Genomic DNA, 57,671 nt, shown 5'->3' with positions numbered 1-57,671 from the left:
AAGACGGCTGCTGTCACATATTCAAATTAAGGCTCCTTACATCCGTTCCGGCGCCGATACGCCCATCAGGCGAAGCACGTTAGCAATAACCGTACGAACAGCTCGAAGCAAAGTCAGGCGAGCCTGCGTTTGATCCGCATCCTCCGTAATCACGCGCTCAGCTCGATAGTAGCTGTGGAACAAGGAGGCCAGCTCGTATACATACCGGATAAGTCGGTGCGGAGCATAGTTCTCTGCAGCAAGCGACACTTCCTGCGGGAGCTCTCCTATTTTGCGCAAAATGTCGTATTCGTGCTCGGTTGTCAGAACGCTCAGGTTAACTTCCGAAAGCGGCAGGAGATTAACGCCCTGCTCCTCCGCTTGGCGGAATACGCTGCAGATACGTGCGTGAGCATACTGCACATAGAAAACCGGATTCTCATTGGACGTTGACACCGCCAGATCCATATCGAAATCCAGATGCGAATCCATGCTGCGCATAGTGAAGAAATAGCGGATTGCGTCTACGCCGACTTCATCCATCAAATCTTCCATCGTGACCGCTTTACCGGTACGCTTGGACATTTTCACTTTCTCGCCATCCTGGAACAGGCTGACCATCTGGGCGATCAATACGATGAGTTTGTCCGGATCATTGCCCAGCGCCTCCATAGCTGCCTTCATCCGCGGAATGTAACCATGGTGATCGGCTCCCCAAATATTGAGGATCTTGTCGTAGCCGCGCTCGTATTTATTGCGGTGGTACGCAATATCCGGCGTTAGGTAAGTATAGGTTCCGTCATTCTTCACGAGGACGCGGTCTTTGTCATCCCCATAGTCGGTGGTACGAAGCCAGGTTGCCCCATCCTTCTCATAAGCTTCGCCCTTCGATTTCAGCTCTTCCAGGGATTTCTCCACGAGTCCGTTCTCGTACAGGGATGTCTCACTAAACCATTCGTCAAAATGAACGCGGAATCGATTCAAATCGCGTTTGATTTTATCCAGTTCCTTCTCAAGCCCGAACTGACGAAGGAATGCCGCTCTCTCGCTTGGATCCATGGACAGCAAAGAGTCGCCCTTCTCAGCTACAAGCTCTTTAGCAAACCCTTTGATATCTTCGCCGTGGTATCCATCTTCCGGCATTTCGGCATTCTGACCGAGCTCCTGCAGATAACGGGCTTCGAGGGATTTTATCAGGTTCACGACTTGGTTGCCTGCATCATTAATGTAGTATTCGCGCGTCACTTCGTATCCAGCAAAATCAAGCACATTGCAAAGGGCATCGCCTACCGCCGCTCCGCGGGCATGTCCCAGGTGCAAACTTCCGGTGGGATTGGCGCTGACAAACTCCATCTGAACCTTTTGCCCCTCTCCGGTAGCAATTCGCCCGTAGTTGTCGCCCTGTTCTTCTACCAACGCAACGATCGGATAGAGATACCCCTTGTCCAAGGTAAAGTTGATGAATCCTGGCCCGGCTATTTCTGCTTTTTGAATGGAAGCCTTCGCCATGTCCAGATGTTCCAAGATAGCCTCAGCAATTTGTCGCGGATTCTTCTTGGCGATTCGTGTCAACTGCATCGCTACGTTCGTAGCCAAGTCGCCATGCGACTTATCCTTGGGAACTTCAAGCGTAATGCCTGGCAATTCCTCACGGGAAACCAGTCCTGCAGCTACGGCAGCGTCCGCCACCGCCTCAGCAACCAGCCCGTTAATGTGATCTAATGGATTCATTGTCATGATTCATGTGCCTCCTGAATAGTCAAACTGATAGAAAAGTGTCCCGAAAACTCGTCAAACACATATAAATCATACGCCCAAGCCGCTCGTCCGGACACGCCTTCAAGCGCAAGCTCCAGACGCTGGGTGTGCGTAGACAGATTAAATGAAGTGAACGGGGAGCGGTAATACCCAGGCAATCGCTGACCCAGCTTAAATGCCTGCTCGGACTCCACCTCGCCGTGACGGATCAGCTTCAGCTCGTCCTCCGTCAGCTTGAGCATGGCCCGGGTTTCCCCTTGATGCGGTCCAAGCGCTGGTTCGGTATAGCGAACATACAGGACATTCCCTTTGATAAACGCCTCTGCCGGAAGCTCCTGTATCGTATTCTCCCCTTCGTGAAGGCTTTGAAGACGGATGCTCACTTGTTTTCGGTCGTTCATGTTCGTTCCTCTTTTCCTTACCTATTGTATTACTATATCCAGTATAGCCCTGCAATTCAAATGAGGATTTTAGCAAATGTGAAGTAAACGTCTATCCACGTGCTTACACGAAAGATCGGGTGCATCCTCAATCTCCGAATTTATCGGCCCATTGCTTGTGCCACTCACGATAATGTACACCTGTGTTTTCCTCCAGAGTCTTCTCGCCGATGGAGTAGGGGGCACGGGCTAAATTTCCCTGATCAAGGAAACAAGGTTCCCCCGATAACCTTGCCCTCTGCCATCCTACGACTAGAATGCCAAATACCGCATGCTGTAGGCATAACCGGAAAAGAATATGCCTGATCCGTAACGAATCAGGCATGAACCATCTATAAGTTACAACGGAAGCAAGACTACCTTCTCCCGCAATTCCAGCTTGGACACCATGTCGTTCCAGGCCTGTGGTTTCTCAGGCAGTACCGAATAGTAACGTCTCAGGAAGTTGACGATCAGCTCTGCAGGCAGCTCATCAACGGCATCATCGCCAGGCATGAAGCACAAATCGAGCCCGCTCACCGCTTCGCCATCATTATTCCAGGAAGGATGCACGTAGGCGATATCTGTGCGTTTGTAGCCAAGATGCGAGAGGACTTCGCGGCGAACAAAAGGATCCATCGGCTTCACGCCGCCAAATGCATGGTCCTGCACCCGGTACGGATCGTAAATCTCGGCAAACATGCCGAACAGCTCTTTGCCGTTCGCGGCCGCCAGCTGATTCAGATCCTTCAAACGATGCTGTGCCAAGAATCGGCCGATGCCGAGCCCTTCGCGCCCGATGATGGTAAAATCGGTCATCGCTACATTCCAGTCCTCATAATAGCGGTATTCCGTTGTCCCCACCACTTCGTCCTCATGTAGGGCAACAAACACCCGAATACCCGGATCCTCCAACGGTTCTTTCCATAGACTGAATTCCAGCACCTCTTCGGGAGGGAACACTTCCTTCATTAGATTGTGCATTTTTCGGAACAAGGGATCGTCGATGCTTGTAATACGGATATATTCCATTAGATAAAAGCCTCCTTATATATGTAATCAAAAAATCCATTTTATATATGAAGCCAATTCATTATCGTTCTAGCGAAACTACTTATCCAGTGAAAGGGTTTTTCCATTCCATCAGAGCCCCGTAGTTGCAGGACTCTTCATCCTCCAAATAATCTGCCGCTACCCCAACGGGCGTCCGGCCGCAACGAAGCAGGAAGGTAATCACCGGATCCTTGAGATCACCCCGGACAACAGCGTCCAGATACTCCGCAGCCGACATTTGATGGGCATGCCGATGATAGCCGGGCATCCGTCCGCCCCCAAGGAGCCGGTCCAATCCCTGTTCGACGGTCACGTGATACAGCGACTGAATCAGCCATTTGCCGAGTCCAAGCTTGCGAAAGCGCGGCCTGACGCAAATGTCGGCAATGTATAGCGTATTCCCGCCCGGCTTATGCGTCCGGATATACCCGTTATCCGTGGCCTCCGCCCAGGAGTGGGCAAGCTCCATCGGACCGTAATCCACGATGAGCGAAGTGATGGACCCTGCGAGCATGCCTTCCACTTCAACGCACAGAGCCCCCTCAGGGAACAGGGTGACATGCTGCTTCAGCTGCTCCTTGTTCCACCACTGCTCCGGCGGATACGGGGGCGGAAACGTCTCGGATTGAATGACGATCAGCTCGTCAAAATCCGCTTCCGTGTAGCTTCGAATGATAACCGGCACCGGCCGGGCATCGTCAAATACATAAAACTGTTGATGAAACCGGGCCATTTCCTCTGCACCGCCTTTGTCCTATTTTCCTCAAATCATGATAAACGGCTTACTCCCAATCCGGATACAAATCAGTACGCCGGTCACGCCATGTCGTGACGGAGCCCTTCTCGCGCACTTGATACAATAAATCCAGATCGAGATCGGCGGTAATGATCATGTCGTTGTTCAGCTCTCCCTCTGCCAGCAGGCCCTGTGGAGGAAAAGGGATATCGTTCGGGGTAATGATGGCCGCCTGTCCGAAGTTGGCACGCATCAGATCCACGGTTGGCAGCGAACCAACGGTACCGGTCAGCACCACATAGATTTGATTCTCAATGGCCCGGGCATGGCTGGTGTAACGAACGCGGTGGAATCCGTGACGATCATCCGTACAGGACGGACAGAAAATGACGTCGGCCCCTTTAGCCTTGGCCATGCGCACAATCTCAGGAAATTCGATGTCATAACAGGTCAGCATCGCAACGGTGCCTTTTTCTGTCTCGAACACTTCGAGCCCTTCGCCCGCACCCATATTCCATCCGCTAATCTCCGAAGGTGTGATATGAATCTTGGCCTGCTCCGCAATGCGGCCGTCCGGATAGAACAGATGCGCTACATTGTACAGCTTCCCTTGCCGGCGAATGACGTGCGTCCCGCCAATGATATGCAGATTATATTGCTTCGCAAAGCCTTGAAACAGCTCGCGGTAACGGTCTGTGAAATCCGGAAGATCATTGATCGTCAATGCCTTGCCTTGATCATCCCCGATGGACATCAGCTGGGTCGTAAAAAATTCCGGAAACAGCACAAAGTCGGCTTCAAATTCCTCCGCCGTCCGGATATAATGCTCCGACTGATGGGCAAAATCGTCAAAGGATTGAATGGTGTGCAGATGATATTGCACGGCAGAAACGCGAAATTTCATGCTTCTCCTCCTTAGGCATAGTTAGATGCTTTCATTATATCGGATTCCGAGCTTCGAGAACATGGGAACATGAAGTCATCCTCCCTTGGAAACCATAATCTTGTGAAGCAAGCTTCCAACACGCTCAAACGGATATCATCAACTCGCCGTGCGACAAAGAAAGCTCAATTTATGAAAAAATACACGTCATTCATACCCACGCTTTACAATTCTCCTGTATACTGTCGTATGTAAGCCTCTTGTCTACACTATGAATCTTTAGCCCTTACAAGCATATATTGCAGCCCGGTTGAACTTTGGGCTGACAGCTTACAAAATTATAATGTGAGGTGTTCTGTTCACAATGATTACTCGTTCGATGGATTGGCTTCAGCAACATGACCACCTTATCTTCCGCTGGTTAAACCGCAAGATCAGCAACAAAACGGTGGATTCGATGCTCGCGCTGGTCACCCATATGGGGGGTGCTATCTTTACCATTGTGCTGACACTTTCGATAGCGTTTTTTGCACCCGAGCCGTGGAATACGATGGGGTGGCAGAGCTTTATTGCGCTTTCCCTCAGCTTCCTGATTACGGCCCTCATCAAAAGGAAGATGCGGCGCATCAGGCCTTATCTGGCACTGGAAAAGGTGCGGTTCGAAAAAAAACCGATGAAGGATCACTCGTTTCCTTCGGGGCACTCGACGGCGATCTTTTCCATTATCACGCCGTTTCTGTTCATAACGCCGTGGCTGTCATTGCTCTTGATCCTGCTGGCTCTTACGGTCAGCCTGTCACGCATTTATCTTGGCTTTCACTATCCTTCGGATTGTTTGGCCGGCTGTTTCGTCGGAACGACCTCGGCGCTGCTTATCGTACTCAGTTAAAATACAGGCATCTCCCTCATGGCTTTACGGCTATGGATGGAATGCCTTTTTTTGTGCTTCCCTCACTTGTGTTTGCTGACCCTCTATCCAGGCTGCTACATAGGAATTTTCACATCTTTCCCACACGTATACATTATAATTTCGCAGAAATTTGAAAAAAGATTGAACCATTCCGGCTGGTAAATCGTACTAATAGTACATTCTTAATAAGGAGGTATTTATTCATTGAAGAAAAGACTATCACGGATGCTGGTTACCCTACTCGCCGTTACGATGATTCTTCCGGCTGGGGTAATGGCAGTAGATAACAGCCAAGCTGCCGCTGAAGGAAGCCTTGAGAAAACCGCCGCAGAGAAAGCCAAGCTGCTCACCGGAACGTATGGAACGACAAGCGTTCAATATGCCCTTATCGACAACGGAGTGATTACCGTGTCCGGGCAAGAGGGCATCAATGATATGGAAGGAAAGAAACCGCTGACTAAAGATACGATGTATGCCATCGGTTCCACGAGTAAAGTGTTCACCGCCGCTGCGGTAATGAAATTGGTGGATGAGGGGAAAATCAACCTGGATACGCCTGTGGTTCAGTACATACCCGAATTCACGATGAAAGACGAACGTTACAAAAAAATCACGCCGCGCATGCTGCTTAACCATTCCTCCGGACTGCAAGGCTCAAGCCTGAATAATGCATTTTTGTTCGAGGATAATGACCCTCATGCACATGACACGCTGCTGAAGCAGCTGTCCACCCAAAACCTGAAAGCGGATCCGGGTGCGTTCTCCGTTTATTGTAATGATGGATTCACGTTAGCTGAGATACTGGTAGAGAAAGTGAGCGGCAAGGATTTTACTGCCTTCATTCATCAATATTTTACCGAGCCGTTAGATTTGGACCACACGAAGACATCCCAAGATACATTGGATTTAAGCCAAATGGCGGGTCTGTATTATCCTACTCACCAAGGACAGCTTCCTAACGAGACGGTCAATGTGATCGGAACCGGCGGCATCTATTCTACGGCTGAAAACTTGGTACAGTTCGCGCAGATCTTCACCGGAGAAGCCGAAGGCATTCTTTCCGACAAATCCGTTAAAGCCATGGAGCAGGAAGAATATAAAAAGGGTCTGTGGCCCGAAGATGCTGATAACTCGTTCGATTACGGACTTGGCTGGGACAGCGTAAGACTGTTCCCGTTTAACCAATATGACATGAAAGCCGTAACCAAAGGTGGAGACACCATCCTGTATCACGCTTCGCTCGTTGTTCTTCCGGAGCAGAACATGGCTGCCGCTGTATTATCGTCCGGCGGTTCCAGCTCAACCAACCAACTGTTGGCCAACGACATTCTGCTGCAAGCGCTCAAGGAGAAAGGCACCATCAAGGAAATCAAGCCGGAAAAATCCTTCGGCAAACCGGTCAAGGCCGACATGCCTAGCGACATCGCGAAATATGCCGGTTACTATGGCGTGACGAATCAGCAGATGAAAGTCGACATCAAGGACGGCGAACTGTCTATTACCGTACCGATGGTGCCGGATTATCCTGCGGAGAAATATGTATACACTGCGGATGGAACCTTTGTCAGCGCGGATGGCAGCACGAAGGTCAGCTTCGTCAAAGAAAAGAATGATCGCATCTATGTATGGGTAAGACAATATGTTTCGATTCCTGGACTTGGGCAAATGGCTTTATCGCATTATACCGCCGAGAAAATGGAAGCGAACCCGTTATCCAAGGAAACCGCTGCCGCTTGGGCCAAGCGGGAAGGCGAAACGTTCTATCCATTGAACGAGAAATTCACATCGCTGATGTACTTCATTACGAAACCGACGGTTGCGATTAACAGCGAGAGCGGTCTGGAAGGTTATATGATCGACAAAAAGATCATAGACCAGGATACCGCAGTAAGCCAGCATCAGGTTCCGGCTATTGGCAGCCGGGATACGTCCGAATTCCGCTTCTATAAGGAAAAAGGCGTAGAGTATCTCGAAGGCGCAGGCTCCCTGTTTGTGAGCGGTAAGAACGTAAAGCCGCTTTATAAAGGAAAAAAATCAACCGTCACCCTGCAAGCTGATGGTTATGCCAAATGGTACACCGTCCCTAAACAAGCTGAAGGCAAAACCATGACCGTAACCCTGCCGGCACAAGGCGCATTCGCCGTGTATGACGAAAAAGGGGCCGTTGTGAACTACAGCCTCGTCAGCGGTAGTAACGAAGTGAAGCTCCCAGCCAATGGAGCTGTCGTATTTGCCGGTGCCCCAGGTTCGGCATTCGGTATCACCCTGCAGCCGTAATGAGGGTGGGCAGCGGGGTTACATGATTCCCTGTCAAGCCAAGATAACCTAAAAATAGAAGCACCTCAACCAACGGCTCATGCCTATAGTTGAGGTGCTTTTTGCGATGAACCGGTCTTTGGCCAATTCAGTTTCGAGGTCCGCTTACGTCCCCGTCGACCTGCGGGCTGCCATGGATCGACAGCTGTGTTCCCGGGCCCAGACGAACCGCATAAAAAAGGGGCCCTAGCGTTGATGGCTGGATGGAGGCTCCCTGGCCGGCCATGCTACATTCCCCTGCCCAAGGCGGCAGGGAAACGAGGATGTTCGTCTCCCGTTCAGCCTCAAGCTTGGCGTGGAACATACCGGCATCCCGGTCCCATTCCACGGTGATCCGACCGGTATGGAACCTCCAGTCTGAGAGCCGGCCACTACGCCAGCGCTCCGGCAGCGCCGGCAGGAGCTTCACCATATCCGGCGACACCTGCAGCAGCATCTCCTGTACGGCATTCACCCAACCCATGTTCGCATCGAGCTGTATCGGCGCTGCCGGCATATCCATGCATATCCCCATCCCCCTCCAATCGTTATGGAGGGTAAACAGATTCGGTAGCAGGCATGCTTGCGCCAGTGTATCAAGACACTCCAGTGCACTATCGCCTTCCCCCAGCCGCGCGTAGATGGACGCCATATGAGCCAGCGACCAACCGCTTTGGGCGCCGAGTCGGCGCAGACGCACCGCCTTCTCGAAGGCAACATACAGCTCCGGTGCCGATTCACGGGTCACTTCATCACCCGGGAACAAGGGGTAGATATGTGAGAGATGACGGTGATCGTATCGGTCCTTAAACGCGGGATCCAGCCATTCCGCAAGAGCACCGTCCTCGTTCGTCCGGTAAGGCGGCATGCGGTCCAGCATTCGCTTCAACCGCTCCTCCTCATCCTTCGAACCTGGGCCGCCGACTAGCCGATTCGCTTGGATCAGATGGGTAAGCAGTTCCTTCATAATTGCAATATCCATCGTTGCATTAACGGTTGTCGGCATCGGGTGAGCCAGCTGCCTTCCGTCCTCCGGCATAAAATTAAGCGGCGTATTCTCCGGCGATACCGAAGGATACAGACGATAGGAGCCGTCTTCACCAACGACTGCGAAATCCTCGTAGAATTGAAGAGCTTTGCGCATGAACGGCAGCGCTTCCTCCCGCAAAAAACGGATATCGCCCGTATACAAAAAATGCTCGTAATAATGCCGGGCGAGCCACCCGGCTGCTCCCGTCCAGTTAAGAATGACGGGTACGATTTGATTCGGCGTTCCGATCCCCGGTGTGGTCCCAGCCGGGATGTAAATTCCGCGACATCCGTACAGCTTGCGGGCATTGCCGCGGAAATCGTCCATCAGGCTGCCATAGTAGCGGAACAGGGAAGGGACGAGCTCTCCTAAACCGCCGACATGCGCGTGCCAATACATCATTTGAATATTCTCATTCGCCATATGGTGGCACCATATAAGCCGGTAGTCTCCGCCCCACAAGCCGTACAGTCCGAACGGCCCCGATTCGGCTGCCGTCCCGCTAATAAACAAGTACCTTCCATAAGCCCACATTTTACGGACAAGCGATACGGGCGCCTCGCCCTCGTAAGCCTCCAGCAGCAGCTCCTCGCTCGAACGCACGTCCCTGTTGGCAGTGTTCAGCTCCAGGGATGCGGAATGGAACAAAGGACCATGGAGTTCGGTGTGGCGCTTGAGCAACAGGTCATATTCACACGTTTCAGGGAAGGTTTTGAGTTCACGCTCAAGCTGCTCCCATTCCTGTTCACGCTTGCCACGGATAAATACTTTCACCAGTACAAGCGCCCGCCGGGCCCTAGTAAACTCCAACATCGTTCCTTCCTTAGTTGCCTGCAAACTTCCGTCTTCACAAATAAGCCGCAGCACGGCACCGAAATCTGTACCGTCATCATTGCGGCCGGCGTACCGGATATACGCGCCTTTCGCCGAAGTGACCACGGATTCGGCCAATTCCTTGAATTCCGGTGTATCTCCCCATCGATCGCTTGGGTAGAGCGTCAGTCCGATCTCTCCCGAAATACAGTGACTCACCCCGGCTTGATCCTCGATATGCTTACCGGTTCCTTTCCTGTCTCCAGGGTGTACTTCTTCATTGGCACATTCTTCGGAGCCAATCTCATAGATGACAGCCCCATCTGCACGGGATACGAACAGCCGCCTTACGTACCGGTTCGAACCGTCCAACCGAAACTTCGCCGGTCTCCATATTGAGGGATCTTCGGTAACGACGGAATGACCGTGTAGTGGGCATGAACAGCTTAATCGCCGCAAGCGGAAAGCGGGAGGCCAGCTTCGTCCCGTATCCCCGCTCACGTAAAGCGTTCGCCAAGTTCCAGCTGGCCCCCCGTATAGTGTCCTTCATCCATCAGCCTTCGTGTTTCGGCGAGCGTCATGCTCACATCCGGCAGCGGATCCTTTCGGCCCCAATGCCACAACCCCTCGTGATTCAGCAGTAGCGTCTCTTCCTGCACGCCCCCGAATACCGAGGCCCCGACAATCCCATTGCCTGAGGGCAGCGCCTCACGCCACATATTACGCCACCAAGAGGCGGGATACCTCATGGTTAACAGGTTCTCTTGACTCATCCCCGATGCCCGCCTTTGCCCCCCGCCTGCAGCCTCTCCATTTCGATGCTGACCAGCAGAAGCGGAGCGACGCCCATGAGCGAATCACTGACAACCTTTTCACTCAAATAATAATCGTATGATCCGTCGCGGTATTTGCGCCCGCCCAATCCGGCGCCGTGGCAGATGCCGTGAAGGTGCAGCCCTTCGCCGTCGACGGTGATCAAATGTTTCTGGATGCCGTCATAGGCGCGTTCGACCACCCCGATGTCGATCTCAGCCAAATAATGAAGCCGAATGCCTTTGGCCAAGGCATAGGTCAACATGCAGGAGCCCGAAGCTTCCACATAATTGCCCTGCCGGCCATTGCAGTCCATCACCTGATACCACAGCCCGCTGTCTTGATCCTGAACGCGTACGAGCGCATTGGCCATCCGTTCGAAAATGCCCATCAGCTGCCCGCGCTGTGGATGGCTCACGGGGAAAAACTCCAGCGCGTCCACGAGCGCCATCGCATACCAGCCCATGGCACGGCCCCATACATGGCGCGAGCGGCCCGTTTCCTTGTCGCACCAGCGCTGCTCCCGGCTCTCATCATAGGCGTGATGCAGCAGCCCCGTCTGCGGATTCCGGGTACGCCGCTCGATGAGCAGCAGCTGCCGGGCAGCTTCGTCGAACCATGCCGGCTCATCAAACGTTTCTGCATATTCTGCCATAAACGGTGACGACATATAGAGGCCGTCCAGCCACATCTGATACGGATAGATTTTCTTATGCCAAAATCCGCCTTCGTCGGTCCGCGGCTGTCCAACCAGCTGAGATGCCAGCAGCTCGGCAGCCCGGCGATATTTCTCCTCTCCTGTCGTGCGCCACAAGGGCAGCAGATTTTTGCCTTTATTGATATGATCGAGATTATAATCCTCCAGTGTGTAGCCGGCTATTGCCCCGTCTTCCTGTATGAAGACGTCCATATGACGCTTGACCACTTCATTGTAACGCTCCTCACCCGTCCAATCGGCCAGGCGGCCCAGTGCAGTCAAAGCCATGCCGGCCACGTAGCCCCATTTGTTGGCTATATTCGGATGGTATCCGTCCACGCAAGCGGACAGGATCGTTTCTGCAACCTGGACCGGTATTCGTTCCAAGACTGTAACTTCAGTCACGGTTAACCACTCCCCTCTCCTTCGCTTTAGACCGACAGCAGCGGCAGTGAATCGAAATCTTCCGGCATGTCGACCAGATACAGATTGCCATAACCATTTTTATCACTTGTAAACAAGAGTCGTTTACCGCCCGGATCAAAACGCGGATGCGCGTGCACCTTCTGGGAATGAAAGCTACATCGAAGCTCGCACAGCATCCTTGGCCCTTGATAGACTCCTTTGGCGTCTTTACGCCATACGGAGAGGGTTTTGATTGCCCCCTTGCCGTCGACAACGGTCTGACCGAAGCCGTCGGCATACGCATGCCACGTATCAAAGCCGAAATCCGTCTCTTCCATCGCCGTATTGTCATACCGGATGCTTCCGAAGAAATTAGTTCCATCCATACGGAAGCCATGGTAACCGATGGTCACACCGTCAGGATAAAAAAATTCATGGCCGACCTTTTCTCCGGGTTCAAGGCGCTGGCGAATTCTCCAGGCCTCTCCGCTCCGAAGGTCCAGCCCCCATATCCGGTGATCGACCAAATGCCAGGGTCCTTCGTGGCAGAAGGTGATCAGCCATGGTTCGACGGGCGACGCGTTAATATGGGTTATAAAACGATGGGCTTCATATAGGGTTTCCGGCTGCTCCTGCCCTTCCGAGTCGATCCGCACGATCCGACTGTGGGGAGCGGCCTCCATCAACTCCCTATGGCCGACATAGCCGTTGCCCAGATCGAGCGGCATGCGATGGGACAAATCCTCCTGTATGCAGGTGACGACTGAGCGTCCATCCGCAGGACAGCTCAGATTGCCGATGTTGTACCCCTCCGGGGCTTCGTAGATCTGTTCTTCCTCCAATGTTTCCAGATCGAGGCGGCGTACGCTCCGATCCGTTTTGACAAAGGCGGCCCGGCCATCCGGTAACAGACAAGCATCCACAGCATCATTGTCCGGGTAATCCGTCAGCTGGAGCATCTCACCGCTGTTGACATCCATGCTGTACAAGTTCGAGCTGTTGTTCCTGTCCGATACGAACAACAGCCGCTTCCCGCCGTCATACCATCCGCTTTCCGTAAAGTACAGATGATGACTGTGAGCTTTGTAGTCGGTCAGCTGCACCACTTCGACTCCCGTCAACCGGTCGCGGTATAACTTACGTTCCGGCCTCCACACCGTTCCCTTGGCCATATTCAGCCCTCCTGTCCGCAAGTTGTATACGCCAAAGCTATAGCCACGGCTTCAGCCCCTCCCACTGCACCGTCCAGCCGCTTGCCGGAAATCCCGGGCCGTTCGGGTCCTCCTCGCCTTCCCAGCCGCAGGCCATCATGGCGACCGCCGTAAGCAGTCCGCCGTTACCCGGCAAGTAAGCGGATAAGCCTGGGCGCTGATAGTTATGCCCGTTTGGCAAATACGTGTTTTTCATTTCGTCCATTAACAGAAAATCGACAGCCAGATCGCGTTCGCCGAGCCGAGCAGCGGTCATGGCGCATACGGGAAAATCCCATCCCCAGGCCGTCTCCCATTTCCAAGCATCCTTAACCTTCCACAGTGTACGCCGCATGGTTTCGCGGTCGATCAGCTTGCCGGGAAGCACACCTAATGCGCACAGCATGGACGGGTGGTCATGATTCTTCTCCGTAAACGTGTCCGGCGCAAACTCATGCGCCAGGTAAACGCCGTCGAGTCGGGGCGGTGCCGCCAGATTGCTTGCTACCTCGGCCCAACGCGGATTCGGCTGAATTCCCAACCGATCAGCCCACTTTATAGCGATATCAAGGCCGTATTTCCAATACTCCAGCTCGTAAGGCGGGTTCGCGCTTGCATTCATCGGATGACATTCTTGAGCCGGAATGAGCGGCGGTCCAAGATCGAAAGCGCCTGTTGTCTCATTCCAGTGAACATAGGAAACCATAAAGTCAGCCGATTCAAAGACGATGTCACGGAACCGGCGCAGCGTTTCTTGTGCTGAGTCGGCCTTATAGCACAGCTCCGCCATGGCGATCGGATGCGGCTGCTGCCAGATCAAGCCCGGAGCGACCGGCGACGGGCACGGGATGCCGTCAAAACCGACCATTTTCGGCCAGCGCGCTCCCTCGTATCCCTGGGATAGCGCCAGTTCGCGGGCGAACGGCAGTATGGCGTTGTACCAGTCCAAACTTCTCCGCAGGATGGGAGCCCGGCCCCATAGCGCGAAATGGGCGGCATGCCACCAATGCATCTCCAAATGCGATTTGCCAAACCAGCTGTTATACATAAGACCGGTCTCCTGGGGCGGCATAGAGCCCCCACTGTGAATGGCGCATAACCATTGCGACAAGACAACGCGTCGCTCCAGCTCAAAGGCTCGCGGATCGGAGCTGCCAGCGAAGCTGACTGCACCGCCGCTCTGCCAAAAGGATGCCCAGTGCCGGACGCTGGCCGGAACGATGGCCTCAAAGTCAGCTGCACCGGGCGACCCAGCTGCAAAGCCGACGGAAAACGCCAGCTCCTCCGAAGATTGATCAGGAGATTCGCCGGGAAACAGCGTAAATTCATGGGTTTCCGTCTGCTCCAACCGGCCAGAGCTCCAATGCCAGCGGACCGAATAACGTTCTTCGTCCAGCGTCCGCTCAATCAAGGCCGTTCCTTCCTCCTGCCGGACGAGAACGGTATCATGTCGTTGATCGTTTTCCCAATCGGGAAACACCGATTTCGACCAAGACGAATGCGTCATATCCGGTGCGGGGAAGCGGATAAATACCTGAAGCCGCCCTTCCCGGATGAGGGGCGAGACAACCCGCACGCCTATAATATCAGCATCCGGGTGGCACGCCGTCGTAACTTCGACCGGCACGCCGCGAATTTCGAACTTGCTCGATAGAATGCCCGTCCACAGATCGAGGTTTTGACGGAATTGGCCTGCAGCGCTGTAATCGAGCTCTTCTCCCGCTTCGTCCAGAAATCGGAACGACAGCCGGCCTAGGTGAAGACGGTGGGGATTTTGCCGCAGCCATTGGTAAGCTTCCGGCTTATCCCCCGGCTTCATCGGATAGCCGACCTGCCGGCCGTGGGTCTCGAACATCTGCAACGCTGCATCCTTCGCGGAGAACCTTTCGCGCCCCCCCGTAAAATGCCAGCCCCAGTTCGACTGGGTGCCAAGCGGCACCTCGTATTGTTCTGGAAATGTCTGCAGCCCGGTAATATCTGCGGTAAACGCAAATTCCCCGTTGCCTACCGACAGTGGCGAAAGCGGATCTAGCCTGTCGAATTCAGGATTATGCCGCCTAACAATCTGCTCTCTCTCCATCTCCATAGCTCCTCCCTTCCCGGCCCTTCATTCAAACAAGGCGTCTATCCGGGTTCTCATCATATCCCGGTATTTGCCCGGGGTGATATCCTTGAATTTGCGGAAGCTGCGAATGAAGCTGTTTTCATGCTGGTAACCGACCATTTGGGCGATATCGGATATTTTGCGGTCGGTTTTGACCAGCAGCTCGCTAGCCCGCTCCATCCGCAGCCGGGTTAAGTAGTTATAGATCGTTTCGTTTGTTTCCTGCTTAAAAAGCTGGCTGGCCAAGCTGCTGCTGATGCCGGTCGATTCCGCAATTTCCGGAATGCCGATCGGATCGCCGAGGTGCTGCTCCATGAATTCAATCATCCGCTGGCACATCAAAAAATCCTTACTGCCGATTAAACGGCGGTAGCGGTCGGCCAAGGCCGAAATCAGGCCGGAAAGCTCCGCCTCGATATCTTCGATGTACAGCGTGCCCAGCCGACCGGCCGGATCCCCCTCGGAACCATCGTCGCCGGGGCATATCCCTTTAAGACGTTCCAGCAGCGCCTGAAGCAAGGCAAGCGCCTCCGAAGGATACCAGTAATGGCTGCGGATATCGCCAATAATACGCCCAAGCAGCTCTATAGCCCGCTCCCCATCACCGGTCTCCACAGCCGTCATCAACTCCCGCACGCCATCTTCCTGCGGCTGTATATCCGTCACCTCGTGACTGGATACATCCTGAAACGGCACGAGCTGACCATACCCTTTATATAAACGGTAGGTTAACGCATTCTCCGCTTCCAGCATGGCCTGCTTTAACCGGCAAACCTCACTCTGTGGCATGCTCACGCCGGCGGATACACTGAATTTCAGCAAACGGGACACCGTTTCGATCGCCTCGACCAGCGGAGGCCGCGTTTCGCCGCTCCGCGGCTGCAGCAGGATAGCCATCCGATCCGCCCCAAAATCGGCGCAGGCCACCCTCCATTCGGGCTCATGCAGCTCTGCCATAATATTGGCGAGCGCAAACTTCAGCAGCGAGTGGTCACTGGCCGGAAATCTGCGCGACCACGAATCGTAGCGGTCGATCGACAGCACCGCTACCGTGACGGGTGCATCCGTCCATTCCGCGAAATATCGTCTCCACTTCTCGCGAATTTCGCGTCTGCCGCTCATATGACCCGAGTGAATGTCATACAGAAACTTGGAAGCCGCATCGGATATCGTCTCGCGGATCAACTGAGACAGATGCGCATGATTGCTGAGCAGTTCGCCGGCCAGCTTTTCCAGATCGATGCGATCCGGGCTGGTCGCTTTCCCGTCGTAGGCACTGAACAGCTGCTTAAGTCTGCGCACCGGACGAAAGGCCGCGGAGTTTACGTATAGAATGGTCAGCAAGCCGAGTGCAAGTGCCGCCACCGATACATACAGCACCGTGTCTCGCACCTTTTTGGACTGGGCAAGCAAGCTGTCCTGGGAGACGATGGATACGTATTTCCATCCGGTCAGCGGCGATTCGATCTGGTTGACCAGCAGCTTCCGCCCCTCATGGAAAAAATCGCCGAAGCGGTCCTCCTTCAGCTCGTGCAGCGCCTGCCTCACGGCTTCCGGTTTGAATTCCGAGTTCGAAACCGAATAAAGAATGTTGTTATGCTGGTCCACGATGTACCTCATGCTGTCGAGCTGCGACAGCGCCGGCGGGTTTAGTTTTGCGAATAGTTCCGCATCCCGCAAATTGACCGCTACGACACCTCTTAATCGGCCCTGGATCATGATTTTGCGGAACAGCGTCAGCTCCGACCCTTTATTGCCTGCTCCCTCCGGGACATGCCTTTTTCGGATGATCATCATGTCGTCCCCGAATTCGTCAGCGATACTGGTCCATTCGGAATCCACGAAGGTGAGCCTGCTAGAGCTATACCCCTGCGGAAGCGAAATAAAGCTTCCCCGCTCGACATCGTATACGTATATGCTGTTAATGTATTTCGAATTGCTGATCCAGGTGGATAGCAGTCGGTACAATGTCGATATATTGGCCACCGAGTTCTGATTCTCGCTAGTCAGAAAATCATAGATATAGTCATTCACCGCGACCTGGACCGCAATTTTGTCGCTCTCCCGGATTAAATCGTCAATATATTTCATACTGATCTGCAGCATTTGGTGCTGCGGCTCGCTGAGCTCTTCCTGAAGCACCGATTTGGAGGTGTAATATGAGGTCAGGCTGACGGCCAAAATGATCATAAAAACGGAAACGGTCAAAATGAGCACCAGCCGCGCTTGCGTATGGGCCAGCGTGTATTTTAGCCACTTGCCGATCGATTGGAACATATCAACCCCCGCTTTACTACCAGAATGGTTCCATTATAGCTCACGATCCGCTCCTGCCGTCACGTAAACTTAAGCGTTTACAATATGGTTTGACCGCATGAATTCAAGAAGCTCGACCCCGGCCAACAGCACGATGCCGATTCCGTGCGTATCATTCAAGTTCCACGATAAGTCGTGCTTGTAATAAGCATGGGAGGTTGACCAGCTGCTGCCCTTGCACACACCGTACACATTTCCACTGCGGTCGATGGCTCTGCTGGTTAAACCGTCCCACCCCGCAATGGCAGATTTCAAGTACGGATCCGGATTCTCCAGCCAGCCATGGCGTCCCCCCCGCGCCAAACCAAAAATAAACATTGCGGTACAGGAGGCTTCCTCATAGGATTCAGGGTCCGTCAGCACTTGGTGCCATAACCCATGCATTCCCTGCACGCAGAGGTATCCCTCCGCCAGACTGCGATAAAAAAGAAGCAGTTCCACATAGTCGGGATGGCCGACCGGAAGCACGGCAAGCAGCTCTGACAGTGAGAAAAACACCCATCCGTTGCCCCGTCCCCATACCGTCCGGGAAGGCTGCCCACGACGTACATCGTATACGTGCGACATTAACTGCAGGTCCGGCATGTACAGGTATGACTTATACAGCAGAAGCTGGCGTGCCGCTTCGTCCAGATAGCGGGAATCGCCGGACAGCTCAGCGTATCGGCACAGGAACGGTACGCTCATGTACATGTCGTCGCACCACATCGTCAGGTGCATGCTTGGGGAAACGCCGACCTCGCGATAAAGCGCCCCGTCCGCAAGACGTGATTGTGTATCCATGATGTACCGGGCGATATCGTCCGCTGCCTTGCGCACCCCTTTCAAGGATCGAATTCGGTCTGCAAGAATGGCTAGCGCGCCAAATGATCCGCAATCGTCCAGACTGTCAATGTCGGACAGCTGGTTGTTCAGCCCTGCCGCACCGAATTCCGCGCGGTCCCACAAGGAATACTCGTAATGGCCCGCGGTAAACTCGACGTGGCGGAGTACATATTCCTGGATGTCCAGGCGATTAAGCAGCCTTCCCGTTCCAGCAAGCCGTACATTGTGACGCCGAGCGGATAATTCCAGCGGCCAAAAAGCTCATTCTCCAAAAACGGCCTCACGTACGCTCCCGGTTCGCTCCCTGTCCAGAACAGTCTCTCTCCGCCGTCAACAGCGACCGTGTCCAGACCAAAATAGTCGGACAGCTCAAGATCGGCTTCTGCGCTGAACGGACCCAGATAAAGCCACTCTCCGGTCAAGCCGTGCACCCTTCGCGGAGCGATCAGCATCCCTTCAGGCGATGCTTCGCCGATCTCAAACCCCCAGCCCTCTGCACCGCATTCGCAGCGTGCGGTAAGCTCCCCGCGGCCCGGAGGCACATCGATGACGATACTGAACGTGCCTGCCTCGCGGCTGGCGTAAACCTCCCTGCCGTTCCATTCAAACCGGACCGGGCCATAGGAGGTTCCCGACAAAGTCACCTTCTTGGCCGCCAGGGTCCGGTTGACAACGGCAGTCCAGGCGTAAGCGGCATACCCCGGCTTCCGCCCGTACATTCTCCACATCGGGCCGCGATCTGCTTCCCTATCGTGTTTTGCAAGCACGGGCAGCCACTGTGCCCCCGTCCATGATTCGCGTTCCATTGAATCGGGGATGCGGGCAAGCGCCCGGTCCAGCGGCACCGTCACAATCCATCCTTCCTCACCTTCCCGCTCCATGGAAGGAGCCAGAAAGTGAAACGGCTTGTTCTTGCGGTTGCTTGTGCCAAATACCGCTCTGCAGCCGCTTGGGCCCCGGCGGAATTCCAGAACGAAGTGATTCCACCCCTTGGTAAGCTGAATCCCCAGCTTCAGGGGCAATCCGTCCGCTGTCGCTTCTTCCCCTGGCGCCGATCCGAACCGCTTCCGGCCGTTATGGTACAGCCGGACATGCCCCGTCCATTCCATCAGAAAGGGAAAGCTCTGCGGCTCAGCCGCCCACAGCTTCGTCCAGGCGTAGACCACCTGGCTCTCCGTCATTTCGGGGAACATATCCGCGATGGGGAGCTGATAGCGGTGGTCGGCCCGCTTGCGGATCGGACTCTTGCGCGTCACCCGGTAAACCGGTGCATGAGGCGGATGGTCACCGACATAACGCTGGGCAATGACCATAAGCGCATGCTCAATGTTACTGCCCTCTGTTTGGGAAGCCAGGCTTTCCGCCGGGTCAAAATATCCTTTATCGTTCAATAGGCTCACTCTCCTTCCACCCGCCCAGAACATCCGCTATCGCCACCGGACGGTGTTCCTTCACGGAACGCCACACGGCTTCCCCCGCTGCCACAGAATAGGCGCCATCCACAGCACCGGACAAAATCGGGAACGGCCTTTCCCGGTTCTCACCGAGAAACAGGTCATTCAGCAGCAGCGGGTCGCCTCCCCCGTGGCCGCCTTCCCGATGAACGACATGGATGGTTTCCTTGGAGCCGAACAACGGGAAGTAGTCGATCGTCTGGACCGGCGTCGGAAAAGGGGTTCTGGACGGAGCATGGTACTCCATCGTCTCCAGCCGGCCTTTCGTACCGTTGATCGCCAGGCGATACCCTTCATACGGCAGCGAAAAGTTGACGGAATAACTGAGCAGTGCTCCTCCGTCGTATTTGACGGTGGCCGCATACGTATCCTCGATGTCGATCTCATCATCAAAAATACACCGGTCCGGGCGGTAGCCTGTATAAGGGAACTGCGGCCCTCCGCTCTCCAGCAGACCGAGATGGTCATCCGGCACATGACTTGCGTTCCAGCGTGAGTAATAGGCGCAGCGGCTGGCTGAGAGGCAGGTTCCGCAATGACGACCGGCTTCTTTGCCGGGATTAAGCTCCCCTTCAGCGCCGTAATAATGGAGCGCCCCGTAGGCGAAGGCCTCTACCGGCTTCTGTCCGATCCACCAGTTCACGAGGTCGAAATGATGCGTGCTTTTGTGGATGGAGAGACCTCCTGACATTTCGCGCCGGCGGTTCCACCGTTTGAAGTAGCTGGAGCCGTGATATGTGTCCAAATACCAGTTGAGATCGACGGATGTAATCCGACCGAGCCTACCTTCCCATACCATCTCTTTGATTTTGGTGTGAATCGGGGTGTAGCGGTAATTAAACGTGACCGTCACCGAGCCTTTGCTCACCCGCTCCACATCCAGCACACGCCGGGCGTCCTTACCCGTCGTGACCATCGGTTTTTCCGTGATGACATCCAAATCCCTTTCCAGGGCGGCAACAATATAACGCGCATGCGTATCGTCGCGCCCCGCCACGATGACCACATCCGGCTTAGTCTCGTCGATCATCTTCCCGAATTCCTCTTCACCGTAAGTTGCAACGGCGGTATGTTCGGGGAAGCGGGAGCGATACAGTTCGAAGCGGGCCGGATCACAGTCCAGCATGCCGACCAGGTCGCAGCGCCGGGCATGGGTCGTCAGAATCGGCTTGGCGAACATGCCGAGCGCACGACCGCTTACACCGCATATGGCATATTTCTTTTTCACTGTATGATCACATCCTTGAGTACCATTCCTCTACCCTCTTCGTCACTTCGTCTCCCCCTGCCTTATACCAGCGGTCGACGAATTCATCGAACTTCTCCAGCGGCCATTCGCCGATAACGATCTTGGTTACATACTCCTGAAAGAGCTTATGCGATTGGATATCCGGGAAGCCTTCATACACCGTACTCGGAAGTCCGTCTCCGGCGATCCGCTTCGCGTCTGCGGTACTTACCTCGAATATATCCTTCACCATCTGCTGCATGTCTTCCGGAATCGTCTCCTGAATCCGAATGTCCATGTCCTCCTTCGTTGTCAGGTTGCGCATGCCAAGCGCCAGCGGACGGCTGTCCTCTGCCGGAAGCAGCACTTTTTTGCCGTCGACAACTTCATGCTGCTGTCCTTCGATGCCAAAGCGGATAAACTCGTCATTCGACCGATCATAGAAGAAATCGAGCAGCTTCAAGGCTGCAGGGGCTTTATCCTGGGCCTTTGCCGGAATGATCCACTCCGGCTCGCCCATGCTCTTCTGCGTGACAAAGCCCTCAAACCCGTCGGCCTTTGGAAGCGGCATGCCAACGATATAAGCATCTGGTGCTTTTTGCTGCATGGCTGTAAACCGGTCGCGCAGGTTCGCGGGAAGATGGTACCAGCTGCCAACCAAATTGTTATTGATTTTCGCCGTCCATACATCACCCTTGTTCAGAAACGTCTCATTGTCCAGCAGCTTCTCGTCATATAACTCACGGGCAAATGCAATGGCTGCCTTCATATTGTCCGTTACGCCGGCATACTGGATTTTATCGTCGTAGACGTCCCATTCCGGATTCCCCTCCCACATCGCGACACCGAACATGGCAAACAAATGATCCATCCATTTGCCGAATTCGCGGCCTGTTGTGGGCAATTCGTCCTTCAGGCCGTTGCCGTTCGGGTCTTTGTCAAGAAAGGCTCGCAGCACCTCCTTGTATTCCTCCGTAGTCTTCGGCATGGACATGCCTACCTTGTCAAGCCAATCCTGACGGATAAGCGGTGCTCTTTCCGGAACCAGGAACACTTTAGGCACATAATAGATTTTGCCGTCCGGTGAAGCGGATCGAACGACATCCCATGCCTCCTGCGGGATATTCTTCCAGACATTCGGGGCATACTGGGGCAGCAAATCGTCCAGTGCCAGCGCACCTCCTTGGCGGATCAGGGTCTGCTCGATCCCGCCGATCGGGCGAAGAATATCCGGCAAGTCGTCGGATGCAATCATCAGATTGAGATATTCAGTCGGCTCCGAGCCCGGCGGGGTCGTTACCAGCTGATATTCCACGCCGGTCCGTTCCGCCACATATTGGACATGCGGATTATCTGCACCCGGTATCGTGCCGACACCCATGTGGCTTTTGAACACCTTTACCTGTGTAAGTTCTTGATTTCCCTCCCCACTCTGGCCCGATTGCGATTCGCCGTCGCCCTTGCCGCCGCAGCCAAACAGCATGACTGCCGCAAGTGTCGCCGTGAGCGCCGGTTTCCATGCCCCTTTTTGGAAAAACCATTTCGACATGAGTAAATCCTCCCCTTTTTCGGATTGGTAGTTATATCAAACCGGCCGTAAGACCGATTTCATATCGCATGCCTCGCTTTGCTTTATTCCTTTAACGAACCCAGCATGGCCCTTTGACAAAGTATTTTTGCAGATACGGGTATACCAGAATGATCGGAATGGTAGCAAACAGGATTGTTGCCGCTTTCAATGTTGTCGTGTTGAAATCGTAATCCCCAAGAAACAGATTGACCGCAGCCAGCTCCTCGGGAGACTGGAGGTATGCTCTCAGCTTCATTTGAAGCGGCCATTTCTCCGGGTCCCTTATAAACAGCACGGCACGGGAGAAGGTGTTCCAATATCCGACTGCGTAAAACAGACTGACCGTCGCCATGACCGGTTTGGACAAAGGCAAATACATGCGGAACAATATGCCGAACTCGCTGCATCCGTCGATTCGAGCCGAATCATCCAGCTCACTGGGAATGCCCATGAAAAAGGTCCGGATAATGATCATGTTAAACGTCCCAACCAGGCCGGGAATAATGAGCGCCCACAGGGAATTCATCATGCCAAGCTCGCGAACGGTCAAAAAAAACGGAATCATCGGCGCATTGAAAATCATCGTTAACACAATGCCGAACATGACCTGTTTGCGGATCAGAAATTCCCGTCGTGAGAGCGGGTATGCCGTCATGACCGAAAACAGCATGCTGAGCAGTGTCCCGGCGATCGTAATATATACGGTAATCCCAAAAGATGTCCACAAGCCTTTATTTTTTAATACATGCTCCCAAGATGCGGTTGTAAACTCCACGGGCAGCAGGAATACTTCCTTCGAATCGGCAGCTACCGGGGAGCTGAGCGATACGGCAAGCAGTTGAAGAAGCGGGAACAGCATCGTCACCGCAGCAGCGAACAGAAACACATAATTCAGCATCTGAAACATTTTTTCTCCGAATGTCGCTTTCATCACCACAACCCCTGATCCGTTTTTCTGGCCAATCGGTTAAAAATCCACAGCAGTATAAACCCAATGACAGACTGGAACAGCCCGATGGCCGTCGTCATGCTGTATTGCCCCTGAAGCACACCCGCACGATAGACGTATGTCTCGATGATATCCCCAACCGAGTACGTCATCGGTGTCAGTAAATTGTAAATCTGATCGAAGCCGAGCTCCAGGAAGTTACCGATCTGCAGCAGGAACAGCACCAGAATCGTCGGAAACATGGTGGGCAGCGTAATATAGATCGTTTGTTTCCACCGGCTCGCTCCATCCATGACAGCTGCTTCATATAAATTCGGATTGATGCCGGCGATGGCAGCCAAATAAATAATCGTGCCCCAGCCAACTTCCTTCCAGATCGAGGACAGGACGACAATCCCTCGGAAATACCGCTCCTCCTGCATGAACAGAATGGGTTCGTAGCCGAACCAGTCCCGCACCGCATTCACAACGCCTTGGTTGGACAACAGCTCGAAAACGATCCCGCCGACAACGACCCATGATAAAAAGTGCGGGAGATAGAACATGCTTTGCACAACCCGCTTCGCCAGCATGATGCGGATTTCATTGAACAGCAGAGCCAGCACGATCGGGGCCGGAAAACCAAAAACAAGCTGATAGAAAGCGATCACCGCCGTATTGCGCAGCACGTTGTAGAAATCCTGATATGAAAAAATAAACCCAAAGTTGTCCAGGCCCACCCACGGACTGCCAAGGATGCCTTTGAAAATCTGATAGTCCTGAAATGCGATGACACTGCCCGCCAGCGGTACATATTTAAACACAATATAATAGAGAATTCCGGGAATGATCATGAGATACAGCATCCAATGCTTGCGGATGTTGGCTATGTACCGGTTGCGGGATGTCCCTGGGTGCCGGGCGGTTGTCAAATCCTCGCGCTTTATTTCGGGTGACTGGGCTGCCATCGTATTCGTACCTCCTTTTCGTCGATATGGTCGATGTAACGCCAATATTAACGGCTTCCGGTATATCGGCACAATCGTTCAATCCGACACGCAATGAGCAGATCGCCGATTCTTCCCACAACTACGCGTACCGTGTACCCATGAATGGACTTGAAGTCGAACTTTAAATTAGGAGAGGAGCAAGCAAAGGGAGGGAGGGTAAAAAGGATTTGTTGATGGGATGGAGGATGGGTTTGGTTGCATCCGGAAAGAAAAAAACCAGCTACCTGCAGCAATAGAGAAGGTGGCTGGTTCTTCATTCAGATGTTGTTATGAAAAACATATAAATTAGTGTTAAGACGACCATGACCGCAAGTAAGCCATAGATGAATTTGTATGCTGCTCTCTCCTGTTTCCAATATCATTGCAACTAGTCTAACATTCAGGGCTTAAACTCGGTAAAATCTACAAAACGGCTTGTCCATGAACTGCCTCATCACAAATCGTTTGTTTCGTTATACAGCCGAGCCACCGTCTATTGTCCCTCCGTAGATTCAGCGAGATTCTCGAGGGTGGACCTCAAGCCTTCATCGTGATCTTCCTTCCGTACGCCTTCGGGCACATTCTCACACACGATCGTGACTTGGGTGCCTTCCGTAAGCGGCTCCAATGCCCATGTCATCTTCATAAACCCCGCATAATTGGGATCCTCAGACTCAAATTCGACCAGCTGCACAACCTTCTCATCATGAACAAACTCCAGAAACTTTCCTTCAATGACGTCCGTATTGTCCGAAGACTTACCGGGTGCCGAGTGATCGGTATCGTTATAGGTGAGGATCATTCGATAAGTCCCACCCTCGCGGGCATCAAACGTGTCGATATGGCCTGTCATCCCTTTTGGCGGAAGCCACGAAGCCAGCGCCTCCGGATTCAAGAATGCCTGATAAATCGTAGACGGCGACGCCATAATAACACTTGATGCCGTATCGGTTCTCTTCTTGCTCGAAGCATTCGTCATGATGTAACCCTCCTTAATGAATTTGAATCTACCTTGAGTTTACATCATAGAATCGCCGAGGATTTCTTCTCAATTACTCAGCAAGGCGTTCCCGTAGGGGAGCCATTCGAGGGGGACACGCCCACGCGAAAAAGCAAGCCGACCCCGATAGCCGAAGGCTTAGGTAGGGGAGGCTTGCTTTTTCTTCAACAGCCGAGGGGCGAATAGCCTCGGCTAATATATGGGCGGACAAGAGGCCACGAGGGCGTCCCCGCAGGGGAGACCGAGTGGTGGCCGGGCACAAGCACCAGCCCCGCCCATATCCTCATACCCACTCCGAACACCAAAGTTCCGGGTGTCCAGAGGGCAGCGCCCTTGGGGCCCTCCCTGGCAGGGAGGGTTTGGGTGGGTGGACTATTTCACGAATCCCAGCAGCATCTCGCGAATCAGCTTCGCAGCCACGATCTGGGTCTGCTCGGTCGGATCGTAGATCGGCGCCACTTCCACGAGATCGCAGCCAACAACGTTCACGTCGGAGTTTGCAATCAGATGTACGGCTTCCAGCAGCTCTTTTCGACGTGATGCCGCCGGCTTCTGCCGTACCGGTGCCCGGTGCGGCAGACGGATCCAGCACATCGATGTCGATGGTCACGTAGACCGGACGGTTGCCCATGGAAGGCAAAGCTTCCTTCAGCGGAGCGGCTACCTCGAACGGGTAGAAATTGATGTTCTCGCGTCCGTATTGGAACTCCTCGCGGGAGCCGGAACGGATGCCGAACTGATAAATGTTCTTGCCGCCCATGATGCCCGCCGCCTTGCGGACCGGCGTGGAGTGGGACAACGGCTCTCCCTCGTAATGCTCGCGCAGGTCGGCATGGGCATCGATATGGATCAGAATGAGATCCGGATACTTCTCATACACCTTCTGAATAATCGGCCACGATACGAGGTGTTCTCCGCCGAGTCCGATCGGGAACTTCCCGTCGTCGAGCAGCTTGCCTACATAATCGCCGATCACTTCAAGACTGCGGCCGGCATTGCCGAAGGGCAGCATCAGGTCGCCTGCATCGAAATACGTCATATCTTCAATGCTCTTATCCAAGTACGGGCTGTACTCCTCCAAGCCAACGGAGGCTTGGCGGATACGGGCCGGGCCGAAACGGGAGCCGGGACGGTAGCTAACCGTGAAGTCCATCGGCATACCGTAGATGACAGCCTTGGATCCTTCATAATCCTCGGAGCTCAGAATAAACACATTGCCGGAATAACCTTGATCCAGTTTCATCAGTTTATGCGCGCCTCCTTATTTCACCAGGTCTTCTACGAATTTCGGCAGCACGAAGGCGGCTTTATGCAGACGAGGCGAATAGTACTTCGTATCCATCTCATCAATCGTGGACTCGTCCACTTCAAGCGGATCGTACGTTTTGCTGCCCATCGTAAAGGTCCACAGACCGCTTGGGTAGGTTGGAATGTTCGCTCCATACACACGCACGATCGGGAAGATTTCCTTCACGTCTTTGTTGACCTGCTGAATCAGGTCCGCTTTGAACCACGGATTGTCCGTTTGCGCCACGAAAATACCGTCTTCCTTCAGCGCCTCATAAATCCCTTGATAGAATCCGCGCTCAAACAACGGAGCAGCCGGGCCTACAGGCTCGGTGGAGTCCACCATAATGACGTCGTATTCGTTCTTATGCTCGATAATGTGCATATATCCATCGTTAACCAGCACTTCAACCTTCGGATCGTCCAGCTTGCCGGCGATCTCAGGCAAGTACTGCTTCGAATATTCAATAACTTTTCCATCAATTTCAACGAGTACGGCCTTCTCTACGCCCGGATGCTTGATCACTTCGCGAATGACGCCACCGTCTCCTCCGCCGACGACAAGAACCTTCTTCGGATTTGGATGCGTGTTCAGCGCGGGGTGAGCGACCATCTCATGATAGACGAATTCATCCTTAATCGTAGTCATAACCATACCGTCCAGCACGAGCATGCGCCCGAATTCCTCGGTATCGATCATATCCAGTTGTTGAAACTCCGTCTTCTCATGTACAAAAGTCTCCCGGATTTTAGCCGTGATGCCAAAAGTCGGGGTTTGCTTCTCTGTGTACCATAATTCCATCGTCACTACCTTCTTTCCGCTAGAATAATGTTCAGCCGTCCAGATCCAAGCCGTAAAACTTTATTCGGGGCAGATGCCTTTAGCTTACAGTTTCACACTTTTCCTATTGTACCAAACAAATTAGATTATATTAAATCAAGCCCAAATTGCAACCAAAAGTTCCAGATCGCACGGACAGAAGCAAAATCCTCATGGATTCCCATGAATATCCTGCCCGCTCCAGCCCCATACTATATAGAAAAAGAAGGCAGCCGAGGAGAATTTGAGCACATCTCCATTTTTGGCGGCACAAAGGCCTTGATTCTACAAAAGGACTGGAAGGAGAACATCTGATGCCGGGGCAAAAAAAATCACCCAAGCGCAAACGTCGTTTCGTCCGGCTTGCTACATTTCTGTTCGTACTCCTTGGCATTTCCATCATCGCCGGCGGCATTCTGCTCGCCTATTTATTTATAACGCCGCTGCCGGTCGCGGAAACATCCCGCTACTCCCGTCTGCTCGACAGCCAGGGAGATTTGATCGCCACATTCTCAAGCACGGGACATACATCCGAGCAAGTGAACCTGGCGGACATATCCCCCCTCCTGATTCAGGCCACCTTGGCGGTGGAGGACCGAAAATTCTATGATCATCCCGGGTTCGATATGAAGGGCATGGCCAGGGCCGTGTTGGTCAACCTGCAGCATATGGATCGCAAACAGGGAGCGAGCACGTTAACCCAGCAGCTTGCACGAAACTTATACCTATCTCATGAAAAAACATGGACACGAAAACTCAAGGAGGCCAAATTCACCGCCCAGCTTGAGATGAAATATACGAAAGATCAAATTCTCGAAATGTACCTGAACGAAATTTATTACGGCCACGGCGCTTACGGCATCGAGTCGGCGTCGCTGCTGTATTTCGGCAAATCGGCAAAAAACCTGACCTTGGCCGAAAGCGCGATGCTGGCCGGCATTCCGAAGGGGCCGACGTATTACTCGCCGTACAATCATATGGACAACGCGGTCAAAAGACAGCAGATCGTCCTGAATGCCATGGCAGAGACCGGATTCATCACGGAGGCCGAGGCGGATAAAGCCGCTTCAGCCAAGCTTGCCCTGCTCCCGCAGGATCGGCAGGAGAATAAAATAATTGCCTCCTACTTCCGGGACTATGTCCGGGGGCTCGTCACCAAGCAGTTGAACATCACGGACCAGCAGCTCGAACAGGGAGGCTTGAACATCTATACCACCCTGGATCCGCGGGCCCAGAAAGCAGCCGAAGAGGCCGTATCCGAGGGCATGGACAGCAAGAGCGAGCTGGAGACGGCACTCGTATCCATCGACCCGCGAAACGGCCACATCAAAGCTATGGTCGGCGGTAAGAATTACCGCGAGAATCAATACAACCACGCGTTGGCCAAAACCAGGCAGCCCGGCTCCTCCTTTAAGCCGATTATGTACTTAACGGCCATCGCGTCCAAAGAAATGACGAGCACCAGCGTGTTCAACAGCCAGCCTACCCTGTTTCATTACGATAACAATCGCAAAACGTACCAGCCCAGCAACTTCGGCGATAAATATTTAGGCGAAATCCCCATGCGGGAAGCCATTGCCGCCTCGGATAACATCTATGCCGTGAATACCATCATGAAGATCGGCCCGGATAAAGTCGCCGACATGGCGAAAAAAATGGGCATCACGAGTCCGCTGGAGCCTGTCCCTTCGCTGGCCTTGGGCACCTCGCCCGTCAGCCCGCTGGAAATGGCCTCCGCTTATGCCGTCATGGCTAACAGCGGCAAGCGAGTCTCCCCTGTCGCCGTGCTGAGCATCACCGACGCAGCCGGCCGCAGTTTGTATACGGCTCCGGAAGAGGAAGGCGAACAAGTGGTTGAGCCTTCTGCAGCTTACGTGATGACGCGCATGATGGAGGGAGTATTCGAGACCGGCGGAACGGGTAACCGCGTCTCCACCCTGATGAAACGGCCGGTGGCCGGGAAGACGGGCACGACCGACACCGACGCCTGGCTCGTCGGATATACCCCGGAGCTGTCGACGGCAGTATGGGTCGGATATGACAAAGGACGGGAAATCAGCAAAGTCGACGGACGGCGCGCAGCGCCGATCTTCGCGCAATATACGGAGAAGGCACTGGAGAACGTGCCGCCCAAGATTTTTCCGATCCCCGATGAAGTCGTCAGCGCGTATGTAGATCCGAAGACGGGTAAGCTTGCAGGCGCCGGCTGTCCGGACAAAATGCTGGAGGTTTTCGTCAAAGGGACGGAGCCTACGGAGTATTGCGACGAGCATGAAGGCGGGGAGCCCGCCAAGAAGGCTAACCCTTCAGATGCTGCCGAGAAACAGGAGGAACGTTCCTGGTGGAAGGATTTCAAACGATGGTGGGTCGAATAAACGGATAGCCGTCACGTCAAAAAAACAGCACGCTCTTTTTCCGGACGTTGCCGATAAAGAGCGTGCTGTTTTTCTTGTTTTTCGCGATTCATTATGTAGATGGCTACTTATAAAATGCTTATATATTCGATCATGGAGCTGCCCAGAAGCACGATGACAAGCATGACTGCAACGTAGACCAACAGGATCGCATACAGCGGATCCAGACCGCCCGCCACTCTTCTCTTGTAGCCGGTCATGACGCATAACGGCACGGTCATCACGGTGCTGATGAACGCTAGAAGGATGATAACCTTGGATATATCGCCATTCAAAAACAGGAACAGCAGACTGATCGCATACAACACAAGGTATAGCGGCAGCAATGTGCCGAATCTGGCCATGACTTCTTTCAGCTTCGCAGCCGGGTTAAATGACAGCTTGACTGCAGCAAAGGTAAAGACGTTCAGCAAAAACAAGAAAATCGCAATCCACACAATAGGCTTCAGGACAAGATCTACAAATGCCCCCTCCGGGAGTCCCTGCAGTTCGTGATGAAGCGCTGCGTACAGCGCAAGCGGTAAGAACACAATATAGAGCAGCATGGACACGATTGCGTTTAAGAACTGGCTGTTGTCCGTTACGGCAGCTGCGCTGAATGGATGCCTTAGTCCTTTCAGGAAATGGTCCCCATAGAGCTGCCCATACAATTTTATGCTGGTCCAATAAGGATTCGGCCCCTCTTCCTCTTCGCCCTGCTGGCGGCCCGCTGTAGGAAATGAAATATCCGGCGGAGTATACACCGGCAGAGCAGCTTCCCCTTGGCGCACATGAGGAATCTCCCTATTTATGCTGCCGCCTTGCCTGGCGACGCCGTAAACTTCCGACGCAGCGGCTTGCTCCTTCATGGCAGCAAAGACGGGAGAATCCTCGATAATCAACCTGGCCCCACACTTCTTGCAATACTTCCCATCTCCCGTTTCATATCGACATATTGGACAAGACATACTCCGGCCTCCCCTGTTTATACACATCCGCAAATCGAAGGATAGGTATTAGATAATGTACACATTCGAGTCGAAACGATGGCCCGTACAGGATGTGATGTTGGCACTTGGGCGCAGACTCTTCCTGTGCAGATTTTACATCTTTTTGCTAATAGTATAAGTTGGCGTGAAATGAAATGGAAGGATTTTCTGAGAGGGCCGCTGCGCCTAACCGCCGGAATTGGTTCATATGATATGACTTGCCGAATCATAAGCTGCGCTGTGAAAAGCTTGTGAACAATCAAATATTCGTTTGAATATCATATGTAAATCGGGTATATTATGACTAACAATCAAATCAACGTTTGAATATATAGAATAAAGAGCACTTATTGCTCCTATTTCAAGGAGGTTGTTCTTATGAATGCCCGAACGATGAACGAGGACGTGGCTCTGGAGCTGTGTGAAACGGAATGCCCTTCAACCGAGAGGGTTGCTTTGTTAAAAGAAACGGTTTCGGATGATGATATGCTCGGCATGGCCGAGATCTTCAAGGCGCTGGCCGACCCGACGCGGGTCAAGGTAGCCTATATGCTGGACCGCGGCGGCGAGTTATGCGTTTGCGATGTGGCTGAAGTTCTCGGAAGCTCCACGGCTACAGCCTCCCATCATCTGCGCACGCTAAAGAACAAGAATATCGCCAAATCGCGCAAGGCTGGCAAGAATGTATACTATTCGCTAAAAGACGACCATATCCGGACATTGCTTCATATGACGCTGGAGCACCAGAAGGAGAGGGTGTAGATGAGCACGGACAACCATCAGCAACCCAAAACATCTCCTAACGCAGGTGGCAGCAAACTTGTTGAATACAAGGTTCAGGGCCTCTCGTGCCCGAACTGCACCCGTGAAATGCAAGAGGAGATCCAGAAGCTTGACCATGGAGGCGACGCGCGGCTGAGTTATAACAGCGGGAAACTGACCCTTTCCCCCCAGGTGAACCTAAGCCGGGTAGAAACCATTTTGAAAAGTGATGGAGCCCGTATCGTTCACGCTCCCCAAACAGCCCTTTCGGCTGCCGGCGCAGATGTTCAGTCCGCCTCTTCCTCGCACGCTCATGGTGCGTCAGAAGAACACGACCACGAACATGGACATGAACACAGTCATGGCAACGAACGAAAAATGAAGTGGCTGCTGTCCATCTCGGCTGCGTTTTATCTGCTAACTTTTCTATTGGAAGGGAAAGCCGCCGAACCGGTCGTGATCGCATTATATGCAGGTGCCATGATATTGAGCGGTTATACGACATTTTTACGTGGACTGCGCAACCTGACCCGCTTCAAATTCAATATGGATACCCTGATGACCGTTGCCCTCATAGGTGCCGTCATTATCGGGGAGTGGCGGGAAGCCACGCTGGTTGCCATTCTGTTTGGTCTTAACGAGCTGCTGGAAGGATACGGCATGAATCGGGCTCGGCAATCGATGGAAGCGCTGCTGGCCGCAGCCCCCAAAGAAGCGGAACTATGGAAAGACGGTCAAACCCAGCGCGTGCCGATCGAGAGTCTCACTCCCGGAGACGTTGTCCGGGTAAGACCTGGGGAGAAGATCCCTTCCGATGGAGCCATAACCCAAGGAACCGGGGCGGTGAACGAAGCCGCCATTACCGGGGAGTCGGTACCTGTTACGAAACGGGAAGGCGATGCTGTGTTTGGCGGCAGTGTCAGCACCGATGGTGTGCTCTATATCGCCATATCGAAGGCCTATGAGGATTCCTCCCTGGCCAAGATCATGCATCTTGTACAGGAGGCACAGGACAGCAAGACACCGACAGAGCTCTTCATCGATAAATTTGCTAAATACTATACTCCCGCTATTATGATCATCGCACTGGCGGTTACGCTGATTCCTCCGCTGCTGCTGAATCAGCCCTGGATGACCTGGATCTATCAAGGGCTGTCCATCCTCATTGTCGGATGCCCTTGTTCGCTTGTCCTTTCCTCTCCGATTGCATTGGTCAGCGGGATGACCCGCGCGGCACGCAACGGTATTCTGATCAAAGGCGGGGTCCACCTGGAGCAGCTTGGCCGGTTGGAAGCCATCGCTTTTGACAAGACGGGAACCTTGACCAAAGGCGAGCCTGCCGTCTATGCAGAGACGGTATATGATGAAACCAAATTTTATGCCGTTGTAGGCGCACTGGAGCAATCGTCACTCCATCCGTTGGCTAAAGCCGTCATGAAACATCTGGAGATCAAGAATCCGCAGTGCATGTTCAATGAACCTCAACAGATAACGGTACTGCCAGGCGAAGGCATTCGGGCTGAAGTTGGAGGGAAATTGTTCTGGGTCGGAAGCGAGGAAGTGCTGAAGCATGTGAACGGCCAGCAAGATCATATCCGTGCCGTGGAGGATGACATTCGGCGCATGAAGGCCCAAGGTTATACGATTGTTGCTGCTGTAAGCGAGGATCGCGTATTAGGCCAGTTCGGCCTTGCCGACGAGATCAGACCGGAGACGGCAACCGTCGTCCGCAAGCTTCACGAGGCCGGTATCACGGATACGGTCATGCTGACAGGCGACCATGAGCAGTCCGCACAGGCCATCGCGAAACAATCCGGTGTAGCTCGGGTATTCGCAAGCCTCCTGCCGGAACAGAAGGTTGCCAAGATCAAGGAGCTTTCTTACCGCAAAAAAACCGGCATGGTTGGCGATGGCATTAACGACGCCCCTGCATTGGCCGCTGCCGATCTGGGTATCGCAATGGGGAAAGGGACTGACAGTGCCATAGAAACCGCCGACGTTGTATTGATGCAGGATCACCTTGGCAAGCTGCCGGGGGCCATCAAGACGGCAAGACGGGTCAATCAGATTATCAAGTGGAATATCGGACTTTCCTTGTCGCTGAAGGCTATTGCTTTGCTGCTTACGATCCCGGGATGGCTGACCCTTTGGATTGCAATCATATCGGACATGGGCGCCACCATTATCGTTACCTTGCTTGGTCTCACCATCCTGCTCGGCAAGGATCGGGAGCTGAAATCAGGATATTAACATAACCGGAGCTTCGCCCCTTTCAGGGCAGCTCCGGTTTTTTAGTTCGTCCTTTGGCCACTAGCTCTCATCTTACGCCATCGCATATATCATTTTTTACATGATTTTGCGATAGGGTGAAACATTTCCCATTATTTAGTCGTTTATATAGGCGGGAGTGTAAACCTTAAGGAGGAACTGATATGAAATCCGTGCAACTCATCAAATTAGCAGGTACCGCATCCATAGCCATGTCTTTATTGCTGACGTCGTCATCGCTCGCAACGATCCCAGCCCATGCGGCAGCAGCTTCCACATCACAGAGCAAGGCAAACTGGAGCACGCTGGATGTGAAACATAAACCATATACGAATAAGGGCGTCGTATTCATTCCATTGAAGGAAGTTTCCGAACAACTGCAGCTGCAGTTGATGATCCCCGGGAAAAAAGAGCTGTATATTAACAGCCCGACACAGTCTGTTCGCATTATCATCGGTCAGTCGCGCGCAGTCAATGCCAAGGGGACCCCTCTTAAGCTTGAGGCGGCTCCGGTCGTAAAGAAAGGCGTGACTTATGTTCCAGCCAGTCTGATTACCAAAGCTTTCGGCATCCCTCTGAAATATGACAGCAAATCCGGGCTTAGAACGACCTTTGATGCTTGGTCAAAATACGCCTATGCTTCCAAGGCCAATATGCTGTTCTGGGTAAATCGCGAGAATGGTATGCTGTCGATGGGTAAAGCCGGATCCACGCCAGCCCAGGTTGGTATAATTCCGGTTGAGGAGATCGATCAAGTCAGCTTAAGCGCACATCGCATCAATAGCAATACCTATGTGGTCGACTTGTCCAATTATTACGGCGAACCTCATATTCATGAGGGAAGATACCGGGTGCTTATACAGGACAAGAAAATCCTGAAGCTATCCAAAACCAATCATTCCAATTTTGCCGGGATCAACTACCATCCGGACCAACTCAGCTACAAAGGCAATATTGCCATGATGAACGGCAGTACGCTTGAGCTGGTTCATCCGATGGGCAAAACGGTCAAAACTTATGACCTGGCCGCGCTCACGGGAGTAAAGGATAGTTTTATCGTAGAAGCGATTGAACAGGACTTCCTGCTCGTCCGACCTTACACGAAGGCGACCCTGTATATCGTCCATCCGACAGGCAAGGCAGCCGAGCTTATCTATCCTGAGCTTCTGGACGAGGAAACCATCAAGGTCATTGAGGAAATGCCGCCGAATGAGGTGGGCTTCATTGGTGACGGCCTTACGTATCTCGGATATGCCGGCGGCAAGCTGACGTTCCAATACAACAATCCGTTTCTCGATCAAAAAGAAAAGCTGACCTACACCCTTCCATTCTAATCGTTATGCAAATAATAGAAGACCGGCCGGATTCATTCACGAATCCAACCGGTCTTCTTCATGTTCGTCGCTTTTTGGAAAGGCTGCTTTAATTTATTGTATCATTCCGCTGTCTGAAGAGCTTCCCTGAATTCTTCCGGCGATGCATTCCACCATTCCTCGTTACGCGAAATCAGCAGCTCGCGCAGTGCCTTCTTCTCGACGTCGCCAAGACCATCCAGAATGATCTTGCGCTTCATCGCCGCATCCATTTTATTCACATGATCGGCGAGGATCTTCCAACCGCGACGGGCCTCGTGGTCGATCCACATTTCACAGGCGGTCATGCCTGCATAATGCTGTCCTTCCGCGGTACGATCAACAGCCACCCACACGATCCATACCTGGCGTCCATTGGGCACTTCATCCCGGTTCATGCTGAAACGGATACCCTTCTCCACCTTACTCTTGGCATGCATGGCCCCAATATCCACTCGGGCCTCGCCATTATCGATAATGACGGGTGACAGACTGTTCAGATCGATGGAGCCTGATCCAAACCCTTTATGCTTACTCTTGCTATTAATAATATTCAAAGCAATCGGTTTCTTCGCACCCTGCTTCTGCTCTTCATTCTCCACTGCTGCCGACCTCCTATATCAGAGCCGATTCTTACGTATCAGCTGCTAAATTGATAACCATGTCCCAATAATTTTATTTTAACTAATAATCCCCCAAAAGCAAACATATACATGCACTAGATGCTTGTCAACGGGAGGTTGTTCGATATGGTCCCACCACGTGCCAAAGTCTTTCTATCATCCCTGCTTGCCCTAGGTTTGCTTGCAGGATCGATGCCGATATTTCTGAATCCAGGGTCCTCAGCGTCTGCTCTTGCCCCAAATGCTGGCAAGCCCTCCGCCTCCGCCGTGGAGAAGGCCCCGCTCTCACCGCCTAAGGTGCAGCCTAATATTCCCGCTCCGGCCTTAAGCGACCGGCTGGTGGAATATCATATGGATGTTCGGTACGAGCCTGAGGAGAACAAGCTTAAGGGCAAACAGACACTCACTTGGACTCATCCAGGCAAAAAAAGCGTAAACGAGCTGTACTTTCATCTGTATCCCAATGCATTTGCTTCCAATGACACGACTTTTATGAAGGAATCAGGCGGCAGGCTTCGTTCCGATCCCATGCCAGATGACGGATACGGCTCCATGACCATTACCAGCGTGAAAACAACCGAAGGACTGGCCCTGACCCATCGCCTTCAATTTGTTCAACCCGATGACGGCAACATCAAGGATCACAGCCTTGCCAAGCTAAGGTTGCCTAAACCCATCAAGAGCGGAGAGAGTGTTACCATTCACTTGGAGTTCGAGGTCGAGCTTCCCAAAATATTTGCCCGCATGGGAACCACCGAAAATTTTATTATGGCTGGCCAATGGTTTCCGAAAATTTCGGTCTATGAACCGGCCGGTCTTCGCGGAAGAGCAGAGGAAGGCTGGAATCTTCATCAATACCACGGCAACTCCGAATTCTATTCCAACTTCGGCATTTACAGCGTTCGCATCCGAGTGCCCGAAAATTACATTGTCGCCGCGACCGGTTTCCCTACCAAGCCTGCCCAAAAATCAAACGGGGAAAAAATTTATCAGTTTTACGCGGATGACGTACATGATTTTGCCTGGTCGGCATCGCCGAACTTTGTCACGGCAGAAGAAGCATTCTCCGCACCAGGCGTACCTGGCGTCCGCATCAAGGTGTATCTCGATCCAGCCCATAAAGACTTAAAGGAGCGTTACTTTGATGCCGCCAAGTCGGCACTCGCTTCGTTTGGAAAATGGTACGGAACCTATCCGTATTCCACGTTGTCCATCGTCGTTCCGCCGGAATCGGGCAACGGTGCAGGCGGCATGGAATACCCGACGCTGGTCACCGCCTTCGGTGCCAAGAACGATTCGCCGGGATATGAACTGGAGCGGACCGTTATTCATGAGATCGCCCATCAATATTTTTACGGAATGATCGCAAGTAACGAATTTGAGGAAGCGTGGCTGGACGAGGCCTTTGCAACCTATGCAGAAGAACGAGTAATGGAAAAAGAATACGAGATTACCTCCAATACGGCGGCTCAGGGAGCATCCATTACTTCCCCTGCACCGCTGAAGATGGAATCCTGGAAATACAGCTCTCACGAAAACTACGCACTGAATGTTTATACGAGAGGCAAGCTGGTGCTGCAAGGCATCGAACGGCAGGTCGGTCCACAGATGATGGGTAAGATTATGCATACCTATGCCCAGAAATACCGCTTCAAGCATCCAACCACATCTGACTTTCAGAAAGTCGTCGAGCAAGTAAGCAAAACGTCCTGGCAGTCGTATTTTGACCAATATGTATATGGAAGCCAGATGGCGGATGTCGCCATCGACGTGATCAAAACCAAAAATAAAGGCAAGGCTGAAAATCCTCGGTATGAGTCCACGGTCCAGATTACGAGCAAGGACGGGGATATCACCGATGTGCCGATCGTGTTCGCCTTTGAGGACGGCAAAACGGTGGAACGAACCTGGAGCGGCAAAAACGGCAAAGTTGCTTACACCCTGGAGTACAGCTCTCCGCTCGCCTGGGCCATGGTTGATCCGAAGTACTCCATCGTCCTAGAGAATAAACACATTAATAACTATATGAAGGCAGGAATGGATCCGAAGGTGGTTACACGCTGGAATCTCAGTATTACCAAGCTTGTGGAGACGCTGTTCGGCAGCCTATCATGGTGAGGGGGGAGCACATGAAAAGTTACGCAGGCCAAGGGTGGATCAGTGTTAAAGACCAGCTATACGTCTCGATTCTGCTCTTCTTATACCGTTTGCTGTGGGGATATTGCCTGTACCGACTCGTAAAATCGGCGGTAGTCCCCCTTCTGATGCGATATCCGGATTCCGCCCCTAACGAGCTCAGCCGTCTTTTATTCTTCTACGAGGGCGAGATGAGCCTGTCCTTGAGCAGCACAGTACACACCTACGGATGGCTTCTGGCCGGTTTGCTCCTGATCCGGATGATCCTCACCCCGCTCATTCGGGCCGGCATCTTCTACAACCTTCACCAGGAAGCCAAGGGCGAGCGCGGTTTATTCTTCTTCACTGGCATGCGGAAACTGTGGAAACCCGTAACGCTATTCTATCTGGTTGAGCTTATTCTCACCTTCGCGCCCGGTTACTGGATTCTGCCCAAAATCCTCCCGATTCTGCTGAATGGAATTCAGGAGCCTGTGCTGCTGCTTCATGCACTGCCCTATGCAGCTGGCTGGTTCTTGTACGCCTATCTGATCCGCCTGTTATTGCTCTATATGCAATTTGGCCGTACCGGCGAATCCAGCATGATCAGCTCTATCCATGCGCTCTTCCGCCGCTTGGGCACAGCAATGCTGTTATCCATCACCATCGGCGGATCCGCCTGTGTCATTCTGCTGCTCCTGAGCTCGGCCTCGCTCTTCTGGGCCGGGTTGATCGGCTTAATTATTCAGCAGGCCTCTTATTTCCTGAATGGACTTTTCCAAATTTGGGCAATGTCCGCTCAATATCATTTGTGGAGAGATTCCTCCTCACAGCATCCTTAATGGTTACAATTTGGCACCTAAAATAATGAAACACGCTCGCGAATAAGCTGTAATCAGAAGCGACACGTTTCTATCCCGCGCTAGATTTTACAGAGAATAAGAGTTCATTTATCCTTAATATTACAAATTTCTGAACGCCATATTACAAAAAAACCTGTTCCCTTAAGATGGGGACAGGTTTTTTTGTTTAAAAATAATGTTTCCTCGTTTGCCAAATTGTTAATACTCTGCTAAAATAACGAATATGTTAGTAACAACTTTGTCATCTTTACTGTAACTTTTATGTTAGGAACGTTGTAATTCGCTAACTATGTTGGAACGTCAAACGTCAATGAATGGGTTCATCAACATTTTAAGGAGCCGAATTCCCATAACGATATGGGAAGCGGGGGATCCGTTTTGGGTGAATTGATCTCGCAAGAGAGGGATCATAGGGGACCTTCAACCGAACCCTTAAGCTAACCTCGCAGGCAATGGAAGGAGCTTTTGTTTTGAAAAAGAAGTTAACGGCTGTTTCTCTAGGCCTCGCACTCGCACTCACATTAGGGACCGGAAGCGCTTTCGCCGATTCCAAATTAAATACTGCAATCAAACCAGCCATTGGTGTTTCTTACAAAACAGGTGGAACTACAACGAATGGATTTGACTGCTCCGGATTCACCAGCTATGTTTACAAGAAGCTTGGTCTTAGCCTGCCCCGTACGTCTGCAGCTCAATACAAAGTAGGTACGGCCGTATCCAAGAGCAAACTGAAAGCTGGCGATCTCGTGTTCTTCAACACATCCGGTAGAGGTGTATCTCATGTGGGTATTTATGTCGGGAGCGGCAAATTCGCTCATTCTTCATCTTCGCGCGGTGTCATTATCAGTCCGCTGAGCCAGAGCTATTACGCCAACCGATATGTAGGCGCTAAGAGAATTATGAGTCAGAATACGTACAAATCTGTAGCTGTGAACTACAATTAATGTTGGAACTTAATTGATTTACTCTTACAAGAAAGCCCTGGGTTTATGAGATTGTGCCGATCTCATCCAGCGGCTTTTTTCTTTTGTTGATTGTGCGTATACCTTTATAACGTTCAGCACAGCAAAAAAGTTCCCGCTTTTTCGAAAAAAAATGAAATTTATTATACAAGTTCACTTCAGTTCCACTTCACTTCGCCGTGTCTTCACATCATCTATCCTTTATTTACCCTTCTCTCTCGTCATTAAACACCCATTTTGGAAAAATATTGATTTTCCTTGGTGCTTCGACAGTTAATGCTATTGAAAAATAGCAAAATCCATCAAGAAATAATTGCCAATCTCGCTTGCTGTCTGATAGAATGGACGCAGTAACAACTTTGTCATTAATGTAAGTGCTTTAATATATAGATTGCTATGCCTCCCGGCAACGAAAAGGAGCTTTCCATGCTGAAGAAAACATTATCGACAGCAGCCCTAAGTATCACGCTGTTGTTCACTTTGGGCGTTGGCAGCGTGTTTGCTGATGGTGCGCTGGATCAGGAAATCGATAAGGTTCTAGGTACAAGATACAGCTACGGTGGTACAACCACGAGCGGATTTGACTGTTCCGGCTTCACCATGTACGTTTACGCTAAACTCGGTCTAAAGCTCCCGCATCAATCCGGCTCTCAATTCGACATGGGGACAAGCGTGTCCCGTAAGGAGCTGCGCGCTGGCGATTTGGTGTTCTTTAACACATCGGGCCAGGGCATCTCCCACGTCGGCATTTATGTCGGCGATGGCAAATTCGCCCATGCTTCCTCCAACCGCGGCGTGGTTATCAACCGCCTGGCAGAGGATTACTACGACCAGCGATACGTCGGTGCAAAGCGTATCATGAGCGATGATAAGTATGAAGAGTCGGTCGGTGAATCATCCTAAGCTGTAGAGGCTAATCTTCCCTATACATAATGCTTGCCCGTTAAAGGAGCCCTTACCTCTCTTTTGCGGGCTTTTTTGATGCGACTTGGATGTTCGTAATATGATTATTATTTTATGCAGACGATAGGAGGACTTCGCAAATGGATGCCACACCGATTACATTTCACACCGTAGTCATGCGTGAAGAGCACGCCGAAGAAATATGCGCTTGGGCCTACCCTCCTCCCTATAATATCTATGGCTTTCTTCCCTGGGAGCAGATGAAAGGGCTTGAGGTGGAGTTTGGCGATCCGGACATTCGCCAGAGACAGTACATCTCGGTTCTGGATGAGCGGGAGGCCCTCTGGGGATTTGCCCAGCTGTTTCCGATGCATGAGGTTACACGAATCGGACTTGGCATGCGTCCTGATTGGTGCGGGCGTGGAATGGGTAAACGATTTATGCAGACGATTGTCCGGGAAGCCAGACGGAGGCGGCCTGCCGACGAAATTGACCTTGAGGTAATGACCTGGAATGAGCGAGCAATCCGCGCTTATCAAAGGGCAGGCTTTCACATCACCGATACGTATGAGCGGCTTACGCCAACGGGCAACGCCCTTTTCCACTGTATGGTGTATGAGCCCCCGACAAATGAGGAATAGTAATCTTTGTCTATATGAAAAAGCACAATTTTGTGTACTTTTTATGAAGCTGCGCCGTATAGTTGCTTTTTTTGTCACAACTGGCTATGCTGTCTATGGATGTTGGTTTATAATGGAGACAAGTGCAAAAGTGCAGTATACATAGAAGGGACGATATGACGATGCAAAAATGGATCATGAGCGGATTGTTCTTCGTCGCATGTGCGTTAGCTATCGCGCTGATGTTTACGCTCCCAGGTAAGGAACAGGTAGCTCAGGAAGAGAAGCCGACCATGCCGGAAGTGACTCTCGATGCAGCCGCAGCGGAAGCCACACTGAAAGCAAGCTGCATTAGCTGTCACGGCGACCAACTTCAAGGCGGCGCTGGGCCGGCTTTGAATCAAGTAGGCGGACACATGGATGCGGACGCGATCTTCAACGTTGTAACCAAAGGTCGTAAGGGAATGCCTTCCTTTAAAGACCAACTTAAACCTGAAGAAATCGCAAACATCGCGCTGTACCTTGCTGAGAAAAAATAAATCAGCTTATACGCAAAACACGCTTGCACCTGGAGTTGTTCCCGTTGCAAGCGTGTTTTTTACATATTCGGGACCTCTAAAGGGACTAATGGTCTCCCCTTCTATTGTCCCGCCTTGCCATCCTTCGAACGACTCTTCTCATAGGCTTCGTTAAACTGCTGCGCTTCCTTAATATCCACAGCCGTAATGCCACCGTCGTCCCAAGAAGTGAGACGAAGTGTAACGACTTTATAATCTATGGTGATGTAGGGGTGATGTCCGAAAGCTTCCGAAATAGCTGCCACTTCATCAACAAAAGCGATTCCCTTCATGAAGGAGGAGAAGGTATACTTTCGTACAATCCATCTCCCTTGTTCAAATTCCCAACCCTCAAGCTTTTCCAGATGAGCCTCTACTTCTTGCTGCGTATAAAGCATCTTTTATCTTCCTCCCCGAAAAAAACCTATCTTAAAGCCGACTAACCGTAATATGGGCTATCTGTCATCTATTCTATTCTGCCCTGTATCTGTTGATAACTGGAGTGATTACACAAGGGCCACAAAAGCCAACTCTTCTTCACCAATCAAAATATGTATTCGATGGTTCGTCTGATCATGCATGACCACGCCGCTGCCAACATTAATCACCGGCTCTGTGCCCAGCGCATAGAACAAATCCTCTGCCAGCGCCTCATGAACCTCATTTTGCTCGGCTTCGCCCAAATTGCCCCAATCCTCAGCTTCCATTTCAAAGAAGACATAGCTGTCAGAAATTCGCCCAACCGCCTCGGTCAGTTCTGCCAGAATTTCGCCATAATCCCTTCCGTGTTTAACGCCCATCTTAATCACTCCTTTCCTTGCCGTACTTAGCTTCATTTCCCTTCCTTCCATTATACCGGAAATTACAACTAAAAAAAAAAGCCCGACCTGACGATAAATAGGATAACGCCCCACATAAGGGGCCCGGTTCTCCATGAGAGCCGTTCTGACGAATGGATTCGTTATTTTATTTCTCACGGATGAGGTGTGGTATGGAAATTTCAACAATTATAGGCTTAATCCTCGGTATCGTCGCGGTACTGGTGGGCATGATTCTTAAAGGTGCCTCCCTTCTCGCTTTGTATAACCCGGCAGCCTATCTAATCATTCTTGGCGGTACGGCAGCAACTTTATTCATCGGATTTCCGCTATCCGAGCTGAAAAAGGTTCCGAAGCTGGTCAAAATGACCTTCATGAAACAGAATTTGATGGACAAGACGGACATGATCAAGCTGTTTATGGAATGGGCTTCGATCACACGCCGTGAAGGACTTCTGGCTCTGGAAACCAAAGTTGATGAAATCGATGACAGCTTCCTGCGTAATGGGATGCGCATGATCATCGACGGCAACGATCAGGAATTCGTACGTGACGTTTTAATGGAAGATATTAATGCCACCGAGGAGCGCCATCGTTCCGGTTCATTGATCTTCTCGCAGGCCGGCATGTATGCACCTTCCCTCGGGGTACTCGGAGCCGTTATCGGTTTGATCGCTGCACTGTCCCACATGGAAGATATGGGCGAACTCGCTCATGCTATCGGGGCTGCGTTTATTGCTACCCTGCTCGGTATCTTCACCGGTTATGTTATCTGTCACCCGATTGCGAATAAACTCAAGCGTCTATCCAAACGCGAGGTTGAAATCCGCCTGATGATGGTAGAAGGCCTGCTGTCTATTCAATCCGGTGTATCCACCATTGCAATCAATCAAAAGCTCTCCGTGTTCCTGACACCGTCCGAACGGGCTGAGCTCAGCGAGAGGGAGGCTGGTGCTAGTGAGCAAAAAGACTAGGCACGAGCCGCATGAGGAGCATGCCGACGAATCCTGGCTTCTTCCTTACGCAGACCTACTGACCTTGCTTCTGGCCCTGTTCCTGGTGCTATACGCCATGAGCGCGACAGACGCACGCAAATTTCAAGAAATGAGCGAAGCCTTCAGCGTTGCTCTCACTGGCGGGACCGGCGTGCTGGATTACAGTAAAACGGAATCCAGTGATGATCCGCCCAATATTAAAGATCATAAAGCGACATCCCCTTCCGTTCCCGCAACAACACCTGACCAAAGACGTGCAGAGCTGATGCGTCAGGAACAACAGGATCTGGAGAAGCTAAAGAAGCAGCTCGATAATTATATTAAAAATAACGGTTTAACCTCGGAGCTCAGCACCAAGTTGAACCACTCCCAGCTTGTCATTACGATACGGGATAACGCCTTGTTCCCTTCCGGCGAAGCTGTTGTGAAACCGGAGGCCCGCAAATTGGCCAAGGCAATCTCACAAATGCTTCATAAGTTCCCGGACTATGAAATTATTGTATCCGGACATACGGACAATGTGCCAATCTCTAACAGCCGATATCCGTCGAATTGGGATTTAAGCTCGGATCGTGCCTTGCAGTTCATGAAGATTCTGCTCACCAACTCGGAGTTGGATCCTAAACGGTTCATGCCGATCGGTTATGGTGAATACCATCCGATTGCCGATAACAACACCGCTGCTGGACGAGCGAAGAACCGCAGAGTCGAGGTTTCCATTATACGTAAATACCAGGATAGTGCGACCTTTACCAGCGTGAATGAATAACTCAAAAGGGAACGGTCCCTACAGACTATAACACACAATAAACAACCGATGCATCTGGTCTCCAGATCCATCGGTTGTTTTTGTGTAGGGTTATAGATGTATTTCAGCCTGCTACTCGAGCCTATAGTTCAGCAGCCGACCAAGCTCTTCCTTTTCCTTCTCGTTAAGATCACGCCAAGCGCCAATGCGTTGACTGCCGAGACGGATATTCATAATCCGTATTCGCTGTAATTTTCGGACCTCATAACCAAAAGCGCTGCACATTCTGCGGATTTGACGATTTTTTCCCTCTGTCAGAATGATTCGGAACACTCGGTCGGACATTCGAGTGACCTCACAGGGCAGCGTCATCTCACCTAAAATCTTGACGCCGCTGGACATCCCGCTAAGGAAGGATTCCGTTACCGGGCGATCCACCGTCACAATGTATTCTTTCTCATGTTTCCCCTCGGAGCGAAGGATCTTATTGACGATATCCCCATCATTCGTCAGCAGAATCAGCCCCTCGGAGTCCTTATCTAATCGTCCGATAGGAAAAATACGCTCCTTATGGCCTACGAAGTCTACAATATTGCCCTTAATATGCGGTTCGGTGGTGCTTGTAATCCCGACCGGCTTATTAAGAGCAATATACACATGCTTCTTCTTATCTTGAAGCGGCTTTCCCTGAATCCGGACATCGTCTCCTTCTTCTGCCTGGCTCCCAAGGACTGCAACCACGCCATTAATGGTAACCTTCCCGCTCTCCACCAGTTTGTCCGCTTCTCGCCGTGAGCAATATCCCGTTTCACTGATAAATTTATTGATTCTCAAGATGCCATCCCCTTATCTGTAACTACTTCTTGCTTATCCCTCAATCGCATTCCGCTGAACCGCAGGCAGAACTATACTCACCTTCGTTCCCGCTCCCACTTCACTCTCGATTTCCATCATACCCCGGTGGCCCTGAATAATACGCTGGCTTACCATCAATCCCAGCCCTGTGCCCGTTTCCTTATTCGTAATAAACGGTTCGCCAAGATGCGGCATCAGATCCTCCGGAATGCCTTGCCCTTCATCCCGAATGTCGATTTGGACCCATTCACCCTTCGGCCTTGAAAGCTCAATCCAGATCCTGCCGCCATCCGGCATCGCTTCAATCGCATTCTTGAGCAGATTGATGAACACCTGCTTGAGCTGGTTCTCCTCACAGTGTACGTAGGTTAGTGCTTCAGTAAACTTCAATTTGAACTCGATGCTGTACAAATGGGCTTGGCTGTCGAGGAAAGAAATGACATCTCTCAAAATGATTCGTACATCCCTCTCTTGGAAATGAATCGCCTGCGGCTTCGCTAATATCAGAAATTCACTGACAATCAGATTAATTCGATCCAGCTCCGACAGCATCAGATCAATATGGTCCGGATTGACCTTGTGGGTCTGCTGCTGAAGCTGCAGAAATCCACGGAGGGTCGTCAGCGGATTCCGGATCTCATGGGCAACGCCGGCGGCCAGCTGGCCAACAGTATTGAGCTTCTCCGAACGTCGCAGCAGCTCCTCGATGCGATTGCGTTCCGTCACATCCCGAGACACGCTAATCATGGAGGTAACCTCACCGTTCTCATCGCGCACCAGCGAGGTGCTGATGCTGACCTCAATAGCGCTTCCATCTTTGTGAAGGCGGACCGTCTCCACTGGAGGAAGCCGTTCTCCGGCCCGCAGGCGGCGGATGCGTTCCTTTTCTTCTTCCTCTTTAGCCGGAGGGACAAGTGCAGGCTTCCGTCCAACCACTTCGTGCGCCTTCCAACCATACAATTGCTCAAACGCTTTATTTACACTAATAACCCGTTCATAGGTATCGGTTGTATGAATGGCGTCGGCTGTCTGATTAATGACAGACTCCAGATATTCCTTAACGGACTGATTCTCATCGACCATTTGCTTCAACTGGCTCGTATAGTTGCCCAGATTACGTGTCATCGCATTGATTCGACCTGCAAGCTGACCCAGCTCGTCCCGGCTGCTTACCTCCAGCCTTCGATCAAAGTGACCATCCGACACATCATTTACAGTTCCAAGGATAGCCTGGATCGGCTTGGTAAAATACCCTGCAACAATATAACTGCCGAATATCACAATTTCCAATAAAACCAATGAGATCGCCACAAGACTGATCATTTGCTCCCTCATCACAGAGGAGATGGCTTCATAGTCCATAACGACACTAATGACACTGGTCGGCTTATTTTCGGATACGATAGGGATGAAGCTTTTCAGCACCTTCTTATTATTGATGGTGCTGACAAATACCACATTATCGCTGGTAGAAACAGCTTTCTGCACAGCTTCTGCATCTTGGTCCAGGCTCCCATAGTCATAGGTGCCGAATGTAATCGGTCGATTGCGAAGCTTGTGGTGAACGTCATCCGTTCCATCTTCCCTCATATATTCATTGCCAAACGTTTCAGGGTTGATGCCTGTTACTTCCAATATCCGCGGATTCGACTTCAAGGTCTCTTTCACAACGGTGTCCGGACTTGTAATCTTCACAAAGTCCTTGATATTGGAATTCCTTATGTAGGGATCAATAATATAATTGCGTTTGCTATCGTAATAGTATCCCCATTTATCAATGAATTCCGGATTGGAAGTAGAGAACTCAAACGGTCCCGACCAAAAATGATCGGCGCGCTGGCCCTCGGTAACTGAGACGACTTTACCATACTGGAACAATTCCAGAAAAGCCGTATGCCAATACCCCCAGTTCTTTGTTGAAAGGCCGATTTCATCTTGCGAGGAGGATCGGGCAACAACGATATCATCATTCGTCCGAACCATTAATGAAATGTGAGTGACGCCAATCTCCTTACTCAATTCCACCAATTGCTGATTGGTTATATTGTTAATATCCGGATCCAAAGCTTTTGCCGCGTTGACCGCAGCCACTTTCAGCATATCACCGAATATGTTATCCACATATGCAGAACTAAAGCCGGTTTGCTGGACCGTAATGGCGATCTGAGTAGCGGCCATCACCATCTTAGTTTCACTATCCTGCTGCAAATTTTCCTGGGTCGTGTAATAGTTCAGCGTAATGTTGAGCAGAAGTATAAATAATACCGATATGGACATGATCATCGATAACTTCGTCTTAATCGACAAGTGGCATCTTCACCTTTCTGCTGTCACATAGACGACTTGCGAATCTAATACCCTCATGATACCTTGATCACGAACGTTTGAAAAGACAAGCGGCGTTATGGCTATATGGTTTTTTCCACAATCGCATTGCTATTGAAATAAGGAATCCTTACAATATAAGAGGTCAATCCCGGTAAAATAAACAACGTATCCACAGATTGCGCACAAATACACAACTTATCTGGGGATAATGTGCATAACTTTGTGTATAATATTTTACTTATCCACAATTCTGTCCACAACATGTTAACAAACGAATAAATGTTCGTTGAACATTGGGTATAAATACAGGGTTTTAACGGGCTGTGAAAGGAGACTTTAGTTTGATATCAAATTCAATAGACCCACTGGCTGTGGATAACGATAATCATGAACACTGGATGAGAGAAGCCATTGCAGAAGCACGGAAAGCTGAAGAGCTCGGTGAAGTTCCGATTGGTGCTGTCATCGTTCGGGGCGATGAGATTATTGGCCGTGGATACAATTTGCGTGAAACGACTTATGATGGTACGGCCCATGCCGAGATGGTAGCTATTCGGGAGGCAAGCCAGCATCTTGGAGCATGGCGGCTGCTGGACTGCCGATTATACGTGACGTTGGAGCCCTGTCCCATGTGTGCAGGAGCTATCGTCCAATCCCGGGTCCCACAGCTGATCTATGGCACTGGTGATCCCAAAGCCGGTTGTGCCGGAACACTGATGAATTTGCTTCAAGAGCCGCGTTTTAATCACCGAACTAACGTGGTTGAGGGCGTGCTGCAGGAAGAATGCGCATCACTGCTCACTCAGTTCTTCCGACGTTTGCGCGGGAAACTATGATCCTTATGTAGAGTATAAGTATAACAACGTAAAAACCCGGCCATGAAGGCCGGGTTTTGTTGTCTGTGATGAATAATATTAATAAGTGCCCATTTGGCTCATGGATTCCTCAAATTGCTCCATCGTGATGACATCAGCATCTTTTGGAATACCGATTTTGAACTCTTGTTTAGCGTTGATGTTGTTGTATTGGGTGCTACCCTTCACAGCCAACTTCACGTTCTCATTGGTTTCTGGATCGTTGAAATCAACGTTCAACACAACATCCTGGTACACAGGGAAATCCTTTTTATCGATAGCCGTGTTGATGTTGAATGTGTTGATCTTCAGATACTTCTGCATCTCTTCCAAGCCCGCTTTGAATTCGTCTTGGTTAACGTTAGATACTTCAGCTTTAGCAGCGTCAATATCTTCTTGGGTCAGACCCAGCAATTCGCGGTACTCGTCTTTAGCTGCAATGTCAACAACCTTAGGTGCAACCTTGTTAACCATAATATCCAGTGCTTCATTCAGGTTATCATTGGTTACAAAGAATTGAACCACTTGTTTAGCGTCTACGCCTTCTGGAAGGCCAGCATCTTTAACATTGATCTCTTTGAAGTATTTCGCTTGGTCATACTCGCTCAGCAAGGCTTCAAGAATTTCGTTAACGAATTTCTGGGACTTCTCGGTATCCAGGCTTTCTGGGCTAAACGTTTCACCGGATTGCTCAGCAAGCTCTTTCATGTCCATCATGAGGAACTTACCAACAACGTCCTCTGGGAATGGCAGCATTGGAATGCTTGGAACTTTAACGTAGATTTTCTCTTTCGTCATCACCATATCAATATTGAAGGACATCGCCATGTCACCCTTCAGATTGATACCCATGTTCATCTCGGTTTGCATTGGATCAGCTTGGTAGATACCATCAAGCGTAACCTCAGCATTCTTCAACATCGTCATCGCCTGTGTTACACTTGGATCGCCTTCAACTGCAGGTATGTTAACTTGAAGGTCTTCAATGACAAATTTACTCTTCATTTCGTAGGATGTCATCTTCATCGCGTTCGTAGCAGCATTCGTCATCGCTGCCTTAGGCTCTTCTTTTTTGGCGCAGCCAGAAAGTACAACTGTCACTGTGAGCAGCAGTGTCAGCATGATAGCTGCAAACTTCTTGTTCATTAAAATTTCTCTCCCCTCTAACAGTCAAAAAAATAACAGACCTTCTAATCATAAACCATTTAACCAAAATGAGAAACACTTTCTGGAATATTTACTGAAATTTTATTTCCTTTCTTTTTCCATCCATCTTAATTTCAAACTTCTTAACATGCGAATAAGGTGGGGCCCCAAAATATTACACTTGAAAACTAATACGGAAGTTGGACGCAAAAGGTTTCAGAACGAAAAAAAGAACTTCCTGTCGAATGACAGAAAGTTCCCTCGATTCTTGCTTTCTAGCTCTCAGCATTCATTCCTACAGGCTTCTAGCCCTCCGGATTGAAATGTCCATCCTGATTACGGATCTTCGCTCTATGCGAGCCTGACAGCGGCTCCTGGCCGCCACGGTCATGGTCCTTGCGCTGCTTCGGCTGCTCCTGTGCTTCCGGTACCGGAATCGCTTTTGGTTTGCTCATCTGATAGCCCTCCATTTCATGGATCACAACGATGTCTTACGCTATCCTGCCTTTGATGTCCATACCATGATGGACAGTATGGAAACTGTCTCCATCATTTATGGAACTAGTGATGCGTGATTTGTTGCAGCGTTTGGGCACACTCATGAATATGGCGCGTATAGTCGCCGACCATGCCCTGAATGTTCTCATTACGCTCATCCGTCGTTGCGCCATCACGCTCTACATCGACCAAATCGACTTTTACTTCCCGTGAATCCACATACGTGCATTGAAAATCAAATGAATACTCCTGGCGACCTGCTGCATCAATGTGAATGCGGATGGCGTTCGGATCCCCTTCGTCTGCAGCCACTTCTGCGCGATCTCCCGGCTTTAATATGGTGGGCAGCCTTTCCTGCCAGGCATTGACCAGCGTCGACTGATCCACATTCAGTTCTGAGTTCATGTTCACACCTCCCCTTCTCTATAAATTGCGATAACAGGTGATGTTTTATACAGCCCCCTCCATAAAGCAGAATCCAACTGATTGGAAGACCACGCAATGATTCCTAATAAAAAAAGAGCAAAAAAACCGTTTCCCTAAGGAAACGGTTTGCGTTTGATATGTATGGCGGAGAGGATGGGATTCGAACCCATGTGGAGTTGCCCCCTAACGGTTTTCAAGACCGCCCCGTTATGACCGCTTCGGTACCTCTCCGTGTGGTAATGATCCATGCAAATGAATCACGTGCAAAAATCATTATACCACAAGACAAACTGTTTTATCAACTCATTTTTTCTGTTCGATGATACTAACGTTCCCCATGTACGGGCGAAGTACTTCAGGAATAACCACGGATCCGTCAGCCTGTTGATAATTCTCCAGAATCGCAGCAACGGTACGTCCTACCGCAAGCCCGGAACCATTCAAGGTGTGGACAAATTCAGGCTTGCTCTTCGGTTCCGGACGGAAGCGAATGTTGGCACGGCGTGCCTGGAAGTCCCCGATGTTCGAACATGAGGAGATTTCGCGATATACACCGCTCTCCGGAAGCCAAACTTCCAGATCGTATGTCTTCATGGATCCAAAGCCCATATCCCCAGTACAGAGAGCCATAACACGATAAGGAAGATTCAGCAGCTGAAGCACGCGTTCCGCATCCGCCGTCATCTTCTCAAGCTCATCAAACGATGTTTCCGGGTGTACAATTTTCACCATCTCAACTTTGTTGAACTGATGCTGACGAATAAGTCCCCGTGTATCGCGCCCTGCCGCGCCGGCTTCCGAACGGAAACAGGAGCTGTACGCCACGTAATATTTAGGCAGATCCTCGCTATTTAAGATTTCCTCGCGATGGTAGTTCGTTACAGGAACCTCAGCGGTTGGAATCAGGTAATAGTCGGTATCGCTAATCTTGAATAAATCCTCTTCGAATTTAGGCAGCTGTCCTGTTCCGTACAAGCTGTCCCGGTTGACGATATATGGAGGCAGCATCTCCTCATAGCCGTGTTTGTCGCTGTGCAGATCCATCATGAAACTGATCAAGGCACGCTCAAGGCGAGCACCTAAACCTTTATAGAACGTAAACCGCGAACCCGTTACCTTCGCACCTGCTTCAAAATCCAAAATACTCAGATTCTGAGCAAGCTCCCAGTGGGCCTTAGGCTCGAAATCGAAAGTTTTTGGCTCAGCCCAGCGGCGGATTTCAACGTTCTCCTCCTCCGAGGCGCCTACCGGCACACTCTCATGAGGAATATTCGGAATCGCCAAAGTAAGCTCGGATATGCTGGCTTCCAGCTCACGAACTTCCTCATCCATCGCTTTAATCTGGTCCGACACTTGTCGCATTTCCAGTATCAGATCATCTGCATTCTCACGATTCTTCTTCAGCTTGGCTACTTCAGCCGACACGGTGTTGCGGCGATTCTTCAAACTTTCGCTTTCCTGCAGCAATTCCCGGCGCCGGGCGTCAAGCTTAGGAAAATCCGCAATCAGATCGAGCGATTTGCCTCGATTCTTCAGCGCTTCTTCTACACGACTGTACTCGCTGCGCAATATTTTTACGTCTAACACGGGAAACCCTCCTAAAGTAAAACATCCATCAAGTATATCGAAGCAGCTGCCCTATATGTTGATAAAAAGCCTTGGGACAAGGCTGCAGTGTACATTATTACATACGATACATCTTATTGTATTTCAGCGAAAAAGACAACTTGACTCCCACATACTGCCAAAGAGTCAAGATGTCTTCTACTGTAACTATTACGTCTGTGGTGCCGCAGACCGGGATCGAACCATCTCCACAAAATATTGATGAAGTCGGTAATCGTCCGTCAGCTCCGGATGATAGGAAGCTGCAAGCAGATGCCCCTGTCTGGCTGTAACGATCTCATCCTTATAGGTGGACAAAACCTCAACGCCAGCACCCACCTCGAGAATGAGCGGCGCACGAATAAAGACTGCGCGTACCGTTTCCTCGATTCCTTTTACAGGCAAATCGGTCTCGAAGCTTTCACGCTGACGTCCAAATGCGTTCCGCGCCACCGTGATGTCCATCAGCTTCAGATGGGCCTCTTCGTCGCCTTGAATTCGTTCAGCCAGCACGATCAGTCCGGCGCATGTTCCGAATATCGGTTTACCCTGGGCTGAGAACTGACGTATCGCATCCATAAAATCATACTTGCGCATCAGCTTGCTGATGGTAGTGCTCTCACCGCCAGGTATAATCAAGCCGTCAATGCCGCCCAACTGCTCGACCTTCTTGATCGGCACTCCCTCGGCACCAGCAAGCGTGATGCTTCGAATATGCTCTGCAACGGCACCCTGAAGTGCCAGTACGCCGACCTTCATGTTACCCCTTCTCTCTTACCAGCCGCGATCCTGCATGCGCTCAGCCGGACTAAGCTTGGATATCTCGATGCCTTTCATCGGAGTACCCAGGTTCTTGGATACTTCAGCAATCAATTTATAATCATCATAATGCGTAGTCGCTTCAACGATCGCACGAGCGAATTTCTCAGGGCTGTCCGATTTGAAAATACCGGATCCAACAAAGACGCCGTCAGCGCCCAAATGCATCATCAATGCGGCATCTGCAGGTGTTGCCACGCCGCCAGCTGCAAAGTTAACGACAGGGAGCTTGCCTGTCTCATGAATGCCCTTCAGGAGGTCATAGGAAACACCAAGGTTCTTCGCTTCGGCATACAGCTCGTCCTTCGACATGTTGCGAACTTTACGGATTTGGCTGTTGATGAGGCGCATATGCCGAACGGCTTCCACGATATTACCTGTTCCCGGCTCGCCTTTCGTACGGAGCATGGATGCACCCTCACCAATACGTCGCAGCGCTTCACCAAGGTCCTTTGCGCCGCATACGAACGGTACCGTGAAATCCCATTTATCGATATGGAACACTTCATCCGCCGGTGTCAGCACTTCGCTCTCGTCGAGATAATCCACGCCCAGAGATTCAAGCACTTTCGCCTCGACATAATGACCGATGCGAGCTTTGGCCATAACTGGAATGGATACAACTTTCATGACTTCCTCAACGATGGTTGGGTCAGCCATCCGTGCTACGCCCCCAGCAGCGCGAATATCAGAAGGAACGCGCTCCAGCGCCATAACTGCCGTTGCACCGGCAGCTTCAGCGATCTTTGCTTGTTCCGCATTCATGACGTCCATAATGACGCCGCCTTTTTGCATTTCCGCCATACCTCTTTTTACAGTTGATGTTCCTGTTTCCATGTCCCCTAGCCCCCCGATTATATGTTGTATCTCATCGCCTTTACAGCATTCCCTGGCGATATGGACTGTACCCGTATAGGTGCATACTTGCAATGAATCTAACTCGATATTTTACCGCATCAAAATCAAATACACAACCCATTTACTCGGAATTTATCGGCTGTTAGAAAAGATTTTTGATGGAATCAAACAAATCGGCAAAAAAGTCTCCAATCGCCCGCAGGAACAGCTTGAACCAGCCGGCCTTCTCAACTTCCTCCGCTGTGATTAAATTCACCGTTTCGGTCTGAGCTTCCTTCATGCCTTCTATTTTATAGGTATAGGTTACCGTGCCCACCTTCGTATCTTTAGCAACAGGCGCCGTCATGCTGGACGAGTCCACCTTGGCTTCGAAAGTAATGTTCTTGCCGCTTGAACCTTTTGGAACAACAAAAGTGAGAGCCTTGTCGGTTACGAGCGCAGCTTCTTTGCCTTTGCCCTTCTTCACTTCGACCGTTTCAAAGCCTTGCACGGTTGCCCCGGCAGCTTGCACTTCCTTCACTTCAAAGTTGTCAAAGCCGTAATCCAGGACTTTTTTGGTCTCTTTAAAACGGGCACCTTCAGATTTCGTACCCATAACAACACTAATCAGACGCATACCATCGCGTTCAGCGGTACCAGCAAAGCAATAACCCGCCGCATTGGTATGACCGGTTTTTAAGCCGTCCAAACCTTCATACGCATAGGACTTAAAGTTGGTAATACTTTTATTAGCCTCAAGCATCCAGTTGTAGTTGATAATCGGATTCGTGTCGCGCGGCCGGAATTTATGGGACTGAATGGCCGTAAATCTCGAAAAATCAGGATGATCCTCAACGATATATTTGGCAAGCAGAGCGGTATCCATTGCCGACATTACCGTTTCCTTATCCTCCGCAGGGCGATACTTTTCTGGCATATCGGCACGGCTAAGACCTGTGGAGTTTATGAAGAACGCTGTCTTCAGCCCCATCTTTTTCGCCGTATCATTCATCATGGTAACAAACTCCGCTTCGGAACCAGCCACATGCTCAGCCAATGCTACCGTCGCATCATTCGCCGAACCGACAGCCATCGCTATGTAGAGCTCTTCCACTGTATGTTGATCGCCTTCGGCCAAAAATATCCGTGACCCCACGGTTTTTGCTGCATTTTCCCCCACGGTAACAACATCATCCCAAGCTAACTCGCCTTGTTTTACTTTCTCCGCAACGATATATTCCGTCATCATCTTCGTCATGCTCGCCGGTGGTAATGCTTCATCAGCATTAATAGATAACAACACTTGGCCTGTAGATGGCTCTATCAATACGGCAGAGCTTACATCCAAATTTAGTTGATCAATCGATGGCACTTTATCCGGCTTCGCATTATTCGTTGACGCCTTGTCTTCTGTCGCTTTCGTCGTATCCGCTGTTGCCAGCATATGAGGCGCCGCAAGCGAAACCGCAGGCGCAGCAGAGAAACACAGTATATTAAACAGCATCAAGGATGCCAGCGTTCTTTGAATGCGTTGTCGCTTATTCTTCTTTACAGACTTGTCTATCAATGGAATTACTCCCCTCTAATTCTCAATAAGTCATTAACTTGTTCTATTCTATCATAGGGGGGGTATCAAAAAAAGACAAGCTAGATGAATTTCATCCAGCTTGTCCAGGAAATAAATGACATATATATTGTTTATCCTTGTTCTTTCGAGTGAATTACAAGGAATAGTTAGGTGCTTCTTTGGTAATTTGGATATCATGCGGATGGCTCTCGCGGAGTCCTGCACCAGAGATCCGGATGAACTGGGTGTCATTCCGCAGTTCCTCCAGGTTTTGTGTACCGCAATAGCCCATACCAGAGCGCAATCCACCGATCAGTTGATGGATGGTATCTGCCAAAGGCCCTTTGTAAGCAACACGGCCCTCGATGCCTTCCGGTACCAGTTTCTTATCGTCATCTTGGAAGTAACGGTCTTTACTGCCTTGTTTCATGGCAGCAAGGGAACCCATACCGCGGTAAGCCTTGAAACGGCGTCCTTGATAGATCTCAGCTTCGCCCGGACTCTCCTCCGTACCGGCAAACATGCTGCCCAGCATAACTGCACTTGCTCCGGCTGCGATCGCTTTTGTAATTTCGCCGGAGTATTTGATACCGCCATCTGCAATAATCGGCACTCCGTATTCCTTAGCAACCGTTGCACAATCATAGATCGCTGTAATTTGCGGTACGCCAATCCCGGCAATGACACGCGTCGTACAGATCGATCCAGGCCCAATTCCGACTTTAACGACGGATGCCCCGGCTTCGATAAGCTCTCTTGTACCCTCGCCTGTAGCCACGTTACCAGCGATAATCGTCAGATCCGGATATACTTCGCGCAATTTGCGAACGGAATCAATGATATTGATGTGGTGACCGTGGGCAGAGTCAACGGTAATGACGTCTACGCCAGCTTTCACAAGCGCTTCTGCTCTTTCGAAGGTATCTTTGGAAATTCCGATCGCTGCACCTACAAGCAGGCGGCCTTGAGCATCCTTGGCAGCTCTAGGGAACTGAATCGCTTTCTCAATATCTTTAATCGTGATAAGTCCTTTAAGAACATTATCTTCGTCTACCAAAGGCAACTTCTCAATCTTATGCTTCTGCAGAATCATTTCGGCATCTTGAAGAGTCGTTCCGACCGGAGCTGTCACCAGATTCTCGCTGGTCATTACTTCACTAATTACCGTATTGTAGTCATGAACAAAACGAAGGTCACGATTCGTCAAAATACCGATCAGCTTATTGTTCTTATCTACGATCGGTACGCCGGAAATCCGGAACTTACTCATGAGTTTCTCTGCATCGGATACAAGATGATCAGCATGGAGTGAGAACGGATTCGTAATAACACCACTTTCCGAACGCTTAACCCGATCTACCTCTTCTGCTTGTTGTTCAACGGTCATATTTTTATGAATAATGCCAATTCCGCCTTCTCTAGCAATGGCAATTGCCAAAGGAGCTTCCGTTACGGTGTCCATTCCTGCACTGATGAGCGGGATATTCAATTTTACATGCTCGCTCAATTTGGTGCTAACATCTACTTCTTTTGGAAGCACCTCGGATTTTCTAGGAACCAACAATACATCGTCAAAAGTGAAGCCTTCCTTGCTAAACTTATCTTCCCACACCTGGGTTATTCCTCCTTTTTGTCGTCTTCCTGCGGACTACAACTACTGTCAGAGCTGGACCGGACGGCATTTTCAAGTATTTTCAGAAATATATTATTGCCATCTTAGCAAAGGGCCCATAGGCTGTCAAGGATTGAAATTCGCCCTTTGCTCGAAGTTCGCAAGTATCCATCCAGCGCGTTATCCTGTCTCTTTGGAATGGACAAACAGACCGGGTTTCTTCTATTAAATGGAGACTTACCCAGGTTAAAGCCCTGTCTGCCAATATGCCAACCGTTGGGGCACCATCCTAGGGACAATGAATCGCTGTCGTTTAGTATCACCCAACCCGGTACGGGATAGTCCTCGATTTCGTAAACACATGTTATTGAATATAGGAAAAGACCGCTATCGATGACTCGATAACGGTCTTTATGGTTGTTCGCTTGGCGACGTCCTACTCTCCCGGGACCCTTCGGTCCAAGTACCATCGGCGCTGGAAGGCTTAACGGTCGTGTTCGGTATGGGAACGCGTGGAACCCTTCCGCCATCGCCACCAAACGGTTCAGATGTTTGATCACCTGAAAACTAGATACGAAACGAAATTTGCGTTGATTAGAATCCGTAGCATTACCCGATGTGGTATCGGGGTCCCCGGAAAGTATTCGGCGTTGC

At 51.2% G+C, this 57,671-nt stretch carries 48 protein-coding genes, 1 tRNA gene, 1 rRNA gene, 2 pseudogenes and 1 riboswitch; of the genes and pseudogenes, 15 read left to right on the top strand and 37 right to left on the bottom strand.

The window, feature by feature from the left end:
- Positions 1–36: 36 nt before the first annotated feature.
- The 5 genes from argS to AC0VZ8_RS00630 all read right to left on the bottom strand — a co-directional run bounded on the left by argS (position 37) and on the right by AC0VZ8_RS00630 (position 4,849).
- Complete coding sequence (gene argS / locus AC0VZ8_RS00650; RefSeq protein ID WP_475485733.1) at positions 37–1,716, bottom strand: arginine--tRNA ligase; 1,680 nt, start codon at positions 1,714–1,716, stop codon at positions 37–39.
- Positions 1,713–2,138, bottom strand: a complete 426-nt coding sequence (locus tag AC0VZ8_RS00645; protein WP_071221146.1) for a YwiB family protein — start codon at positions 2,136–2,138, stop codon at positions 1,713–1,715. Before AC0VZ8_RS00645 ends, argS begins: the two co-directional genes overlap by 4 nt.
- A gap of 378 nt (positions 2,139–2,516) precedes the next feature.
- On the bottom strand, positions 2,517–3,188 hold the full coding sequence (locus AC0VZ8_RS00640) for a GNAT family N-acetyltransferase (RefSeq protein WP_475485732.1): 672 nt from the start codon (positions 3,186–3,188) through the stop codon (positions 2,517–2,519).
- A gap of 82 nt (positions 3,189–3,270) precedes the next feature.
- Positions 3,271–3,942 (bottom strand): GNAT family N-acetyltransferase, encoded by a 672-nt coding sequence (locus AC0VZ8_RS00635; RefSeq protein WP_475485731.1) that lies wholly within the window; start codon positions 3,940–3,942, stop codon positions 3,271–3,273.
- Between the two features lie 49 nt (positions 3,943–3,991).
- On the bottom strand, positions 3,992–4,849 hold the full coding sequence (locus AC0VZ8_RS00630) for a carbon-nitrogen hydrolase family protein (protein WP_475485730.1): 858 nt from the start codon (positions 4,847–4,849) through the stop codon (positions 3,992–3,994).
- 343 nt (positions 4,850–5,192) lie between these two features.
- On the opposite strand from AC0VZ8_RS00630, the gene AC0VZ8_RS00625 reads away from it, so the two are divergent.
- Complete coding sequence (locus AC0VZ8_RS00625; RefSeq protein WP_071221142.1) at positions 5,193–5,717, top strand: phosphatase PAP2 family protein; 525 nt, start codon at positions 5,193–5,195, stop codon at positions 5,715–5,717.
- Positions 5,718–5,942: 225 nt separating this feature from the next.
- On the top strand, positions 5,943–8,015 hold the full coding sequence (locus AC0VZ8_RS00620) for a serine hydrolase domain-containing protein (RefSeq protein WP_475485729.1): 2,073 nt from the start codon (positions 5,943–5,945) through the stop codon (positions 8,013–8,015).
- A 127-nt stretch (positions 8,016–8,142) separates the two neighbouring features.
- Here the strand turns inward: AC0VZ8_RS00620 and AC0VZ8_RS00615 are convergent, their stop codons facing one another.
- The 16 genes and pseudogenes from AC0VZ8_RS00615 to speE all read right to left on the bottom strand — a co-directional run bounded on the left by AC0VZ8_RS00615 (position 8,143) and on the right by speE (position 27,484).
- Complete coding sequence (locus AC0VZ8_RS00615) at positions 8,143–10,248, bottom strand: glycosyl hydrolase family 95 catalytic domain-containing protein (protein ID WP_475485728.1); 2,106 nt, start codon at positions 10,246–10,248, stop codon at positions 8,143–8,145.
- The gene (locus AC0VZ8_RS00610; protein ID WP_475485727.1) at positions 10,181–10,393 is read right to left on the bottom strand and encodes a hypothetical protein; all 213 of its coding nucleotides are present in this window, start codon (positions 10,391–10,393) and stop codon (positions 10,181–10,183) included. Before AC0VZ8_RS00610 ends, AC0VZ8_RS00615 begins: the two co-directional genes overlap by 68 nt.
- On the bottom strand, positions 10,374–10,649 hold the full coding sequence (locus AC0VZ8_RS00605) for a glycoside hydrolase N-terminal domain-containing protein (RefSeq protein WP_475485726.1): 276 nt from the start codon (positions 10,647–10,649) through the stop codon (positions 10,374–10,376). The genes AC0VZ8_RS00610 and AC0VZ8_RS00605 overlap by 20 nt, the downstream gene beginning before the upstream one ends.
- Complete coding sequence (locus AC0VZ8_RS00600) at positions 10,646–11,791, bottom strand: glycoside hydrolase family 88/105 protein (RefSeq protein WP_475485725.1); 1,146 nt, start codon at positions 11,789–11,791, stop codon at positions 10,646–10,648. Before AC0VZ8_RS00600 ends, AC0VZ8_RS00605 begins: the two co-directional genes overlap by 4 nt.
- 26 nt (positions 11,792–11,817) lie before the next feature.
- Entirely contained in the window at positions 11,818–12,963 is a 1,146-nt protein-coding gene (locus AC0VZ8_RS00595) for an oligogalacturonate lyase family protein (protein WP_475485724.1), read from the bottom strand.
- Positions 12,964–13,000: 37 nt separating this feature from the next.
- Entirely contained in the window at positions 13,001–15,067 is a 2,067-nt protein-coding gene (locus AC0VZ8_RS00590) for a glycoside hydrolase family 65 (RefSeq protein ID WP_475485723.1), read from the bottom strand.
- 21 nt (positions 15,068–15,088) lie between these two features.
- On the bottom strand, positions 15,089–17,362 hold the full coding sequence (locus AC0VZ8_RS00585; RefSeq protein WP_475485722.1) for a helix-turn-helix domain-containing protein: 2,274 nt from the start codon (positions 17,360–17,362) through the stop codon (positions 15,089–15,091).
- A gap of 69 nt (positions 17,363–17,431) precedes the next feature.
- Positions 17,432–18,349 carry a glycoside hydrolase family 88/105 protein gene (locus AC0VZ8_RS00580; RefSeq protein ID WP_475485721.1) on the bottom strand — a complete coding sequence of 306 codons (918 nt, stop codon included), beginning with the start codon at positions 18,347–18,349 and terminating at the stop codon, positions 17,432–17,434.
- The gene (locus tag AC0VZ8_RS00575) at positions 18,313–19,617 is read right to left on the bottom strand and encodes a hypothetical protein (protein WP_475485720.1); all 1,305 of its coding nucleotides are present in this window, start codon (positions 19,615–19,617) and stop codon (positions 18,313–18,315) included. Before AC0VZ8_RS00575 ends, AC0VZ8_RS00580 begins: the two co-directional genes overlap by 37 nt.
- Positions 19,607–20,908 (bottom strand): Gfo/Idh/MocA family protein, encoded by a 1,302-nt coding sequence (locus AC0VZ8_RS00570; RefSeq protein WP_260069600.1) that lies wholly within the window; start codon positions 20,906–20,908, stop codon positions 19,607–19,609. Before AC0VZ8_RS00570 ends, AC0VZ8_RS00575 begins: the two co-directional genes overlap by 11 nt.
- 7 nt (positions 20,909–20,915) lie before the next feature.
- A complete protein-coding gene (locus AC0VZ8_RS00565; RefSeq protein ID WP_260069599.1) occupies positions 20,916–22,457 on the bottom strand; it encodes an extracellular solute-binding protein in 1,542 nt (513 codons plus the stop codon).
- Between the two features lie 83 nt (positions 22,458–22,540).
- A pseudogene (locus AC0VZ8_RS00560) lies at positions 22,541–23,409 on the bottom strand (carbohydrate ABC transporter permease).
- On the bottom strand, positions 23,409–24,374 hold the full coding sequence (locus tag AC0VZ8_RS00555) for an ABC transporter permease (RefSeq protein WP_475485719.1): 966 nt from the start codon (positions 24,372–24,374) through the stop codon (positions 23,409–23,411). Before AC0VZ8_RS00555 ends, AC0VZ8_RS00560 begins: the two are co-directional and overlap by 1 nt.
- Before the next feature lie 514 nt (positions 24,375–24,888).
- Entirely contained in the window at positions 24,889–25,374 is a 486-nt protein-coding gene (locus AC0VZ8_RS00550) for an SRPBCC domain-containing protein (RefSeq protein ID WP_475485718.1), read from the bottom strand.
- A 393-nt stretch (positions 25,375–25,767) separates the two neighbouring features.
- Positions 25,768–26,638: pseudogene (gene speB / locus AC0VZ8_RS00545) on the bottom strand (agmatinase).
- 18 nt (positions 26,639–26,656) lie between these two features.
- Complete coding sequence (gene speE / locus AC0VZ8_RS00540; RefSeq protein WP_012818360.1) at positions 26,657–27,484, bottom strand: polyamine aminopropyltransferase; 828 nt, start codon at positions 27,482–27,484, stop codon at positions 26,657–26,659.
- 332 nt (positions 27,485–27,816) lie between these two features.
- Between speE and AC0VZ8_RS00535 the strand changes: the two genes are divergently transcribed.
- On the top strand, positions 27,817–29,877 hold the full coding sequence (locus AC0VZ8_RS00535; protein WP_475485717.1) for a transglycosylase domain-containing protein: 2,061 nt from the start codon (positions 27,817–27,819) through the stop codon (positions 29,875–29,877).
- A gap of 107 nt (positions 29,878–29,984) precedes the next feature.
- Here AC0VZ8_RS00535 and AC0VZ8_RS00530 read toward each other — a convergent pair whose 3' ends face one another.
- On the bottom strand, positions 29,985–30,863 hold the full coding sequence (locus AC0VZ8_RS00530; protein WP_475485716.1) for a hypothetical protein: 879 nt from the start codon (positions 30,861–30,863) through the stop codon (positions 29,985–29,987).
- A gap of 399 nt (positions 30,864–31,262) precedes the next feature.
- Here AC0VZ8_RS00530 and AC0VZ8_RS00525 point away from each other — a divergent pair, with 399 nt between their 5' ends.
- The 3 genes from AC0VZ8_RS00525 to AC0VZ8_RS00515 all read left to right on the top strand — a co-directional run bounded on the left by AC0VZ8_RS00525 (position 31,263) and on the right by AC0VZ8_RS00515 (position 35,248).
- Positions 31,263–31,646 carry an ArsR/SmtB family transcription factor gene (locus AC0VZ8_RS00525; protein ID WP_009595554.1) on the top strand — a complete coding sequence of 128 codons (384 nt, stop codon included), beginning with the start codon at positions 31,263–31,265 and terminating at the stop codon, positions 31,644–31,646.
- Complete coding sequence (locus AC0VZ8_RS00520) at positions 31,647–33,896, top strand: heavy metal translocating P-type ATPase (protein WP_475485715.1); 2,250 nt, start codon at positions 31,647–31,649, stop codon at positions 33,894–33,896. It begins immediately after the preceding gene.
- Between the two features lie 182 nt (positions 33,897–34,078).
- Positions 34,079–35,248, top strand: coding sequence for a stalk domain-containing protein (locus AC0VZ8_RS00515; RefSeq protein ID WP_475485714.1), 1,170 nt, complete (start codon positions 34,079–34,081; stop codon positions 35,246–35,248).
- 101 nt (positions 35,249–35,349) lie between these two features.
- Here the strand turns inward: AC0VZ8_RS00515 and AC0VZ8_RS00510 are convergent, their stop codons facing one another.
- Positions 35,350–35,868 (bottom strand): YwhD family protein, encoded by a 519-nt coding sequence (locus AC0VZ8_RS00510; RefSeq protein ID WP_475485713.1) that lies wholly within the window; start codon positions 35,866–35,868, stop codon positions 35,350–35,352.
- 147 nt (positions 35,869–36,015) lie between these two features.
- Between AC0VZ8_RS00510 and AC0VZ8_RS00505 the strand changes: the two genes are divergently transcribed.
- The 6 genes from AC0VZ8_RS00505 (at position 36,016) to AC0VZ8_RS00480 (ending at position 41,891) form a co-directional block, all read left to right on the top strand.
- Positions 36,016–38,007, top strand: a complete 1,992-nt coding sequence (locus AC0VZ8_RS00505; RefSeq protein ID WP_475485712.1) for a M1 family metallopeptidase — start codon at positions 36,016–36,018, stop codon at positions 38,005–38,007.
- Positions 38,008–38,018: 11 nt separating this feature from the next.
- On the top strand, positions 38,019–38,846 hold the full coding sequence (locus tag AC0VZ8_RS00500) for a hypothetical protein (protein WP_475485711.1): 828 nt from the start codon (positions 38,019–38,021) through the stop codon (positions 38,844–38,846).
- Between the two features lie 348 nt (positions 38,847–39,194).
- Positions 39,195–39,334: riboswitch (cyclic di-AMP (ydaO/yuaA leader) on the top strand.
- A 3-nt stretch (positions 39,335–39,337) separates the two neighbouring features.
- On the top strand, positions 39,338–39,811 hold the full coding sequence (locus AC0VZ8_RS00495) for a C40 family peptidase (protein ID WP_071221120.1): 474 nt from the start codon (positions 39,338–39,340) through the stop codon (positions 39,809–39,811).
- Between the two features lie 447 nt (positions 39,812–40,258).
- Positions 40,259–40,732: a C40 family peptidase gene (locus tag AC0VZ8_RS00490; protein ID WP_071221151.1), complete on the top strand. Its 474-nt coding sequence runs from the start codon at positions 40,259–40,261 to the stop codon at positions 40,730–40,732.
- Between the two features lie 140 nt (positions 40,733–40,872).
- Positions 40,873–41,373: a GNAT family N-acetyltransferase gene (locus tag AC0VZ8_RS00485; RefSeq protein ID WP_216535521.1), complete on the top strand. Its 501-nt coding sequence runs from the start codon at positions 40,873–40,875 to the stop codon at positions 41,371–41,373.
- A gap of 161 nt (positions 41,374–41,534) precedes the next feature.
- Positions 41,535–41,891 (top strand): c-type cytochrome, encoded by a 357-nt coding sequence (locus AC0VZ8_RS00480; protein ID WP_006207476.1) that lies wholly within the window; start codon positions 41,535–41,537, stop codon positions 41,889–41,891.
- 101 nt (positions 41,892–41,992) lie between these two features.
- Here AC0VZ8_RS00480 and AC0VZ8_RS00475 read toward each other — a convergent pair whose 3' ends face one another.
- On the bottom strand, positions 41,993–42,307 hold the full coding sequence (locus AC0VZ8_RS00475) for a 4a-hydroxytetrahydrobiopterin dehydratase (RefSeq protein WP_071221118.1): 315 nt from the start codon (positions 42,305–42,307) through the stop codon (positions 41,993–41,995).
- A gap of 108 nt (positions 42,308–42,415) precedes the next feature.
- Entirely contained in the window at positions 42,416–42,709 is a 294-nt protein-coding gene (locus tag AC0VZ8_RS00470; protein WP_071221117.1) for a hypothetical protein, read from the bottom strand.
- 191 nt (positions 42,710–42,900) lie between these two features.
- Between AC0VZ8_RS00470 and motA the strand changes: the two genes are divergently transcribed.
- Together motA and motB are read left to right on the top strand one after the other, a co-directional pair.
- On the top strand, positions 42,901–43,701 hold the full coding sequence (gene motA / locus AC0VZ8_RS00465) for a flagellar motor stator protein MotA (RefSeq protein ID WP_071221116.1): 801 nt from the start codon (positions 42,901–42,903) through the stop codon (positions 43,699–43,701).
- Complete coding sequence (motB, locus tag AC0VZ8_RS00460) at positions 43,685–44,491, top strand: flagellar motor protein MotB (RefSeq protein ID WP_071221115.1); 807 nt, start codon at positions 43,685–43,687, stop codon at positions 44,489–44,491. The genes motA and motB overlap by 17 nt, the downstream gene beginning before the upstream one ends.
- Positions 44,492–44,602: 111 nt before the next feature.
- On the opposite strand, the gene rluF is transcribed toward motB, so the two are convergent.
- Entirely contained in the window at positions 44,603–45,304 is a 702-nt protein-coding gene (gene rluF / locus AC0VZ8_RS00455) for a 23S rRNA pseudouridine(2604) synthase RluF (RefSeq protein WP_260069539.1), read from the bottom strand.
- A 33-nt stretch (positions 45,305–45,337) separates the two neighbouring features.
- A complete protein-coding gene (locus AC0VZ8_RS00450) occupies positions 45,338–47,632 on the bottom strand; it encodes an ATP-binding protein (protein ID WP_475485710.1) in 2,295 nt (764 codons plus the stop codon).
- A gap of 419 nt (positions 47,633–48,051) precedes the next feature.
- Here AC0VZ8_RS00450 and tadA point away from each other — a divergent pair, with 419 nt between their 5' ends.
- Positions 48,052–48,489, top strand: a complete 438-nt coding sequence (gene tadA, locus AC0VZ8_RS00445; protein WP_475487623.1) for a tRNA adenosine(34) deaminase TadA — start codon at positions 48,052–48,054, stop codon at positions 48,487–48,489.
- 78 nt (positions 48,490–48,567) lie between these two features.
- On the opposite strand, the gene AC0VZ8_RS00440 is transcribed toward tadA, so the two are convergent.
- The 10 genes from AC0VZ8_RS00440 to rrf all read right to left on the bottom strand — a co-directional run bounded on the left by AC0VZ8_RS00440 (position 48,568) and on the right by rrf (position 57,557).
- Positions 48,568–49,653, bottom strand: a complete 1,086-nt coding sequence (locus AC0VZ8_RS00440) for a hypothetical protein (protein WP_475485709.1) — start codon at positions 49,651–49,653, stop codon at positions 48,568–48,570.
- A 305-nt stretch (positions 49,654–49,958) separates the two neighbouring features.
- On the bottom strand, positions 49,959–50,108 hold the full coding sequence (locus tag AC0VZ8_RS00435; RefSeq protein ID WP_071221110.1) for a spore protein: 150 nt from the start codon (positions 50,106–50,108) through the stop codon (positions 49,959–49,961).
- Between the two features lie 106 nt (positions 50,109–50,214).
- Positions 50,215–50,556, bottom strand: coding sequence for a hypothetical protein (locus AC0VZ8_RS00430; RefSeq protein ID WP_194540324.1), 342 nt, complete (start codon positions 50,554–50,556; stop codon positions 50,215–50,217).
- Positions 50,557–50,719: 163 nt separating this feature from the next.
- Positions 50,720–50,808, bottom strand: a tRNA-Ser gene (locus tag AC0VZ8_RS00425).
- Between the two features lie 72 nt (positions 50,809–50,880).
- Positions 50,881–52,164 (bottom strand): serine--tRNA ligase, encoded by a 1,284-nt coding sequence (gene serS, locus AC0VZ8_RS00420; RefSeq protein WP_071221108.1) that lies wholly within the window; start codon positions 52,162–52,164, stop codon positions 50,881–50,883.
- A 189-nt stretch (positions 52,165–52,353) separates the two neighbouring features.
- Entirely contained in the window at positions 52,354–52,941 is a 588-nt protein-coding gene (gene pdxT / locus AC0VZ8_RS00415; protein ID WP_475485708.1) for a pyridoxal 5'-phosphate synthase glutaminase subunit PdxT, read from the bottom strand.
- 15 nt (positions 52,942–52,956) lie between these two features.
- On the bottom strand, positions 52,957–53,838 hold the full coding sequence (gene pdxS / locus AC0VZ8_RS00410) for a pyridoxal 5'-phosphate synthase lyase subunit PdxS (protein WP_071221106.1): 882 nt from the start codon (positions 53,836–53,838) through the stop codon (positions 52,957–52,959).
- 163 nt (positions 53,839–54,001) lie between these two features.
- The gene (locus tag AC0VZ8_RS00405) at positions 54,002–55,405 is read right to left on the bottom strand and encodes a D-alanyl-D-alanine carboxypeptidase family protein (protein WP_475485707.1); all 1,404 of its coding nucleotides are present in this window, start codon (positions 55,403–55,405) and stop codon (positions 54,002–54,004) included.
- Positions 55,406–55,559: 154 nt separating this feature from the next.
- Positions 55,560–57,017 (bottom strand): IMP dehydrogenase, encoded by a 1,458-nt coding sequence (gene guaB, locus AC0VZ8_RS00400; protein ID WP_071221104.1) that lies wholly within the window; start codon positions 57,015–57,017, stop codon positions 55,560–55,562.
- Positions 57,018–57,440: 423 nt separating this feature from the next.
- Positions 57,441–57,557: ribosomal RNA gene (rrf, locus tag AC0VZ8_RS00395) — 5S ribosomal RNA — on the bottom strand.
- Positions 57,558–57,671 lie beyond the last annotated feature (114 nt).

This window comes from Paenibacillus sp. QJM3NY_38 (assembly GCF_056173265.1).
This window is presented reverse-complemented; position numbering and strand designations above follow the sequence as displayed.

Coding starts and splice junctions, on each gene's coding strand:
- AC0VZ8_RS00430 (WP_194540324.1), bottom strand. CDS start 50,556: ATGAACTCAGAACTGAATGTGGATCAGTCGACGCTGGTCAATGCCTGG.
- AC0VZ8_RS00555 (WP_475485719.1), bottom strand. CDS start 24,374: ATGGCAGCCCAGTCACCCGAAATAAAGCGCGAGGATTTGACAACCGCC.
- AC0VZ8_RS00590 (WP_475485723.1), bottom strand. CDS start 15,067: ATGGAGATGGAGAGAGAGCAGATTGTTAGGCGGCATAATCCTGAATTC.
- argS (WP_475485733.1), bottom strand. CDS start 1,716: ATGACAATGAATCCATTAGATCACATTAACGGGCTGGTTGCTGAGGCG.
- AC0VZ8_RS00525 (WP_009595554.1), top strand. CDS start 31,263: ATGAATGCCCGAACGATGAACGAGGACGTGGCTCTGGAGCTGTGTGAA.
- AC0VZ8_RS00640 (WP_475485732.1), bottom strand. CDS start 3,188: ATGGAATATATCCGTATTACAAGCATCGACGATCCCTTGTTCCGAAAA.
- speE (WP_012818360.1), bottom strand. CDS start 27,484: ATGGAATTATGGTACACAGAGAAGCAAACCCCGACTTTTGGCATCACG.
- AC0VZ8_RS00605 (WP_475485726.1), bottom strand. CDS start 10,649: ATGAGTCAAGAGAACCTGTTAACCATGAGGTATCCCGCCTCTTGGTGG.
- AC0VZ8_RS00595 (WP_475485724.1), bottom strand. CDS start 12,963: ATGGCCAAGGGAACGGTGTGGAGGCCGGAACGTAAGTTATACCGCGAC.
- AC0VZ8_RS00475 (WP_071221118.1), bottom strand. CDS start 42,307: ATGCTTTATACGCAGCAAGAAGTAGAGGCTCATCTGGAAAAGCTTGAG.
- motA (WP_071221116.1), top strand. CDS start 42,901: ATGGAAATTTCAACAATTATAGGCTTAATCCTCGGTATCGTCGCGGTA.
- AC0VZ8_RS00630 (WP_475485730.1), bottom strand. CDS start 4,849: ATGAAATTTCGCGTTTCTGCCGTGCAATATCATCTGCACACCATTCAA.
- AC0VZ8_RS00435 (WP_071221110.1), bottom strand. CDS start 50,108: ATGAGCAAACCAAAAGCGATTCCGGTACCGGAAGCACAGGAGCAGCCG.
- AC0VZ8_RS00645 (WP_071221146.1), bottom strand. CDS start 2,138: ATGAACGACCGAAAACAAGTGAGCATCCGTCTTCAAAGCCTTCACGAA.
- pdxT (WP_475485708.1), bottom strand. CDS start 52,941: ATGAAGGTCGGCGTACTGGCACTTCAGGGTGCCGTTGCAGAGCATATT.
- AC0VZ8_RS00440 (WP_475485709.1), bottom strand. CDS start 49,653: ATGAACAAGAAGTTTGCAGCTATCATGCTGACACTGCTGCTCACAGTG.
- AC0VZ8_RS00585 (WP_475485722.1), bottom strand. CDS start 17,362: ATGTTCCAATCGATCGGCAAGTGGCTAAAATACACGCTGGCCCATACG.
- AC0VZ8_RS00485 (WP_216535521.1), top strand. CDS start 40,873: ATGGATGCCACACCGATTACATTTCACACCGTAGTCATGCGTGAAGAG.
- AC0VZ8_RS00470 (WP_071221117.1), bottom strand. CDS start 42,709: ATGGGCGTTAAACACGGAAGGGATTATGGCGAAATTCTGGCAGAACTG.
- AC0VZ8_RS00635 (WP_475485731.1), bottom strand. CDS start 3,942: ATGGCCCGGTTTCATCAACAGTTTTATGTATTTGACGATGCCCGGCCG.
- AC0VZ8_RS00520 (WP_475485715.1), top strand. CDS start 31,647: ATGAGCACGGACAACCATCAGCAACCCAAAACATCTCCTAACGCAGGT.
- AC0VZ8_RS00505 (WP_475485712.1), top strand. CDS start 36,016: ATGGTCCCACCACGTGCCAAAGTCTTTCTATCATCCCTGCTTGCCCTA.
- AC0VZ8_RS00550 (WP_475485718.1), bottom strand. CDS start 25,374: ATGACGAATGCTTCGAGCAAGAAGAGAACCGATACGGCATCAAGTGTT.
- AC0VZ8_RS00530 (WP_475485716.1), bottom strand. CDS start 30,863: ATGTCTTGTCCAATATGTCGATATGAAACGGGAGATGGGAAGTATTGC.
- tadA (WP_475487623.1), top strand. CDS start 48,052: ATGAGAGAAGCCATTGCAGAAGCACGGAAAGCTGAAGAGCTCGGTGAA.
- AC0VZ8_RS00500 (WP_475485711.1), top strand. CDS start 38,019: ATGAAAAGTTACGCAGGCCAAGGGTGGATCAGTGTTAAAGACCAGCTA.
- pdxS (WP_071221106.1), bottom strand. CDS start 53,838: ATGGAAACAGGAACATCAACTGTAAAAAGAGGTATGGCGGAAATGCAA.
- AC0VZ8_RS00515 (WP_475485714.1), top strand. CDS start 34,079: ATGAAATCCGTGCAACTCATCAAATTAGCAGGTACCGCATCCATAGCC.
- AC0VZ8_RS00480 (WP_006207476.1), top strand. CDS start 41,535: ATGCAAAAATGGATCATGAGCGGATTGTTCTTCGTCGCATGTGCGTTA.
- AC0VZ8_RS00535 (WP_475485717.1), top strand. CDS start 27,817: ATGCCGGGGCAAAAAAAATCACCCAAGCGCAAACGTCGTTTCGTCCGG.
- AC0VZ8_RS00625 (WP_071221142.1), top strand. CDS start 5,193: ATGATTACTCGTTCGATGGATTGGCTTCAGCAACATGACCACCTTATC.
- AC0VZ8_RS00565 (WP_260069599.1), bottom strand. CDS start 22,457: ATGTCGAAATGGTTTTTCCAAAAAGGGGCATGGAAACCGGCGCTCACG.